The 54,938-nt window shown below is 37.1% G+C and carries 47 protein-coding genes and 2 pseudogenes (1 of these 49 only partly in view); 4 read left to right on the top strand and 45 right to left on the bottom strand.

Translation table 11 applies throughout. The features are described 5' to 3' along the window. From ACFOZY_RS05890 to ACFOZY_RS05935, 10 genes are all read right to left on the bottom strand, one after another. Nucleotides 1-131 carry the 5' end (the start) of a carbon-nitrogen hydrolase family protein gene (locus ACFOZY_RS05890; RefSeq protein WP_378153293.1) on the bottom strand. The gene continues 676 nt to the left of window position 1, outside the view, so 131 of the gene's 807 nt are visible here — the first part of the coding sequence; the start codon lies at nt 129-131; its stop codon lies beyond the left edge, outside the window. A 19-nt stretch (nt 132-150) separates the two neighbouring features. Next, nucleotides 151-1,437, bottom strand: coding sequence for a TRAP transporter large permease (locus tag ACFOZY_RS05895; RefSeq protein WP_378153295.1), 1,287 nt, complete (start codon nt 1,435-1,437; stop codon nt 151-153). Between the two features lies 1 nt (nt 1,438). Continuing rightward, nucleotides 1,439-1,933, bottom strand: coding sequence for a TRAP transporter small permease (locus tag ACFOZY_RS05900; RefSeq protein WP_378153297.1), 495 nt, complete (start codon nt 1,931-1,933; stop codon nt 1,439-1,441). 13 nt (nt 1,934-1,946) lie between these two features. Beyond that, entirely contained in the window at nt 1,947-2,954 is a 1,008-nt protein-coding gene (locus ACFOZY_RS05905) for a DctP family TRAP transporter solute-binding subunit (protein WP_378153299.1), read from the bottom strand. 14 nt (nt 2,955-2,968) lie between these two features. Next, a complete protein-coding gene (locus tag ACFOZY_RS05910) occupies nt 2,969-3,643 on the bottom strand; it encodes an RraA family protein (RefSeq protein ID WP_378153301.1) in 675 nt (224 codons plus the stop codon). A 218-nt stretch (nt 3,644-3,861) separates the two neighbouring features. Beyond that, nucleotides 3,862-4,512, bottom strand: coding sequence for a hypothetical protein (locus ACFOZY_RS05915; protein WP_378153303.1), 651 nt, complete (start codon nt 4,510-4,512; stop codon nt 3,862-3,864). A gap of 33 nt (nt 4,513-4,545) precedes the next feature. After that, nucleotides 4,546-5,157 carry a signal peptidase I SipW gene (sipW, locus tag ACFOZY_RS05920; RefSeq protein ID WP_378153305.1) on the bottom strand — a complete coding sequence of 204 codons (612 nt, stop codon included), beginning with the start codon at nt 5,155-5,157 and terminating at the stop codon, nt 4,546-4,548. Continuing rightward, the gene (locus tag ACFOZY_RS05925) at nt 5,147-6,469 is read right to left on the bottom strand and encodes a SipW-dependent-type signal peptide-containing protein (protein WP_378153307.1); all 1,323 of its coding nucleotides are present in this window, start codon (nt 6,467-6,469) and stop codon (nt 5,147-5,149) included. Before ACFOZY_RS05925 ends, sipW begins: the two co-directional genes overlap by 11 nt. A gap of 160 nt (nt 6,470-6,629) precedes the next feature. Beyond that, a complete protein-coding gene (locus tag ACFOZY_RS05930) occupies nt 6,630-7,223 on the bottom strand; it encodes a TasA family protein (protein WP_378153309.1) in 594 nt (197 codons plus the stop codon). 671 nt (nt 7,224-7,894) lie between these two features. Beyond that, nucleotides 7,895-9,115, bottom strand: a complete 1,221-nt coding sequence (locus ACFOZY_RS05935; RefSeq protein ID WP_378153311.1) for a polysaccharide deacetylase family protein — start codon at nt 9,113-9,115, stop codon at nt 7,895-7,897. A gap of 373 nt (nt 9,116-9,488) precedes the next feature. Here ACFOZY_RS05935 and ACFOZY_RS05940 point away from each other — a divergent pair, with 373 nt between their 5' ends. After that, nucleotides 9,489-12,914, top strand: a complete 3,426-nt coding sequence (locus ACFOZY_RS05940) for an S-layer homology domain-containing protein (protein ID WP_378153313.1) — start codon at nt 9,489-9,491, stop codon at nt 12,912-12,914. Between the two features lie 57 nt (nt 12,915-12,971). Here the strand turns inward: ACFOZY_RS05940 and galE are convergent, their stop codons facing one another. The 32 genes and pseudogenes from galE to ACFOZY_RS06100 all read right to left on the bottom strand — a co-directional run bounded on the left by galE (nt 12,972) and on the right by ACFOZY_RS06100 (nt 46,149). Beyond that, entirely contained in the window at nt 12,972-13,973 is a 1,002-nt protein-coding gene (gene galE / locus ACFOZY_RS05945) for a UDP-glucose 4-epimerase GalE (protein ID WP_378153315.1), read from the bottom strand. Between the two features lie 30 nt (nt 13,974-14,003). Beyond that, the gene (locus tag ACFOZY_RS05950) at nt 14,004-15,260 is read right to left on the bottom strand and encodes an oligosaccharide flippase family protein (RefSeq protein WP_378153317.1); all 1,257 of its coding nucleotides are present in this window, start codon (nt 15,258-15,260) and stop codon (nt 14,004-14,006) included. Nucleotides 15,261-15,290: 30 nt separating this feature from the next. Then, on the bottom strand, nt 15,291-16,325 hold the full coding sequence (gene pseI / locus ACFOZY_RS05955; RefSeq protein WP_378153319.1) for a pseudaminic acid synthase: 1,035 nt from the start codon (nt 16,323-16,325) through the stop codon (nt 15,291-15,293). Nucleotides 16,326-16,341: 16 nt separating this feature from the next. After that, nucleotides 16,342-17,793: a UDP-2,4-diacetamido-2,4,6-trideoxy-beta-L-altropyranose hydrolase gene (gene pseG / locus ACFOZY_RS05960; RefSeq protein ID WP_378153321.1), complete on the bottom strand. Its 1,452-nt coding sequence runs from the start codon at nt 17,791-17,793 to the stop codon at nt 16,342-16,344. Between the two features lie 15 nt (nt 17,794-17,808). After that, on the bottom strand, nt 17,809-18,543 hold the full coding sequence (locus tag ACFOZY_RS05965; RefSeq protein WP_378153323.1) for a cytidylyltransferase domain-containing protein: 735 nt from the start codon (nt 18,541-18,543) through the stop codon (nt 17,809-17,811). Nucleotides 18,544-18,552: 9 nt separating this feature from the next. Next, nucleotides 18,553-19,725 carry a UDP-4-amino-4,6-dideoxy-N-acetyl-beta-L-altrosamine transaminase gene (gene pseC / locus ACFOZY_RS05970; RefSeq protein ID WP_378153325.1) on the bottom strand — a complete coding sequence of 391 codons (1,173 nt, stop codon included), beginning with the start codon at nt 19,723-19,725 and terminating at the stop codon, nt 18,553-18,555. Between the two features lie 44 nt (nt 19,726-19,769). Further along, complete coding sequence (pseB, locus tag ACFOZY_RS05975) at nt 19,770-20,744, bottom strand: UDP-N-acetylglucosamine 4,6-dehydratase (inverting) (RefSeq protein WP_378153327.1); 975 nt, start codon at nt 20,742-20,744, stop codon at nt 19,770-19,772. Further along, the gene (locus tag ACFOZY_RS05980; RefSeq protein ID WP_378153329.1) at nt 20,737-21,783 is read right to left on the bottom strand and encodes a hypothetical protein; all 1,047 of its coding nucleotides are present in this window, start codon (nt 21,781-21,783) and stop codon (nt 20,737-20,739) included. Before ACFOZY_RS05980 ends, pseB begins: the two co-directional genes overlap by 8 nt. Nucleotides 21,784-21,785: 2 nt before the next feature. Then, on the bottom strand, nt 21,786-22,733 hold the full coding sequence (locus ACFOZY_RS05985; protein WP_378153331.1) for a glycosyltransferase: 948 nt from the start codon (nt 22,731-22,733) through the stop codon (nt 21,786-21,788). Between the two features lie 16 nt (nt 22,734-22,749). Further along, entirely contained in the window at nt 22,750-23,796 is a 1,047-nt protein-coding gene (locus ACFOZY_RS05990) for an EpsG family protein (protein ID WP_378153333.1), read from the bottom strand. A gap of 29 nt (nt 23,797-23,825) precedes the next feature. After that, nucleotides 23,826-24,914 (bottom strand): glycosyltransferase, encoded by a 1,089-nt coding sequence (locus ACFOZY_RS05995; protein ID WP_378153335.1) that lies wholly within the window; start codon nt 24,912-24,914, stop codon nt 23,826-23,828. Beyond that, nucleotides 24,889-26,052, bottom strand: a complete 1,164-nt coding sequence (locus tag ACFOZY_RS06000; RefSeq protein WP_378153337.1) for a glycosyltransferase family 4 protein — start codon at nt 26,050-26,052, stop codon at nt 24,889-24,891. Before ACFOZY_RS06000 ends, ACFOZY_RS05995 begins: the two co-directional genes overlap by 26 nt. Beyond that, nucleotides 26,049-26,897 (bottom strand): NAD-dependent epimerase/dehydratase family protein, encoded by an 849-nt coding sequence (locus tag ACFOZY_RS06005; RefSeq protein ID WP_378153339.1) that lies wholly within the window; start codon nt 26,895-26,897, stop codon nt 26,049-26,051. Before ACFOZY_RS06005 ends, ACFOZY_RS06000 begins: the two co-directional genes overlap by 4 nt. Further along, nucleotides 26,894-27,523, bottom strand: a complete 630-nt coding sequence (locus tag ACFOZY_RS06010) for a sugar transferase (protein WP_378153341.1) — start codon at nt 27,521-27,523, stop codon at nt 26,894-26,896. Before ACFOZY_RS06010 ends, ACFOZY_RS06005 begins: the two co-directional genes overlap by 4 nt. 521 nt (nt 27,524-28,044) lie before the next feature. Further along, nucleotides 28,045-28,282 (bottom strand): annotated as a pseudogene (locus tag ACFOZY_RS06015) (sugar phosphate nucleotidyltransferase); the annotation flags it as partial. Nucleotides 28,283-28,317: 35 nt separating this feature from the next. Then, on the bottom strand, nt 28,318-30,150 hold the full coding sequence (locus ACFOZY_RS06020) for a polysaccharide biosynthesis protein (RefSeq protein WP_378153343.1): 1,833 nt from the start codon (nt 30,148-30,150) through the stop codon (nt 28,318-28,320). A gap of 25 nt (nt 30,151-30,175) precedes the next feature. Next, nucleotides 30,176-30,940, bottom strand: coding sequence for a tyrosine-protein phosphatase (locus ACFOZY_RS06025; RefSeq protein ID WP_378153345.1), 765 nt, complete (start codon nt 30,938-30,940; stop codon nt 30,176-30,178). A gap of 119 nt (nt 30,941-31,059) precedes the next feature. Beyond that, nucleotides 31,060-31,434, bottom strand: coding sequence for a CpsD/CapB family tyrosine-protein kinase (locus ACFOZY_RS06030; protein ID WP_378153346.1), 375 nt, complete (start codon nt 31,432-31,434; stop codon nt 31,060-31,062). 70 nt (nt 31,435-31,504) lie between these two features. Further along, entirely contained in the window at nt 31,505-31,663 is a 159-nt protein-coding gene (locus ACFOZY_RS06035) for a nucleotide-binding protein (protein WP_378153348.1), read from the bottom strand. A 59-nt stretch (nt 31,664-31,722) separates the two neighbouring features. Continuing rightward, entirely contained in the window at nt 31,723-31,986 is a 264-nt protein-coding gene (locus ACFOZY_RS06040) for a hypothetical protein (protein ID WP_378153350.1), read from the bottom strand. After that, the gene (locus ACFOZY_RS06045) at nt 31,961-32,143 is read right to left on the bottom strand and encodes a hypothetical protein (RefSeq protein WP_378153352.1); all 183 of its coding nucleotides are present in this window, start codon (nt 32,141-32,143) and stop codon (nt 31,961-31,963) included. Before ACFOZY_RS06045 ends, ACFOZY_RS06040 begins: the two co-directional genes overlap by 26 nt. Before the next feature lie 131 nt (nt 32,144-32,274). Further along, nucleotides 32,275-32,454: a Wzz/FepE/Etk N-terminal domain-containing protein gene (locus tag ACFOZY_RS06050; protein WP_378153354.1), complete on the bottom strand. Its 180-nt coding sequence runs from the start codon at nt 32,452-32,454 to the stop codon at nt 32,275-32,277. 169 nt (nt 32,455-32,623) lie between these two features. Beyond that, nucleotides 32,624-33,547, bottom strand: a complete 924-nt coding sequence (locus ACFOZY_RS06055) for a Wzz/FepE/Etk N-terminal domain-containing protein (RefSeq protein ID WP_378153356.1) — start codon at nt 33,545-33,547, stop codon at nt 32,624-32,626. Continuing rightward, nucleotides 33,531-35,105 carry an O-antigen ligase family protein gene (locus ACFOZY_RS06060; RefSeq protein WP_378153358.1) on the bottom strand — a complete coding sequence of 525 codons (1,575 nt, stop codon included), beginning with the start codon at nt 35,103-35,105 and terminating at the stop codon, nt 33,531-33,533. Before ACFOZY_RS06060 ends, ACFOZY_RS06055 begins: the two co-directional genes overlap by 17 nt. Then, nucleotides 35,105-35,596 carry a hypothetical protein gene (locus tag ACFOZY_RS06065; RefSeq protein WP_378153360.1) on the bottom strand — a complete coding sequence of 164 codons (492 nt, stop codon included), beginning with the start codon at nt 35,594-35,596 and terminating at the stop codon, nt 35,105-35,107. Before ACFOZY_RS06065 ends, ACFOZY_RS06060 begins: the two co-directional genes overlap by 1 nt. A 230-nt stretch (nt 35,597-35,826) precedes the next feature. Continuing rightward, nucleotides 35,827-37,030: pseudogene (locus ACFOZY_RS06070) on the bottom strand (ISL3 family transposase). A gap of 260 nt (nt 37,031-37,290) precedes the next feature. Further along, entirely contained in the window at nt 37,291-40,248 is a 2,958-nt protein-coding gene (locus ACFOZY_RS06075) for an S-layer homology domain-containing protein (RefSeq protein ID WP_378153362.1), read from the bottom strand. A 292-nt stretch (nt 40,249-40,540) separates the two neighbouring features. Beyond that, nucleotides 40,541-41,917 carry an O-antigen ligase family protein gene (locus ACFOZY_RS06080; RefSeq protein WP_378153364.1) on the bottom strand — a complete coding sequence of 459 codons (1,377 nt, stop codon included), beginning with the start codon at nt 41,915-41,917 and terminating at the stop codon, nt 40,541-40,543. Between the two features lie 22 nt (nt 41,918-41,939). Then, entirely contained in the window at nt 41,940-43,052 is a 1,113-nt protein-coding gene (locus tag ACFOZY_RS06085; RefSeq protein WP_378153366.1) for a glycosyltransferase family 4 protein, read from the bottom strand. A 43-nt stretch (nt 43,053-43,095) separates the two neighbouring features. Then, complete coding sequence (gene galU, locus ACFOZY_RS06090) at nt 43,096-43,968, bottom strand: UTP--glucose-1-phosphate uridylyltransferase GalU (protein WP_378153368.1); 873 nt, start codon at nt 43,966-43,968, stop codon at nt 43,096-43,098. 13 nt (nt 43,969-43,981) lie between these two features. Next, nucleotides 43,982-45,256, bottom strand: a complete 1,275-nt coding sequence (locus tag ACFOZY_RS06095) for a nucleotide sugar dehydrogenase (RefSeq protein ID WP_378153370.1) — start codon at nt 45,254-45,256, stop codon at nt 43,982-43,984. 176 nt (nt 45,257-45,432) lie between these two features. Then, a complete protein-coding gene (locus ACFOZY_RS06100) occupies nt 45,433-46,149 on the bottom strand; it encodes a WecB/TagA/CpsF family glycosyltransferase (RefSeq protein WP_378153372.1) in 717 nt (238 codons plus the stop codon). 377 nt (nt 46,150-46,526) lie between these two features. On the opposite strand from ACFOZY_RS06100, the gene csaB reads away from it, so the two are divergent. Genes csaB through murJ form a run of 3 tightly spaced genes read left to right on the top strand, consistent with a single transcriptional unit; the run spans nt 46,527 to nt 50,379 of the window. Beyond that, entirely contained in the window at nt 46,527-47,636 is a 1,110-nt protein-coding gene (gene csaB / locus ACFOZY_RS06105) for a polysaccharide pyruvyl transferase CsaB (protein WP_378153374.1), read from the top strand. 15 nt (nt 47,637-47,651) lie between these two features. After that, nucleotides 47,652-48,824 (top strand): glycosyltransferase family 4 protein, encoded by a 1,173-nt coding sequence (locus ACFOZY_RS06110; protein WP_378153376.1) that lies wholly within the window; start codon nt 47,652-47,654, stop codon nt 48,822-48,824. A 49-nt stretch (nt 48,825-48,873) separates the two neighbouring features. Further along, nucleotides 48,874-50,379 carry a murein biosynthesis integral membrane protein MurJ gene (gene murJ, locus ACFOZY_RS06115; RefSeq protein ID WP_378153379.1) on the top strand — a complete coding sequence of 502 codons (1,506 nt, stop codon included), beginning with the start codon at nt 48,874-48,876 and terminating at the stop codon, nt 50,377-50,379. A 241-nt stretch (nt 50,380-50,620) separates the two neighbouring features. Here the strand turns inward: murJ and ACFOZY_RS06120 are convergent, their stop codons facing one another. From ACFOZY_RS06120 to ACFOZY_RS06130, 3 genes are all read right to left on the bottom strand, one after another. Continuing rightward, nucleotides 50,621-52,660, bottom strand: coding sequence for an S-layer homology domain-containing protein (locus ACFOZY_RS06120; RefSeq protein WP_378153382.1), 2,040 nt, complete (start codon nt 52,658-52,660; stop codon nt 50,621-50,623). Between the two features lie 118 nt (nt 52,661-52,778). Continuing rightward, nucleotides 52,779-53,801 carry a C40 family peptidase gene (locus tag ACFOZY_RS06125; RefSeq protein ID WP_378153385.1) on the bottom strand — a complete coding sequence of 341 codons (1,023 nt, stop codon included), beginning with the start codon at nt 53,799-53,801 and terminating at the stop codon, nt 52,779-52,781. A 341-nt stretch (nt 53,802-54,142) separates the two neighbouring features. Beyond that, nucleotides 54,143-54,938 (bottom strand): IS256 family transposase (locus tag ACFOZY_RS06130; RefSeq protein ID WP_378153388.1); only part of this gene is annotated, 796 nt, incomplete at its 5' end.

The raw sequence follows: 54,938 nt of genomic DNA on the forward strand, positions 1-54,938 counted from the left end.
TAGTTGAAGTATTCCGGCAAGGAAACAAGAGTTGCTCCGTTGTCAGCCGCCTGGCGAATGAAGCCCTCAGCCTTTTGTAGATTTTCTTCTTTATTCGACTTTGTATTCATTTGAACAACTGCAACTTTCATAGTCAACACCCTTTCGACGTTACTTGCCTCCTAATATAGAAGGTAGCCATAGTGAGATTTGAGGGAAGTACGTAATCAATAACAAAGCGATAAAAAGCGGTATATAGAAAGGAATGACGCTTTTCACTACACTTTCAAACGAAACCTTCCCGACCCGGCTCATAACATATAAACCAAGTCCAACTGGTGGGGTAATCATTCCAATCAGTAAGTTGTAGCACATGACGATTCCGAAATGGATTCGGTCAATGCCTAAACTATCAATAATCGGTAATAATATCGGAAGCATAATCAGTTTGATCGGGATCCCTTCCATAATACTTCCTAAGAAAAGCAACAGAATATTGATAAGTAACAGCATTAAGAATTTATTCTCCGTCAAGCTCAACAAGAAGTCTGACAATAGTACCGGTAATTGCTCAGCCGAAATAATCCAGCCCATCGCTGTCCCGACACCGATCAAGAACATGATTAATGCCGTTGAGTTGATCGAAGCCATGAATGCATCTTTCAAGTTTTTGAAATCGAATTCCTTATAGATCACTGCACAGAACAAGGAATAGATGACTGCAATTACTCCTGCCTCAGTAGGAGTGACGACACCGCCAAGCATTCCACCTAAAATGACTGCTGGCGCCAACAATGCCCAAAATCCGTCCTTCAGTGTACGGCCGACTTCCTTTATCGAGAACGTTTCCGGTTCAGGGACGACAATTGTGCCACGGATTGCTCCTATATGTACATAAACCGACAAAGTCAATGCAATTAGCAGTCCTGGTATGATTCCAGCGATGAACAATTTCTCTACCGACACTTCTGCCAAGTATGCATAGACAATGAGCGGTACACTTGGCGGTATGATGGCCCCGATTACGGAAGAAGCCAACGTCAAAGCAGCACTGAATGGCTTTGTATAGCCTTTTCGCACCATCGCTTTCATTTCGATAGCTCCAAGTCCTGCTTGGTCACCTACAGCCGTTCCGGAAATACCCGAAAAGATGACGCTCGCAAAGATGTTAACTTGTGCAAGCCCCGCACGAATATGACCTAACAAGGCCGCACAGAAATCAAAGATTCGTTGAGTAATACCTGCTGAATTCATTAAGTTACCTGCTAAGATGAATAACGGAATTGCTAATAGTGTGTAACCCTTGATCCCTTCAACTAACATTAGTGACAATACTTCCGACGTATAGCCACCCATCAGTAGGGCGACTAACGTCGAAAGTGCCATTGCGAAGGAAACCGGGAAACCGATTGCCAGTAATACTAAGAACACAACGAACATCGTTATACCAAGGACCATTTCAATCTACCTCCTCAGCCGGGAAAGGATCCATCTTCCCTTTTAAAATGAGGAAGAACTGATTGATCGATACGACCACCAATAATAACAATAGCAATACAAGCGGTGCATAGAACCATGCGGAAGCCGCCTTCATAATGAGCGTCTTCTTTTCCATGTGGCTTATCGTTAATTTCGTAGAGTAAAAGAGCATTGCGCCTGTGATGAAGGTCAGCAGCACACTGTTAAATAAGCCGACCATGCGCTGCTTCCCCTCATCCAACTTTTTAACCAAGAAGGTAATCATAATATCTTCGCGGTCAACGACCAGCTTGCCAAAGCCTAAGAATGTAATCCAACACACCAAAATAGATGCGAATTCCTGTGACCAGACAAACGAATTATGGAAGAAGTAGCGTGAAACGATTTCCATAGTCAATATGCCGATGAGTGCGATAAAACAGATTAAAGCGACGAAGGAGTAACCTAAAGCTAAACGTTTTAACCATTTATCCAACTAAGCCACCGCCTCATTTCAAAGATTTGATTTGGTCGACATAACCCTTCGGAAGTTTCCCTTCCTCTTCCAACTGGTAATGGTAATCGGAGAACGCATCCACCCATTCCTGCTTGTCGATTTCAAAGATTTCAATTCCGTGCTCTGACTTCATTAGTTCCAAATGTTCCTTAACTTCTTTATCTGTTAACTCTGCAGCTTTTTCTCCTGCCTCATTTGCAGCATCAATCAGGATTTGCTGGTGTTCCTCTGATAAGCCTGAGAATTTATCTTCACTTATGGCGATTACTACATCCTGAGGATACTCATCAATCACTGTCATATATGGTGCCACTTCTGTAAATTTCATCGGCCATACAAGTGAAATCGGAGAAGTAACCGCATCCACCAGGTTTTGTTTCAATGCAAGATAGGTCTCTGTCCAAGCCACTACAGTTGGTTTTGCTCCAACCGACTCATAAGCTGCAGAATAGAATGCAGATTCGAAAGAACGGATTTTCAATCCCTTCAAATCTTCTACAGACTTAATCGGTTCTTTAGATAGGAGTACACGATATGGTCCACGGATGAAATTCCGTTCCGTATTAAGAATCCGCACTCCATTGTCAATCAGATTCTTATTAATTTCCTCTCCCATTTCGCCAGTATTGAATTTCGTGTAGTGGTCATAATCACTGAACAAATATGGAATACTACTCACTTCAATATTTGAATCGAAGTCCGAGAAATACGTCGCTCCTTCTGCATACATATCCTGTGTACCGAGAAGCATGTTATCAATTTGAGTCGTCCCTTTTCCTAATTGCTCAGCAGGATAAACTTTTACTACAAGAGATCCATCGCTTTTTTCCTTAACAAGATCAGCGAAATGCTGGAATGTCTGGCCTTCCGCAGTATCCTCAGGCATTTTCGTGCCAAGCTTTAACTCAACTACTTCCCCAGCTGCTTCACCATCCTCACTGCAAGCGCTTACAACGAAAAGTGAAAATAATGCTACTAACATGAACGTAAACTTCTTCATCCTCATCATCTCCCTTATTTTAATGAAAAATAGGAATCTACTAAACTTCCTGCCTTTGTAATATCAGCTAACAACTCACCAGAATCTAAACGTTTCTTTGTATGTGGTTCCCTTGCTTCACTTTCTTCTGCCTTTGCCAATACTTCTTCATAATTTACTTCTTGTCCCATTACCAAAACACCATTATCATCAGCAACAATGACATCCCCAGGCTTCACTGTTACGCCGCCACATTGAATGATTGTATTGATTTCTCCGCTTTGACCGTATAGTTTCGTTGTAATTGGTGACAATCCCGTTGCAAATACCGGTATGCCAATTTCACGAATCGCTTGAATGTCTGTACATGGTCCATCAATAATAATTCCGACAACCTTCCGTACATTTGCCGCATATGCGACCATTTCCCCCACACATGCATGCTTCACATCACCAGTTCGGTCAATGACGATGACATCCCCTTCTCCTGCCATACTGACCGCCTTATGTACCATTGTTGAATCATTGACGCTTGTCCGAACCGTGAAAGCCGTACCCACCACTTTTACATCTTGCAGCATAGACTTTACAGTTGGATCCATGAATCCATAGTGTAAGTTATGGCCAATCGTAGCAGGCTCTACACGCTCAAACCTCTCACGTAATTCCTCTGTTAAATTAGTATTTTGCACTTTCTCGTTGATAATCAATGTAACTGCCTCCCCTTAAGTTCATCTTGTATACAAGTTATATAATAAATGAATGCGTTTTCAAAAACAATATAATTATTAGATTTTTTTATTTTATCAGTTAAATTAATAATTAAACTTTTGAATATATGAAAAACTATAGGCAATGGAAAAAGCCCTGCAGAGTCCTCCACAAGGCTTTAAATCATTGTACGAATAAATTATTTTAGATTCTGGCACTAAAAACTCATTCTGTAACGTCTGATGAACATAAACACAATTCCACTTGCCACAAGCAAAGAACCGAATAACATCAGTTTAACTATTTTTGACATCGGGTTAGTTGGGCTGGACAAGTCTGTTGGTCCGAAACTGGCAACCTGTCCTTCTGTCATGACATAAACCGGAGGGCTAGCTTTTCCTTCGGCTATAAAAGAGAAAGCAAAATCTGACACAAGCCCTTGAAATTCATTTCCAAGATGTTCTGGAAAACGAATCGTGATCTCTAAATTTTCTTCGGTACTACTTGTAAGTTCTCGTTCTGGCAATGCTATGAATGCAGCCATTTTCCCTTGATACAATTCTGTATCGCCTGCTTTAATTTCCAGCATCAGCTCATTGAAAAGCTTTTCATCTCCACTGTTCTGTAACTGCATTTGGTAGACAAAATCTTTGCTTCCCGAATTCTGAACTGTAATGGTCCGTGGTGCCCAATCACCAGGTTTCATGTTGCTAATATCAAATAAATTTTCTTTTGGTGAAATACTGATGACTAGTTCATTTTCAGCAGCCTTGTCGTTTTTCTCATCTGCAAATACACTCGGTGTGGGATAGAAACTGATCACGCTAATCAATAGAAGAAGGGGGAATAATCGATAGAATTTAGTCATGCTAATGCCTCCTTACATGTTCTATTGACTAATTCATGAAGTACTTTTCTCGCCATCTTCTCCTACGATATTCACTTGGTTTTTCGGACGCAATTCCATCACAGATAGAACTTTCCAAATCGTAAATGCGGAGTAGATCAGCAACAGGAATCCAGGTATTAACAGTAATAATGCTCCATTTTTAGACTGCGCAAAATTAATGAAGTATCCCACGTAAGGTAATGTGAAACCGGTGTATTCCGCAACTACATTCTCAGAAAGCACTGGATTCATATCCTCCGCATTGTTGTTATCCCCTTTTGTCCGGTAAAGTACAGAGTCGCCACTTTTGACTACCTCAGTAATTCTGTGTGTAATCAGCATGTCTTCCTCAGCTTGGAATGTAATGACATCTCCTTTTTGAAAGTCTTTTTTATCTTCGGCCAATTTTACTGCAATGATTGATCCCGTTAGAATCCCCGGCTCCATGGATCCCGAAAGCACTGTTTTTAACTGGTAACCGAAAACTTGCGGTTCTCCTCCAGAGGCTTTCGATATAACAACTAAGGTAGCTACGGTAATTAGCAGAACCATCAATATGCCGGAAACAATATTATTTACCCACTTTTTTATCTTTTGATTTTTCGATTTCTTATTATTTCTCATTTGGATCACCTTCCTCTTTCTCTTTGTTTTTTTCTTGTTCTAAAACGTTCATTTCATCGTCGTCTCTCTTTATATCAATACTATTATTTGAAGCTTCCTCTTTTTTAGAATCCTGATCTGTTGGGTTCTTTTCATTCGATTTGTTTACAGATTCATCTTTAGAGTCGGGTTGTTGACTTTCATTATTAGATTTCTGTTGGTCATTCTTAGAGTCCGGTTGTTGTTGACTTTCATCATTAGACTTCTGTGGGTCTTCCCCATTTACCTTTCCCTCGGCTTCTTTCGCTGCTGCTTTTTCTATTTCATCTTGTTTCACGTTTATCTGTTCAGTTGTTTCTTCATCTATGGCCGCTTTATTTTCTTCAGTTACTTCATTCGCTTTATCTTCTTTATCTTTGCAGTCTACTTTGACTTCCGTACTTAAAGAAGTATCCTGTTCATTCTCTTCTAAAAGGCTACCATCTTCGTTCTTACAACCAATCTCGACTGCCGTATCTGCTGGATCCTCTTCAACTATTCCCTTAGTACCATCCGCTTCTTCCTCACAGTCACTCACATATTCACCGCTTGAACTTCCAGCGCTTTCGCTTTCCTCTACTGGAATATCAACTGTGTTTTCGGAATCCACATTATTTTCCTCGCCCGATACTGCATCACTTACAGTTTCTTCTATAGGACTATCTACTGTGGTGTCAGGATCAACATTATTTTCCTCACCAGCTAACGCTTCATTTTCGGTTTCTTCTATAGAATTATCAACTGTGTTTGCGAGATGAACATTATATTCCTCGTCCAATAATGCATCATTTTCACTTTCTTCTATAGGGTTATCGACTGTGTTGTCAGAATCCACATTATTTTCCTCGCCCGATACTGCATCATTTTCACTTTCTTCTATAGAATTATCGACTGTGTTTTCGGGAGCAACATTATTTTCCTCAACCGATAAGGCATCATTTTCGCTTTCTTCTATAGGATTATCGATTGTGTTTTCGGGAGCAACAGTATTTTCCTCGCCAGATAGTCCATCATTTCCGGTTTCTATATTAGAATCTTCATCTTTATCCTCACTATTAAATTCGGTTCCCTCACTCGAACCCTCTTCAATTGTAGAATCTTGACCACATCCAACTTCCCATGTACCGGCAGTTATTATCTGGGTAATCTCCGACTGGCTACTGAAATATGCGGATGTATTAGACGTCATATAACTGGTTCCAAAGATGGCTAAGTAACAAATGAATACTATTTTTGAAATCAGAAAAAGATCGTATTTCTTTTTCTTATATCTGCGTCTACGTTTCTTTTTCAAACCGATTCCACCTTTCAAATTGGATCGTTGTCATTGCTTAAATATATTCCTCAAAACACAAAAAATCTTTATGCGCTGAGAAATATATATAAGGAAGGGCACAGATGGATTAGTGAAATAAAAATAAGGGAGGAGAAGGGCTCTCCTCCCGGGTCATGTGTTATTTCAAAGTTCCTTCTGTTTGTTTCGCGTCGAATGTCCATTCAAGTTTTAAAGAATCTCCTTGGAAAACATTTTGATCTTTGCCATTGTCAGCAAATTCGAACAGAACTACAAGATCATCAGAAGATTTTGCTTTTATTCCATCTCTTTCTCCGTACCAACTATATAAATTATTGACAACGTCTGTTTTACCTAGTTCCTTTAAAGTAGTTTCATAAATAACCGTAGAGTTTTTGTCATAATTGTGAAGGAATTTTACCCTAATATGTTCACCAAAGTCTGCGCCTGCATTGTTGCCGTTCGCATCAGCAACTGTATACTTTGAAGTTAAAAGTACTTTGGATACATCTAGGGAGCCAGTGTTATTCAGCTTAAAGTTCCGTAGCATATAGTCACCAGGTTTAAGATTGCTTACATCAATAATTGCATTTGCTGCGTCATTACCTGCAACATTAATATCCAATGTACCTGCAGCGAAACTACTGTTATTTACTTCCACGTCGTTGAAGTAAGCATAAGTTCCTCCACCGATCAAGCTAATAGCCATTGCACCTGTTAAAATACCCGCAGTTAATTTTGATTTAATACCCATTTTAATTTCCTCCAATTAGTTTAAGTTTTTTGTTATTACCCTTTAAAGCTTTGTTTCGAAGTTCACTTTTGCTACTAATAAAATAGGCTTGGTTTCAATCCCACTCCATAGTCCAAAAGCAGTTTACTCCGTGTTCCTTTTTGTCCGCAGTGGTTTATTACCTTAGTCTGAGAAGTAGTCGGCCAAGTCACTCATTGCATAGTTAGTTCCTCAGCTTTTAAGAGTGATAGATAAAATAAGTATGAGACCACTTTTCCTTATGCGTTTCTAAATTTAAGCAACATTTCCTATGTCATTTACTGCCTCCTTCACACTCGTTTTGATCACTTGCAATGGAACTAAGTTTAGTATAATCAGCCCTAGGCATTTCAGCCTCCCTCTAATGGATAATTTTTGACATATCAGTTTTCTACTTTTGGATAGTTTCTTCGTTATACTTTCGTACACCAAAACTGACAAACTAATAAAAAATAACCCTGCAGAGATTTTCTCTCCACAGGGCTTTTGGAATCATTCTTCTTGCATTGTAACTGATTGATGTTCCCGCCGGTACTTTGCTTATTCTTTTGTTGGCCATAAAAAATCACCCCACAAAGTAAGAGTTGCCCATAAGGGATTCTTTCAACATCTACTTTTAAGGGGTGCAGTTCACTCAAGAGGGAATCTACCTACTATTTATATTCACCCAGTAATTTCAATTCAAATTCTTTAATCGTATGTTCGGGTGCGATGCCCTGTCTCTTCAATTCATAGAACGAGTCTCCCATTTTCACATTTCCTGTTTTGGTTGTGAAGGCCATTTCAATACCGGCTGCTTTCGCTGCTTGAATGGTCGTTTCGTTGTAATGACCGAATGGGTAGGCTAAGTACTTGATGTTTGAAGTGTCATGGTCAAATGCTTTTGCAAGCTGTGTTTTTCCTTTTTCCAAATCGTCATAGATTTCTTCATATGACTTCGTGACGAATTGACCCATATTCGTTCCTGGCGTTAAGTTATGCATATAAAACGCATGATGTTGGTAATCGAAAACATCGCTAGTCTCTTTGATTTCTTTCAATCCAACGTATTGGAATGACTTGATATCCCAAGGGGCAGCTTGCTGATGAATCTTACCGGTAATGGTGAATGAAGTCGCTTTGAATCCATAGTCTTTCAGCATCGGGTATGCATACTTTACAGTGGAAGTAATCCCATCATCAAAAGTGATTACTACTGTTTTTGCCGGCAAGTTCACGTTTCCTAAAAGCCATTGCTGGAGTTCCTGCAAACTAATCGTATGCCAGCCATTTTTCTTAAGATATCGCATTTCCTCTTTGAATTGTTCTACATCAATGACCATACGGTTCGATGCATGTGGAGATTCCATCTTCCCTTCTACCATATGGTGGTACATTAATACCGGGACTCCGGTGTCTACTTTCACATCACTTTTTGGAACCGTTCCTTCAAGACCTCCAAAATTCACTACATATGTATCTTTCAGTTCCTCAATTACAGGAACCCTTACATCCTTACTTATAAAACCTATGTATTTATTCTCATGACTGACAATCGTTCTTTTTTCGGTAATGACTGTGGCTACACTAATATCATTAATAGTTGCAATCTTCACTTGATCTTCAGACAACACAGCAGATGATTTCGCAACACTTAACACATCATTCCCGAATACGATGTGATAATTTTTTTCATCTTCTCCTGCGACTTTGTAACTCATTCCTTTCAAAAGTGTTGCAACTCCTACCTTTTGGCCATCTATTAGATGGTATGCAGGAGCGTTGGATTTTAAGGTGATTGTCCCTAAAGTAGCTCCCTTCACTTGGTGCTCAAAGTTCATAGACAATAAGAAAATCATGCCCATGACAAATAAAACCCGATATACTTTTTTCATTGTTCATTTCCCCTAATTTCTTCTCTTTTATATCTATGGTACTACTACTTTAGTTATAAATAAAGGAAATTTTTACATTTTACCAGGAGTAAATGGAAAATGGCTCCTATCAATAAATAAGATCCACGTCTGTTTTTAATTGAATGATTACTACATCATCTGAATTGAATAGGCATTTGGACCACTCAGTCTCTTGGGTCTTTCTTATACTTTTTGTCCAATTACTAAATTCTTGTAATTTTTGCCCCGACAACCTAATAAACTTCAAAGAATAACTTGTCTTCTTGTCCCAATTACAAAAGTTCTTTCGCCTTGAAACTTTAATCGTATCTCTCCGTCTAATATTCGGAATAACAAATTAGGAGGTTTCTTATTGGTCACTAAGCACAAAAACTGGAAGCTGCTAACGTCGGCTGCTGTGCTGACGAGTGCCGTTGTGGCACCTATTGCAGTTACTGCGGCTCCCACATATTTCAGGGATGTCCCCCCGTCTCATGTCGCGTATGACTCCATCATGTATTTGTCTGGCAAAGGCGTTATTAACGGGTATGCTGATGGGACATTCCGTCCGGCTGCAAAAGTGACGCGCGGTCAGGCTGCCAAGATTTTAGCGACTTCGCTCCAATTGGATTTGAACAATGTCCGAAATCCTTATTTCCGTGATGTCCCAACTTCCCATGGGTTCTATAAGTACATTGCGGCTCTCCACCAAGCTGGCATTATCGATGGATTCTCCAATGGGAATTTCGGCGTGGATGACCCGTTGAACCGAGGACAAATGGCGAAGATTTTGGCGCTCGCCTATGGTTTCGATAAACAGCCGCTCCGTTCTGCAAAGTTCACCGATGTTTCAAGAAACGCTTTTTACGCTGACTATCTTCAATCCCTCATCGATCACCGGATTACGTTTGGCGTAACCACCACCCGCTTTGCACCCGGTCAGCTAGTAGATCGCGGACAAATGGCGATGTTCGTCCATCGTAGTGAACTGGCAACGAACCGGAACGACACGGTGAATGCGACGATTTCTACCTTTGACGGCTACTCATTAACGACAGACAAAGGAACATACGACATCCCATCTTCCCTGCGTCCATTATTCAATTGGCAAAACTACAATGCATTAAGAAATGCAAAAATCTCCTTCGACCAGGAGCGGAATACCATCACATCCATCACACAATTAGAACTCCGCAATTCCGGTACTGCATCCAATCCGGTTACATTATACGGCGGCAATACCGTTCTTAACGGTAACTTAGTCATTGATGCCGAATACCTCAATATTAAGGATTTAACTGTCAATAAAAACCTCACATTTTACTATGGAACACAATCCAATTTCACAGGCGACACACTAAACATAAAAGGAACCACTTCCATCAGCGACTACAACACAGTTTCCAATCGAACTACTAACTACACCTTCAATAACTCCACTCTAAATACCGTCCAACTATCCAAAGCAAACGTTAACTTTACACTGTCAAAACAATCATTCGCACAATCGATTACATTTAAGGCAAATGCAGCAGTGAGAACAAACGATACTTCCCGTCTTAGCGAGGTTTCAGTAGAAGGAACAACAACCGAAGCATCCATTTATGCAAATGTTTCGAAGCTGTCTGCCTCAACGACAAGAGATGTTTCGATTAACGGCTCCGGCACGATTTCAAACTTTTACACCCTGACGAACCGACTTGTAACAATTAATACAGTTGGAACCGTCTCGACTTTAGATATCCCGAAAGATGGTTACGTACAATTGGGATCCCAGACGTATGTATCGAATGTACTGCTCCCTTGGAATGTTTCCATTAAAAATGTGATCCGAAATTATGACTCTGCTAAATACCGGATTGAGCGGATCAACGGTAGTAAAAACCCAGATCATACGCCACCTTACACACCACCGCCTGTTTACCCAGATATTAATATTTTAAGTGCATCCATGAATACAAACGGAGTCATCTCTATGGGATTTGATCAGCAGCCGACGAAGTTCATCATGTCATCAACTGCCCCTATGAACTCTAACGACTACGTGACGAATCGAAACTTGGAACTAGCGAACCTATCGATTAGAAATGGAAGTTATACGAAAGGAGAAGCCGGAACTTATTCGTGGAATGAAGGAAGAAACCGCTATTCCACAGACAATTCCATTGTCTCGGGAAGCGGTGATTGGAAAACGGTTCGGTTCTTCGAGGATTCCCGCTTCAGAGAAACGGTATTTGAATTCACTTATCGCGTGAACAACAGAGGGTTTGATTTCTTCACGGACTTTACTGAGGATAAGACCACGTTCCTCAATAACACGACATTCTCAGTCTTAGGCACAAGAGGTTCCTATGACTCCATTGCCGGGTCGAAAATTAAGGCACCTATTGTATCCGGTACCGTTACAAACGAAGAAGAATTGCTAAGAGCACTATCAGCGAAACTACCGGAAATCAATATCATTCGGGACATTACACTAACTCAAAAAGTAACCGCCAACTATCCGAACGTAAAAATCTACTCTACAAATGGTGCATCCATCAAAGTTTCCGACAAACTGTCATACAGAGCAAATGAAGCAGTGATCACTTTCACTGAAAACGCCAGAAATGCAAAATGGCAAAATCTGAAGTTAGTCGGTCACTCCAACACTCGGGGACATGGAGTACTTGTCTACACCGAAAATATGACATTTGATAACTCTGAAATCTCGAATTTTGAAGGCTTTAATATCTTGAGTGAAAATGCTGCATCACTCTCTCTGAACAAAGTAAAATTGGCGAACTCATCTAATGGCGGAATGCAGGTTTATACGACCAGGAACACAACTGTTAACCTTACCAATGTGGAAACGGCCGATAACCAGTTAGGTGCCATTCAATTTGTCGCAAACAGAGGTAATAGCAAAATCACAGTCAACGGATCAGGCAATCAGCATAATGATGGATACAAAGGAGAAATCGCTCCTGCTTTCTGGGTAGATGGAGATGTCAACTTTAAGCTTTCAGACATGTACCTCTACACGAAAATCCAAAATAAGTACTACCATATCGACAATGAACCGGAATTTTCTTATGCCTTCTCTGAAATTAAGAAAGAAAATAATAACAAACCTGACCTGAACATCGCCAACAACTTTACAACGAATAAGCCGCTCCATATTAACGATGCAGTGACTATCAACGGGAATGGAAAAACCATCACAATTAATTCCGACAAAGACCCTTCAAAATCAGTAGAAGGATTATGGATCAGTTCATCCGTCATCATCGATAATCTGAACTTTACTGCCACAGACAAGATGAAAGATCATTTAATTGAAGTAAACGGTAAAGGAGCTTCATTAGCACTCTCCAACTCAACCCTAAAAGACTCCACATTGGCAGCTATTTATGTAGGGAGTACATCCAATAAAGAGACAAACGAAAAACTGACTCTCAAGGGTGAACTTGCATTCACAAATAATGTATTAGGCGGGGTCGGTTCAGTAAATCGAGCTGAGATTGACGCTTCAAAAGCGAATATTAAGTATTCACCCTCTAAAGAAACTGACAATAAAATCTACGTAGAGAAAAATCAAATCTTTAAAGATAAGAGGAAAAACCCTAAAGATAGAAAGAAAAATCATAACGACGACTATATCGAGGTAGAACCAATTTTATGGGCAGAATCGTTGGATGTTGAATTTAAGCTTCCGGATAAGGATAAGTATGATTCGTATAAAATTTATAGATATAAGAACAGAAAATATTTAACTGACAACAATTCTCGTGCCACAGAGATTATCTATAGTAAGTAAGCAAATAGCCTTCCGATATTTTCGGAAGGCCTTCATACATTTCAGATATTTTCCCATTTAGACAAACTCTAAATTATTCTTCTCAAATCGCCAAGCATCTCTGCACATCGTAATCAAGTCACGCTTAGCATCCCAACCTAGTTCCCTCTTTACTTTTGAAGCATCAGCATAGCATGAAGCGATATCCCCAGGTCTCCGTTCTTCAAATTCATAAGGGACTTCAATGCCATTTGCATCTTCAAAAGCCTTTACTAACTCTAATACACTAGTACCTTTCCCGGTTCCCAAGTTATATACATGAACACCTTCAGCTATGTTTTCAAGTGCAGCAACATGGCCCTCAGCAAGATCCACTACATGAATATAATCGCGAACCCCGGTTCCATCCAACGTTGGGTAGTCATTACCAAAGATTCTTAATTTCTCAAGTTTACCTTTTGCTACTTGAGTTACATACGGCATTAAGTTATTCGGGATTCCATTCGGTGCTTCCCCAATTAAGCCACTCTCATGAGCTCCAATTGGATTGAAATATCGTAGAAGTGAAACGGAAAAGGCCGAATTGGCTTTTGCAACATCCGTTAAAATCCGCTCACTCATTGCTTTCGTTTCGCCATAAGGATTCGTCGTGGGTAATAAATCCATTGACTCTTCAAATGGTACTTTATTATCTCCGTACACTGTTGCTGATGAGCTAAAGACAAATCGATTGACATTATACTTCTGACAAGCTTTTGTTAAAACCATTGTACTTACGATGTTATTGTAATAATATTTTAGTGGTTTTTCTACTGATTCGCCAACCGCTTTAAGACCAGCAAAATGAATAACTCCATCAAACTTGTTATTTCTGAAAATACTATCAACAGATTCTGCATCTGTTACATCAATCTCGTAAAAAGTAACTTCTCTATCAGATATATCCATGATTTTCATAACAGTCTCACTCTTACTATTAGAAAGATTATCAGTTATAATGACTGAATGCCCTGCCTCCAACAAAGCAACACAGGTATGCGAGCCTATATATCCAGCGCCGCCTGTTACTAGTATGTTCATTCCAGTTCCACCATCCTTTGCTTTTTCACCTTATAATAATTTTCCAAAAAAATAATTCATCAGGATAAAATATAATAAAAATGTTATTGAAGTTCCGATTGCAACCATAGATATGTCAGGATACATTAGTAATAATGTTATGCTGACTAAAATATTCACTAAAATGCATACTACAAGTATTTTGATGTATAGCTTTTGATTATGAGTAGCATTAAAATAATTTGCAGGATAATTGACCAGTGTTAACGGAATTAATCCAACTAATAAGATTTGCGCAGAAACAATTCCATTTTCATATTCCGGCATCAATAACCTAATTGTTGGTGGAAGTAAAAGTAATCCAACTAAAACTATGATTAGAGAGATTACTAGTAAAAAAAAGTTAACCCTTTTATAGGACTGTTTAATTTGCTGATATTCTTCTTTGCTCACCATCGTTACAATTTTAGGATAATAAACTTGTGATATCACTTGTGGTAAGAGCATCATTGTACTAAAAACTAATAAAGCCACACTATAGTTTCCTAGTGCAGATGAATCCATCATAATTGTTAATATAATTTTATCTGTAGCAATAAGAACGGACCATATTAAACCAACCATTAATATTGGAAATCCTGTTTTTATTAATGGAACATAGCTTTTAAATCGAAGATCGAAAATAAAACCCATCTTTTTAAAAGCATTCCTACCTATCAATATCTCAATTATCAACGCCGCTATCATTCCTATAAATAAACCAACAAAACCAAACAATAAAATAAAAATAATGCTTAAAAGAGACTGAGCAACCCCTTTTACCGTTATCAGTTTAGAAGCATTTTTGAAATCTTGAATTGATTTGTAATACATTTCAACATAACCAGAAACGAAGGAAAGCACACCTATAAAACTGATGAAAATAAAGCCTACTTTGTATTCTGGTGCACCCCCACTGTTGTAAACAAAAATACTAAACAAAAGGAGTAGTAGCATAATAAAAGTCGGAAAAGTTATCAAGAAAGAAAAGGTTTTTTGCCTAATTTGATTGGCTTCCTCGATTGAATTACGAGCAACATAATAGGGAATTTCCCTATTCATGGCATTTAAAACACCTAATTGTAATAGAGGAATAAACGTAAAAGCCATAGATAGGGATACCCAGTATCCATATTGTTCTGGTCCCAGTATGTTTCTAGATACAACACCTAAAACAAAAGACAGCGCTGACGAAATCAATGTCGCGCTACCAAATGAAAGAATATTTGAAAGGCCAGGAAGTTTGATTATTTTTTTAAAATATAACATTTTTATTACTTCCAATCTATTAACTGCAGCTTACTTTATATACTTCCAATCCAGTGGTGTTCCTCTTTTAATATCTTGGCTTGCAGTAGAACCATAAATGCTCTTACTGTATTTTGGAGCCAGTCCATGACCAGGACGAATAGATCGGACATTTTCCTCATTTAATACTTCCCCTTTCTTTATATCCTTCACAACAAATAAAGATCGAGAAAATTCTCTACTTTTTGCCTTTTTATTTGTAAGCTCATAATCAACTTTACCAATTGCTTTCTCTGCATCCCTTACAGAATCAACAAGAAGCTTAAATTCTCTTTTGTCCAATGAAAAACTGGCATCTGGACCACCGATACTCTTATCTAAAATAAAATGTTTTTCAATAACTCTTGCGCCCAAAGCTACTGATACAATAGGTACTGTTACCCCTAAAGTATGGTCTGACAAGCCCACTTCAACATTAAAAGTTTCTTTTAAATTTTGTATTGTTAATAAGTTTGCATCTTCGATCTTTGCAGGGTATGCAGAAGTGCATTTTAGTAAAATGATTTGGTTATTACCAACTCTTCTGCAAGCTTGTACAGCTTCATCAATTTCTCCAAGGGTTGCTATCCCGGTGGAGATAATAATTGGTTTACCTTTTGATGCAATATATTCAATCAATGGAATATCAGTAATTTCAAAAGAAGCTACCTTATATGCAGGGACTTTTAAGCTTTCTAATAGGTCCACTGCAGTTTTATCAAAAGGACTTGAAAAGCAAATAATACCTAGTTCCTTGGCATATTCCATTAACTCTTTATGCCATTCCCAAGGAGTATAAGCTTCATTATAGAGATCGTATAGTGTCCGTCCATCCCAAATTGTACCTTGTTTTACTTGGAAGTATTCATTATTACAATCGATTGTTATTGTATCCGGGGTATACGTTTGTAATTTTATTGCATCTGCTCCAGCTTCTTTAGCAGCTTTTATTGTTTCTTTCGCAATATTTATATCATGTCCATGATTGGCAGACATCTCCGCTATCACAAATACTTTTTTAGATATATCAAAGTTATCAATAAGCATTTATTAGAATTCCCCTCTAACTAATTGAGTAATTATACTTAAGTATTCCACTATCATTTTCCCTTAGCAAAAAGCCTACACTTTCAAATAGCTTTTTGGATGCAACATTATCGTTCGAGACATAGGCAATAATATTTCTTATTTCATTTCTTTCATTGCGAATTAATTCCATGCTCTTTTTAACAAGTAATTTACTTAATCCTTTTCCAGTTATTGATTTAAATAAGCTAATACTAATTGTTGCAGAATCGTTCTCAATTTTATATCTCAATTGTCCGAGAAATTGGTCTGTATGATCCGTAATCACATAAAATACATGGTTATTAGATTTTAAAATGTTTTTAAACCAAACTTTATGATCTTCCCATTCAATTTTATCAATGTTAAGTGAATATTTTCTTACATAATCCTCATTAGATAATTGAAATACATCAAAAACATCTTCACTTTTTGCTTTTCTCAAGAAGTAATTTTCTTCTTTAGCTTCTTCTGATAATAGAGCATCAATAATTCTTTTACTACCTAATCCATCTATAACTCTCTCATATTTTTCGGTCAAGTTAATACGATTGCTCACTCTGACTATATTCTCGATTTCACAAATCAACTTTTCCTTAAAAAAGGGATCGTTATATTCAAGTGCTACATCAACCAAATTGAGCTCTTTTAAAGCTAAAATATTAAAATGCTGATTTTCTATAACTTTTATTGGGATAAAAGGCGTTTGTGTAGCAATCAACTCGTAAATTGTTTGACCAGCTGCTGTTATAGCAAAGTCGGAGCTTAACATAATAGACTTCATTTCCTCAGCAGTAACATTTTCGTGAAATATGATGTTCTTTGAGCTAAAGCTCTTTATTTCTTCGATATTATCAAATGAATTTCCTATTACAACATTAAAAATTACTTCTGAGAATTTACTACTAAGCTCGTTTAAGATGACTGGAGTTAAATTGTGGATATCGGATCCACCAAGTGTAATTAAAACTTCTTTAACTTGAGATTTAATTTCTTGTCTTTCAACTTGAACGAAGGGGCTTCTCAAAATTATATATTTCGCCCCAAGTAAATAGCAATTAGTATCAACGTTAGAATACTTAATTGATTTGGTACCAAGGGATGGATTCACAACTATTCCTTTGGGATATTTAATCCTTCCAATATCATCTATAAACAATGCCTTTTTTGCTAAACTTGAAATTACTTGATATATTTCTTCTCGGGCTAAGTAAGAGTCCACAATACAAAAGTCGTTGTGTTTTATGTAGTTTGTCAAAAAGTCTTTCGAAAGCCAATTCACAACCATGTTTTTTTTCTTTTCTATAATCTCAAATTTCTCTTTGTCACCATTAATGATGAATTCAGCTTCAATTCCTCTACCTTCTAATTCATCATATAAAGAACAACACCTTGAGATATGTCCTAGTCCAATTTGACTTCCACCTTCTGTGAATATCAATGCCCTCATAATATCAATCCTTTTTTACTTAATTTTCTTTTGTTCAATATGTGCATTAATTGTAAAAAGGGTTGGTTCTTCCTTAAAGAGCTCAATGATATCTGGTAGATAAAAATTATGAATTCCTTTATAAAGTCTGTTATATATTTCACTGATAAGCTCGAAATCGTCTTCAGTATCTAACGTCCAGCGGTATTTAGAATAATCCATATCATTTTTGAAATAGAGTATCTTATTACTATACTCATATATGAAAGGGGTGACATGTTCTCGGTGATAATTTTCTTTTCCATTTAAAAATGCATTCTCAAGCATTTCAAAAGAAAAAATTTCAGTATCTAATCCTCTTGGATATGTTCTTTGCGTAAGATCTGATCCAGCATTTGTTACAAGATCATAGCTACCATTTAGATAGTATTTAATTATTTTATCAATAACATTTGGATCAATTAGTGGACAGTCTGATGTAATCCTAATGATAGTATCAACATTGTTCTCTTTTGCAGCAAAATAATAACGGCTAAGGACATCATCTTCACTGCCCCGATAGACCTTACTACCGCAATTAATTGCTTCCATTTCAATAATATTGTCTCTCTCATGAATTGTTGTTGCAATTATAATATCTTCGATTAATTTCGATTGTCTTACTCGTTCAATCACATGAGATAATACTGTTTTTCCCTTTAATTCTTTCATGACTTTTCCTGAAAGCCTTGTTGAACCCATTCTTGCTTGGATAATAGCCGCAATTTTCATATAATTACCCTACTTTCGATAAAAATTTAATACTTTATTTACGGCTGATATTACATCATTAACATCATCTTCTGTCATAGCAGGGAAAAGTGGCAATGTAATGATTTCCTCATACAACTTTTCCGCATTAGGACAAATACCACGTTGATAACCCAATTGTGCATAGTATGGTAGGAGATGAACAGGAATATAGTGTACATTAACACCAATATTCTCCTGAAGTAACCCTTCAAAAATATCTTTTCTGTTTCCTGATAACTTCTCTAAATCAAGGCGAATAATATACAAATGCCAACTCGATGAGACATTTGGATCTTGATAAGGAGTTTGAATTTCATCAATCTCTTTAAATGCATCATCGTACATAGATACATATTTTTTTCTTAAATCAATAAACTTATCAATTTTCTTTAATTGACTATCGCCTAATGCAGCTTGAATATCCGTCATACGATAATTAAATCCTAAAAACTGCATTTCATAATACCAAGGGCCATGATTTTCAATCAATTTATCAGGCGCTCTTGTAATCCCGTGGGATCGAAATTGTAATAATTTTAGATAATATTCTTCATTATTAGTTGTAATAATGCCACCCTCACCTGATGTAATATGTTTAACAGGATGGAAACTAAACATAGTCATATCACTCAGGGAACCTATCATATGTCCTTTATAGGTAGCACCTAAAGCATGGGCAGCATCTTCAATGACAATTAAATTATTCTTTTTAGCAATTTGATGTATTTCATCTAAGGCAACTGGCTGACCAGTGAAATGTACAGGAATAATAGCCTTTGTATTATTAGTAATTAAGCTTTCAACTTTTAGTGGGTCAATATTATACGTTTCTGGATCTACATCGGCAAAAACGGGCTTCCCCCCCTGATAAAGAACGCAATTTGCACTTGCAGCAAAGGTCAGTGGGGTAGTAATAACTTCATCACCTTTTCCTATATCGGCAGCAAAACATGCCCCATGAAGGGCAGCTGTTCCATTAGAAAATGCAACAGCATACTTTGCTCCGACATAATTTGCAATTGCTATCTCAAACTCTCCAACTGCAGGACCTGTTGTTAAGTAATCACTTTTTAGTATATTAACTACCGCTTGAATATCATCTTCATCAATCCATTGTCGTCCATAAGGCAGATAATTGTCTCTAATTGGTTTATTAATCACAGTCAAATTCCTTTCATTTTTTTTAATAAGAGAAGAAATATCATCTACTCTTTTACTAATTCTCTTAGGTCATCGACAGTTAACCAATGGTCATTTATATTACTTACGTAGGTAAAACCTTCTGGTAATGTCTTACCACCGCTTGAATATTCTTCTCTCCACCAAGGAAATTCCGGTTGAATGACATAATACGTATCATATTCTAAAGTATGACGAGCATCATCTTCTGTAATCATTGCTTCATGTAATTTTTCTCCTGGACGAATTCCAACTATCTTAATGTCACATTCAGGAGCAATTGCTTGGGCCAAATTGGTGACTTTCATGCTTGGAATTTTCGGAATGAAGATTTCCCCGCCCTTCATTCTTTGAAGATTGTCAATTACGAATTGAACACCTTGGTCTAAGGTAATCCAAAAACGAGTCATTCTTTCATCAGTAATTGGAAGTTCAGTTGCACCATTTTCCTTAAGTTTCTTAAAGAATGGTACAACACTACCTCGACTTCCTACTACATTACCATAACGAACAACTGAAAATCTGGTTTCTTTATTTCCTGCATATGAATTACCAGCAACAAATAATTTATCTGATGCTAATTTAGTTGCTCCGTATAAGTTGACTGGACTAGCTGCTTTGTCTGTACTTAATGCTATTACTCGTTTAACACCACGATCAATAGCAGCTTCAATTATATTTTGTGCACCATGGATATTTGTCTTAACTGCTTCAAAAGGATTATACTCGCAAGCACCAACATGCTTTAGAGCAGCTGCATGAATTACAATATCTACTCCGTCAAATGCTCTATATAAACGATCTTTATCACGGACATCACCTATAAAGAAACGAATACGAGGATCCGTAAACTCTTGAGCCATTTCATATTGTTTTAATTCGTCACGACTAAAAACAATTACCTTTTTTACGTGATGTTCCAATACCTTAGAAATAAATTTTTTACCGAAAGAACCAGTTCCACCTGTCACTAAAATAGTTTTGTTGTTTATATTAAACATTATTATTCTCCTCTTTTGTTATAATGTGATATTTCACTTCATTTTTTCCCCAATATTTTTCTACTACCAGTCTTTGTTTTTCAGTAATAATATAGCTTAAATTGGAAAATGCATCTATAACTTCCTCAATTTCTTCATCTCGTATCTTTACATAATTTTGATTTTTCCTTTCTTTGAATTCCTCTTCTACTCGTTCTCCTTCAAGCTTCTGAAATTGATTAAATAAATAATGTGGTTTATTACGAGCTACACAATATCCTATATGTGTTCCTACTGTATTTGAAATTGTCATATCTGACAAATCAATAATATCCTTTAGTCTTCCTAAAAAATTCGGATCATTTCTATGACCTGCTGTAACGACCTTAAAATCTTTTTTCTCATATTCTAAATATCTTTGATCTTGAATATCCTTCCAATACATGCATACAAAAACATTGTCAAAGTCTAATGAAATTTTCTCGATTTCTTTTATAAAATCTTCTGTATTATATTTATAACTAACCCCTTCAATAGAGTGACTTGGAAACACTAAGAGAATTTTACCATATTTTTCTTTTATCTCTTCTTTGTTTTTTATTTTCATGAGTCCTACTGAATAGTTTATATAGGGACCTATAGTCACAACTTTTCTATTTTCTTTGTTAGCATTACTTTCTTTAAATTTATTTTCTAAATGCTTTACCCTTTGATAGCTATAGGTAATAATATTTGAATCAATATTATATGTACCAATTTGAACATGGTTCCCAAAGTAATATCCATGTTCAATGTAATCACTATGTTTTAACTTACCTTTAAGTGCATTATCCACGGCTTTATCATTTCCATACAATGAATTTTCCTTGTAAAAAAAATTTGAGTACAATCGTAAATCGCTACTTAGTTCCTTAAAACTAAATATTTCAATCTTCGCTCTATTTTTAACTTCTTTTTTAAATCGATAAAGAAAAATAATATTTATTTTATGGAAAAGTAGCTTTAGCACTAATATCAAATAGTACAATTTATAATATTTTTTAACTACTTTTTTTAACATTTCTATATGCTCCCGATTTGTTTCGTATAAAAAATATAATATAATAATCCGAATATTTTGTATTTCAATCTATTCGATTTAATAAACTTTGAGAATAGCCTTCGCTCGCTTAGTTTCTTTTTTATATTTCTAACCTCGGTTTTGTCATTTAGATACTTTAGTTTTCTTATTACAGTTACATACAAATATAATTCAGAATTTAGTAATACCTTAGAATTATAATCTTGATTAAAATGATTTAAACTCTCTGCAACCACTAAGTAATTATCTAGTTTATTTATATTTAAATCACTCATTATAGATCCTTCTCTTTGTCTATACATAATGATTACTTCATCTATATATTTCACCCTAGTAGCAAGGTAATACGCCCTTGGCGTAAACTCCATATCTTCATAAATTATTCCTTCAATAAAATTCAGGTTAGTTTTAACTAAAAATTCTTTTTTATATAATTTGTTCCATACAATTGACATAATTGACTTAGTTTTCACACCTATATCATACATTTCTTGGCCGGTCATAATTTTATTTTTAATTTTCTCTGTTCTTTCTATACAAAAGTTTTTACTTTTATCTTCATAATCATATTCAAAGTCTGCAATTACAAAATCTAAATCATCCTTAACAATCTCATTGTGAAGTAAAGATAGTACATAGTTATGCTTAAAATAGTCATCGCTATCTATAAACATTACATATTTACCCTTAGCATGTTTAAGCCCACTATTTCTCGCCCCACCTAAACCTTTATTGTTTTGGTCTACAAGAACAATTTTATCATTTATATTTTCGTATGATTTTAAAATTTCCAGGCTATTATCGGTTGATCCATCGTTAACACATACAATTTCATATTTACCTTTTAAATCTTGGTTTAGTAAAGAGTCTATACACTCTTTTAAATATTTTTCAACATTATATACGGGTACAATTATACTTATATCCATTTTAATCTACCCCCTTTTATACTTCTAAAAAAATAGATTTATACTCTAACCTAAAAGTCTCTGAATTTAAAAATAAAGACTGCGCAAAAAAAGTAAATGCAACTATTACTGCTAAAATAAAAAAGAACATCCTTTTTCCTTTATTCGGTATATGCTCAATCATTTTTGGTATCGCTGCTATACCAAATATGAAAAGATATATTCCTATCCTGTCAAACATAAAACTTGAAATAGCTAGTATATTAATTAGTGTTCCAATCAAGTAATAATTGACGTCTATTTGGTATTTTTTTTCTTTTTTCGTAAAATACATTAACAATGAAATAAAAATTATATTTAATAAAACTCCTAGTGACAATATATTTACATCTTCGTTGAATAAACCTCTAAGACTGTAATAGTGTGAATAAATTGGTATCCTATAAGCAACAAAATTAAATACTATATGTGCTATCCCACTATATACGAATATGTAAGCAAGTACGACCATTACTAAATACTTATTTATAGAGATCTTTATGTCTTTTATGAAGTAAAGAGGTAATAGTAATAAAATTGAGTAGTGAAATCCAGCTCCTAATAACATGAAAATAATAAATTTTATCAACTTTCTCTCTTTTATATAGTTACTGGCATAAAAAAATATTGCTACCGCAACACCTTGTCTCATTAGATTCATAAAAATTAAAGCTGTATTTGAAGAATATATAAATATAGCTAACACCAAATAAATTCCTTTGATATTTTTCTTTTTCAACCCTAGATAAATGAAAATATTAGTGAGAAATACCATTACAAAAGTTAAATAGTGAAATTTATCAAATTGAGTTTTAATAAAATACATCAATAAGGAGTAAATTGGTTCATATGAAAATGAATTATAACGCATATTAAAGTCTGCTTCATAATTAAAATAGTCAATTCCAACTCCATACCTAAAACCTATCATCAATGTTAAAAAAGATAATAAAAGCACTCCTAATAGTTCACTTAAAATTCTAGACTTAGTAATTATTGATAATAGAAAAGCATATATTATTAATCCTAATAAAAAGTAGTACATACCTTTCCCCGATTCTCTTTAGTATGCTGTCAATAAATTTTTAATAACATCCTCAGCTGTTTCCTAATATCATATGTTTCAGCTTTATTAATACATATTTTAGCTATTTTTTCATAAAGAACATGATTTTCCAACAAAATATTAATTATATCTTTTAGTTCATCTTCGTTTTCGAATAACCTTCCAGCTTCCTTTACAACATCAGCTAATCCTGGTATGTTACTTGTCACAACAGGCTTTCTTGCTGCCATACCTTCTACTGCAGTTAAACCAAACCCTTCCCAGTGCGAGGATAAAACAACAATATCAACAGTTTTTAGTATCTCAGGAATATCTTTCCTAAATCCTAAGAAATGTACTCTATCTGTTATACCTAACTGATTAGCAAATTCTTTATTTTGATCCAACAAAGGTCCTTCTCCCACAAGTAATAAATGAACATCGTCTGGTAATGTACTAATAGCTTTTATTAAAGTTGGTTGATCCTTTGCCTCCGAAAATCTACCAACCATGCAAACAAGCTTTGTATTATCATCAATACTCTCGACTAAATCCGTTTTGCTGTAAGGAGAAGCTTGTTTTATTTTTTCTACGTCTACTCCATTTTCTATAACAACATGTTTATCTACTTTTTTTCGTTTAGGATCGATCCAATTTATAAGGTTTTCTTTTGTTTTTTCAGAAATTGAGATAATTGCATCATAGTTAGAGTAAATAAACTTCTCAATTGGTCTAAAATAGGATTTTTCACGCCTTTTGTTATGAGTACTATGCTCTGTAGTGATGAATTTTATATTCTTTTTTTTAATTAATGGTCTTGTTAAAGCTACCCAATATTGGGCAGGGAAAGTATGGGAGTGGACTATATTATAATTACCTCTAAATATATATTTTTTCACCTCAAAAATATTACGAGGATCATATATGTTTTTATATTTGACAATATTAACTTTCACACCTTGTGTAATCAAAGAGTCATAGAATACATTGTTTTTATCTGTTAACAGTAGAATATCTACTTCTAAATCTCCCACTTGATTCATTAGTGGCGTTAATTCTTTAAGGAGCTTTTCAGCCCCTCCTGAGCCTAAATTATTTATTATATGCAATATTTTCACGCTCATCCGCCTTACTATTCATTAACTTATTATAAATAATTTCCATATCAGATATCACATTCTCAATAGTATAGTTTTTTATTTGCTGAAGATTATTCTCACCAAACATACTTCTTAATTCTTTATCTGATTTTAACTTCCCAATATACTTAACAAACCCTTTTACATCATTAGGTTTAACTAAATACCCGCCTTTTCCTCCTTCAATTAAGTCTGAATTACCTCTTATATTAGAACACACTACTGGCAAACCATTTGCCATAGCCTCCATTAGAGACACTGAAAGTCCTTCTCTAAACGAAGGAAATACAAATAGGTCTGAAATCTTATATATATCAGAAATGTCTTTTCTAAAACCTAATAAATGAACCTGTCTTTCTATTCCTAACTCTATACTTAAATTTCTTAATTTTTGTTCCAATACCCCTTGTCCACATATAATATAGTGAATTTGGCTATTCTTAAGTTTAGCTAATGCTGTAATAATGACTTCATGATTTTTGTTCTTATTAAGTTCTCCAACTGATAACAGGAAAAATACATTATTTGGCAATCCTAATTCCTTACATTTTAACTTTTTATCAACCTTAAAACTATTAACCTTGTTTAAATCTAATCCAACTCCGGGGATATACTCTATATGCATAGCTTTAAATCTTTTAGCTCTTCTGAAATCTTCTTTATTAATTGTAATAAGTTCATCTGTATATCTTGCTAAGTATCTTTCAATTGGATAATATAATAACCAATTTGCAATAGGAGCACCCTTATAAAAATGGAATCCATGAGCTGTATAGATAACATTTGTATTTTTTTTTCTTGCATTTCGTGCTGCAATTCGGGTAAGGGCTCCCCCCATAGGGGTATGGCAGTGAATTATATCAAACTCATTAGATTCGATAATTTCTTTTAGTTGATTATATGTTTTAAAATTATTTAGTTTTATAGGAGAACGTTCAAATGGAAGGTCGTAATAATAATCGCAATAGGGTATGACACAGTCTTCCTTATTTTCATAATCGTTTTTTGCACAAACATAAGTCTCATACCCGTTCTCCTTAAACCAATTTAAAAAGGGAAGATGAAATACCATAATATGGGCTTTTACTACAGTAGCTACAAACAATACTTTTTTCATTTACATTTCTCCGTTAACCTTATAGAAGTCTCAAAATCACAAACTATATATCTATTTTTGTAATCATTCATTTTCTTATCATAAACCAAATCGCCAAATACCTTCTTTACTGTATTTATCGGAAACAATTTCAAGAAAACATTAAATAGTTTTGTCATTCTTATATTCGTTCCATGTAATTCGCCGATCATTTCCACCATTTTTGATGTACATACATATTCTTTGTTTTGTGGGTAGAATAATCCACTTTTAGAATCATCTATAATTAATCTTACAAACTCTGATAAATTGTCTATATAAATCATACTTCGTTTATTATCTACATCAGGGAATATTGGTATTTTGATTGCTAAATTCGCCAGTCTATTATAATTACCTTTACAACCCTTTCCATAAATCATAGGTGGACGTAAAATTGCAACTTTAAAAGGATCGCCCTGTATACCTGTTATCAGTTCCTCTGCCTGAAGCTTAGACTTACCATAGTTACTTTTTGGTTCGAGGGGTGAGTCTTTGTCTATAATACCACTTTCGATTCCATAAACACTCATAGAACTTAAAAATATGAAATGCTTAACTCCTTCTTTTTTTGCCTTTTGAGCAACCTCATAGGCCAAGTCACGATTCACTTTGTAATAAAGATTTGCGTTTTCCTTTGTTTCCTTAATATGCGCTATTCCAGCCGCATGAAACACAACATCATACACCGAAAAATCTATTCCCTTCCATAAATCTCCTCGTAAACTAACGCAATCAGTTGTATATTTATCGGGGTAATTTCCAAGCCATTTCTCCAAACTTGTACCTATATAGCTGTTTTTCCCGGTTATCAGTATTCTTTTCACTTAGTAACGCTCTCCTTAGTACTCGCAACTTCCTTTTTAGATCCAGTCCCACCTTCAACAATACCATCACTTCTCAAAACACTAACAATGGTCACAAAGAAACACTTAATATCCATCCAAAGGCTAATCTTCTCAACATACTCCCCATCCAACTTAGCCTTAATTTCAATAGGAAGCTCATCTCTACCATTAATCTGTGCCCAACCAGTTAAACCAGGTGGCACATCATTAGCACCATACCTATCCCGTTCAGTAATCAGATCATCTTGATTCCAAAGCGCTGGTCTCGGACCAATAATGCTCATCTGTCCAACGAAGATATTCCAGATTTGCGGTAGTTCATCAAGTGAAGTCTTTCTGAAAAACTTCCCCATTTTTGTAATATACTGTTCTGGATTCCCCAATAGATGAGTTGGAGTGTCCTTAGGTGTATCTATTCTCATAGTGCGGAATTTCAAGATATTAAAGTGGGTTTTATTGATACCAACACGCTTTTGCTTAAACAATACTGGGCCTTCTGACTCAAGCTTAATCGCAATAATTAAAATTAAAAAAATCGGTGATAATACTATAAGTCCAATTAGTGAAAAAATGATATCTATCAATCTTTTAATCTTCATGTACATCCAGCTACACTCCTTAAAAGTTGTTCTTTAGTAGATTAGGACTTGGAAATTTCAAAACTTTATACAACCAACTTCTATACTACTATAATTGTTATCAAAATCTGATACCCACCTTGTAAAAGATATTAAATCTAACAACCAAATAAAATTGATATTCATTTCAATGTCACAGAGTTTCTACCAATTATATATTAATTTATATTCCTCACTAAAAGCGCGTCTAACTCTTATCCATTATCTATCGTTCAATCAACTAAAATACTCATTTCCCCCAACTGAACTCAATCTCCCCAGTCAGTGTACTAAAATAACCCCATTATTCCAATGTTAATAGGACCTTAAAAAAATCATAAAAAAGGTGGGGCATCTAGCCCCACCTCACGCCATACGACCGACAACAAACAATGTTTAAGGTTCCTGGACCCACCATATGACCGAGTGCCATCGATGGAAGAGGTTAGATGACGTTACCTTTTCGATTTAAATGTTATAGTTTTTTTGTTCGTTAATAATACTTTTTATAACAGATCAAACTTCTCTTTTAGAAGTAGTGTATCTCCCAACTCAAATAAGTTAACAAATTGATCTTCTATTGCCCAATTTTTCTTGCCAGTTACAATAATGATGTCTTCAATTCCTGAAGCAATGGCTTCTTCCACGATGTATTGGATAGTCGGCTTATCCACAATTGAAGCATTTCCTTTGGTATCGCCTTTGTGGCAAGAAGGACGCGTGTCCTAAACCCGCTACAGGTATAATGGCTTTTCCTTACTATCTTCATGTTTTATCCCTCACTAACTGACAACCTCTTGTGCCATAATTGATTTCACATTCTTTCGGTTGGCGATTGCAACCAAAATCTCTTTTAGTTCATCTCCACTCATATCCATAAGTTTTGAAAGTACATATTCCATTTCAACTTTTCCAATCGGAGTGGCTCTTCCAATATGAATTTTAGGAAAGATTAATTTCGTTTGAAGTTCGTCTTCATTTAATAATTCTTCAAAAAGCTTTTCTCCTGGTCGAATACCTGAATATTTTATTTCGATTTCCTCTTCACCATAACCGGTGAGTTTAATTAGGTTTTTAGCAAGATCAACAATCTTAACCGGTTCGCCCATATCAAGGACGAATATTTCACCTTTGGAAGCAAAAGTACCAGCTTGGATAACTAATCGAGATGCTTCCGGAATGGTCATGAAATAACGTGTCATTCTTGAATCAGTGACTGTTACTGGTCCGCCTTTTCTAATTTGTTCCTTGAATAATGGAACAACACTCCCACGAGATCCTAATACATTTCCAAACCGGACTGCTGCAAACTTCGTTTGGCTTTCCTGTGCCAAGTTCTGAATGATCATTTCAGCAAACCGCTTAGTCGCTCCCATTACATTTGGCGGGTTAACCGCTTTGTCAGATGATACTAATACAAAATGTCCGACCCCAAATGTGTCAGCTGCTTCTGCTACATTTTTTGTTCCAAAAATGTTATTTTTTACAGACTCGAAGGGATTTAGTTCCATTAATGGAACATGTTTATGGGCAGCCGCATGATAAATTACATCTGGTTTGTAATTTGAAACAATATCAAAAATCCGAGACCGATCCTGAACATCAGCTATAATCGGAATAATTTCAATCTCTTCTGAAACCTTTTGACTTAATTCACGGTCTATTTGATAAATGGAGTTTTCACCGTGGCCCAACAGTAATATTTTCCTCGGATTGAACCCGGATATTTGGCGACAGATTTCAGACCCAATTGAGCCACCAGCTCCAGTTACCAATATTGTTTTTTCTTGGATTTTGTCACGGATTGCCCGCAAGTCCAGCTCCACTTCTTCACGGCCTAATAAATCTTCAATCCGGACATCTCGGATATCATTCACAGTGATTTTTCCCGTCATTAAATCCTCGATTCGGGGAATAGTTTGGGTTTTTACGCCTGTATGAATGCAGAGCCGAGATATTTCGGCCATCTCCCTTTTGTTAAGGGATGGTATCGCAATAATGACCTTTTCGATTTGATTGTCCTTAACAAAATCGGGAATCCGCTTTGTACCACCAACTACTTTTATGCCATATATTTCAAGACCACTCTTCGTCCGATCGTCGTCTACAAAAAGTACAGGTTTCATACCGGTTTCGGGATTTTGTAATAATTGTCTGGCTACCATTGAGCCTGCTGCCCCAGCCCCTACAATCATTGTTCTAATTGCCTCTGATTCACTTTTCTTAATTATGTAAGACCTAAAATATCTCCAGGACAGCCTTGATCCACCAATCATTATGATATGTAACATCCAAGTTAAAGCTAAGGCACGAATATAAATATCCTTACCAATCGCGTATTGAACAAGGGAAACAACTACAATCGTGAAGGTGACAGCCTTCACGATTGATTTTAGTTCGCCTATGGAGGCATATGTCCATAGCTTTCTATATAAGCCGAACAAAAAAGCAAAAGTATGATGGGCAACAAAAATAGTTATCGCGCTAATTAGAAGGACCTCATTCTTCCAGATGTGAACGTATGGATGTAAAAAGAAGTACCCGATATAAATTGAAAAAAGTACAATGAATGAATCCAATAAAAATAAAAGTGATGTTCGTTTTCTTAACGTCATTGTTCTAACGCCCCCACCTATTCAATTAAAATATTCCCATAAACCTTCGATCCGGGATTCTTGTCGGCTGATTTTTTGTAAGGGGTGAATTTGAAATTAAATCAACAGAATTTGTTTCTAACAAAGCTAACTTGTCTGATCCTAACTTTTTTTCGATTACCTTTAATGCCTCTTGCCAGAAAAAAGACCTGTTAGTAGTATTATGAGCATCTGAAGCTATTAAGTGACTTAAATCATATTCAATCAACTGTAAGCTTAGCTTTTGTATTTTCTTACCAAGCTTACCCGCAACTGCTGCAGTTGTTACTTGGGACAATGCTCCATTCTTAACTAACCGATAAAGTTTGTCAGGATTCTCCACGATTTCAGCATTTCGTTCGGGATGTGCGATGATGGGAATGTTGCCTTGGACTAATAAATCATAGAATAACCTTTCAACATATTTAGGAATATGTGAAGAAGGCAATTCAACTAAAACATATTCCGTGTCATTTAAACTCAATACATTTTTCGACAAGAGTGCATGATCGATTTCTTCAAATAATCTTATTTCTTGACCAATAAGAATGTCCAATGGGATTTTCCTTAGCTGTAATTGCTCTCTTAAAATCTCAACTGTCTGTACAACGTCTTCTTTTCCTGTTGAATACAAAGGGTGTCCATGATGAGGTGTAGCAATAATTGTTTTAATGCCCTCTTTTACAGCTAACTTTGCCATTTCAATACTTTCATTTAAGTTTTTTGCCCCATCGTCTAAGCCAAAAGTAATATGAGAATGCACATCTATCATTCTACCATCCCCCGATTCATAATAATAGGTATAATCATCCTATATTTTGGTTACGATTCCCATATTAGCAGATTAAATATGGGTGCGATAGGGTGTTTTTGGAATATTTTGTCGTATTTCTAATTCGAATGTCCGTAGTAGTAATAATAGTGAGAGTCTTTTGACTTCTTTTTATTCAACACTGCCCCTAATAATTTCCCTTTGGCAGCAATTAATAATTCCTTTGCCCTTTTTGCCGCATCAATATCTGTATTTCCACTACTTAGTATCAATATAGTTCCATCGCACTGGTTGGCCATCAGTTGGGCATCTGTCACTGCAAGTATAGGAGGTGTATCAAAAAGTATTTGATCGAAGTCACCTTTAACTTGTTCAATAAACTGACGCATTGACTCTGAGCCTAATAACTTAGCTGGATTAGGAGGAATAGGACCACATGTTAAAATGAAAAGATTCTCAACTAATGATTCCTGTACAGCTTCAGAAATGTTCACTTTCCGTGTTAATATATTTGTTAATCCCTTAATGTTCGGTACTTTAAAGTATAATGCACCGTAGGCTTCCTTAGTCTGTATCCACCAACAGCACCTTACATCCCTGCTGAGCGAATACAATGGCTAAATTCGCAATCGTTGTTGATTTCCCTTCGCCCGGTCCAGTAGAAGTGACCATGATTGTTTGATACTCTTGGTCAATTGATGTAAAGCCGATATTGGTTCGCAAAGTTCGATATTGTTCAGAAATGGGAGAACGAGGACTAGTTAAAGTAATTAACTGCCTTTCTAAAACTGGACTTTTTCTTCTTGCCACTCCATACCCCTTTTTCCTTTTTGTTTCTTCTGCTTCTTCATTAATTTATTCTCCACTTTCATGTCCATTTCTGAAATAGTACCTATAACAGAGAGTTCCAATATTTTTTCAATATCTTGTTCTGTCTTAATCTTGCTACTATCAAAGTATTCAAAAGGAAACGCTAAACCTATCCCTAAAATAGGCAGATTATTCCAACAATAGCAATGTTCAGTGCTGAGGGGATTGAAATTCATATGCTGTTGCTTCTGCTAATATTTTCACATTGTTCATACTCATGATTTCAACTATTTCTCTCTTAAAAACATTTGCTGTTGTATTCGCAATATCTCTTGCGATGAATGGAGCAGGGTCAGAAACAGTAATCGTGACTACTTGAGAATCTCCCTGCAATTTTGGAGTTTAAGCCATCTGATAGTTCATTTAACGTAAGTTCCTCCCTAACCAACTCAAGGATTGCAGGACTTTTTATTATAACATTATACGTATTGATTAATTGAAGATTAGTTTGAATATCTTCGACATTATATATCCGCTGTTCCGTTTTTTCTTGGAGAATTGTGTTGAAGCTTGATAAACTGGGTAATAAAAAAATAGCTCGCCACTCCACTGATACAAATAGCCACTACTACTAAAGTGATTATAAGGATGATCCTCTTACGGATTACTTGTAATAATTCCTGTAGACTGATTGTTTCCTCCAACTTACTCTCCCCCTATTTGCTTACTAAATCGCACTCATCATATTTTGTGGAAGTATTTTGTCATTTCTTGTCGGAAGGAAAAGTATATCCAGTTTCCTATACCTTAATTTTACAGAATTAAGCATTTTCTTCACAAAAAAAGAAGCAGGATCTCCTACTTCTTTAAATATTATTTATCTGGTGCTGTATTTTTCCAATATTCTCTAAAGAATACTATACCAATCCCAATCATTACCCCTAAAATCGCTGCTATGGCTATATTCAATATCTTATTAGGTGAAATTGGACTCTTCGCCAATGAAGGCTCACTTATGACTCTAATATAAGGTTCAGGAGAAAAGCTATTTATTCCACTCTTAACAGCCTGATAGCGATCAAGTACATTTCGATATTCAGTAGCTTTTGACAGAATTTGTGACTGCATTTGCATTAACTGATTATGTAATGATCCATTCACATTTACTAAAGCATTGATTTGTTCATCACTTACCGTCATCAATACTTGATTGTTTAATAGTGATTGCATGATTAACACTTCAGGCAAAGAATTTTTCTTAATCAATGTATTGTACTCTTCAATTAAACCCTCAATTTCTGTAGAAAGGATTTCTGTTTCAGAAGTATAAGTCTTTTCTAAACTTTTCATTGAACTGATTACCGAAGAATTCATTTTCTTCTTAGTTTCATTAATAAACAACTCTAAATGTTTTTGTGCAAGTTCAGGATTACCGTTTTGATAACTAACATCAATTAAATTTGTTTCTTTCTCAATATTTACTATTAAATTCTCAATATTAAAATCCTTAGGTGAATAATTATTCTCTATTAGTATATTTTCTAAAAATCTTTTGCTCTGAATACGTTCTGAAAAGATACTCGTCGAAAATTCCGCATTCACATAACCTGCTAATAGACCAGCATCTTGTGGATTGGTGACAATTTGGATGGTCGAATTTGAGTCATATTGTTCAGGCAAAACAAACCAACTAACAATTCCAGCTAATCCAATTGCTACAGCAGTAATTAACGCAATAATCCATTTACCTCTAAAAACGATTTCAATTATTTCTCTTAACTCAATTGTTTCTTCCATCAGTAGACTCCTTAAGTTGTTCTTTTTGTGTGAGTATAATAGCCATCATGATTCCAGCAAGAGTCCACATTGGAGCTGACGTGCCTGGTAGTGAATCATTAAACATCGCCTGAATTAAGAATGCCAACCAACCAATACTCAAAACTGATATTGTGTGATTCCGGGTTTTAAATAATCCTTTAAGAGCTGAAAAAGCTGTAATAACTATTAACCCCATAAAACCAATTAATCCAACAATGCCAGTACCGTACAATACACCAATATACATATTGTGCGGTTTATCGACGATAGTATGTTCCGTTCTCATTCCAGCACGTGCATCTATATTGTAATGTGGAAAATGATACATTAGGGTATCAAGACCATAACCCAAGAGTGGCCTTTCTTGAATTAAATTAAATGTCTTTTCCCATATATATAATCGACCTGAACCAGGTGCTAACCCAGACGCCGGTAATTTTGGAAGTTCAAAAGAATTTTCGGCAGCAAATGCTTTGTTAGTTAAATCTATTTTGTAATAGCTTGTTTTTGTACTAGCTTGTTCATGGATGTATGGATTATCTTTGATGATAAACCCAATTGACTCGTTCCAGACTCTTGGATTCTCTTTAGCAAGTACATGAAATATAGGTAAACTTAAAATGAAAAATGAAAGTAAAAGTACAAGCGATTTTTTTCTATTATCTGATCTTATGACAATATAAATAATTATTAAAGAAATCTGTAATACTGTCAAAAATCCACTTGTTGACAATGACATAAGCATTATAGACAGAGAAAAAACTGAAATAATCATATTAATAATACTTCTCACTAAGTTCTTATCAAAAAGAGACCACGTAAGAAACATTACTGTCATAATAGCAAACATACCACTCATATAGTTCCATTGATTCAGTGTTCCCATAAGAGTTGAACCCTCATTAAGAGAAGCCTCGGATGGCAAAAAAATTGTCATTAATTTTTCTACAATGTTATATTGTAATGCATCTTTTCCATAAAAGTTCATAGTAATTAAGATAAAATTTATTAAAATCAGTGGATAGAGAGAATACATTATGTAATTTAAAGCTTTTTTTGGAAACTCTAAGTTCATAGCAACAAAAAATAATACTAGATAACATATGTATGAGATTCCACCATCTGAACGATTAAATTGCCCCCATAACGCAATTGTCTTAGAAGGAGAAAATAAAGTCGAGACGATTATGAATAACAAAATAGTTATAAGAAAATAATTCATTTTTGTTGCTTTAATAGTTCCATTCATAAAAAAAATCTTTGAAAGAAATAGAATAACAATTATCGTTGTTACAGCAATTAAAAATAACATTTTATAGAAGGTAAAAGTGTCACCCTTCATTCCAGAAGTAACAAGATTAATAGTTGTTAGTTTAGGGCTAATTACTTCTGTTGCATGCGCCCCTATTATTAATGGTAAAAAGCCAATTATCAGCAATAAAAGTCTGAAAATCCAATTATCAATATTTTTACGAGAATGAATGTCCTCCTCTTCATCAGATAAGGAGTGATTACTTAAATAGTATTTTGAAACCATTATATCAAAGTTCCTTTCTTTACTATTTCTTCTAATTCTTTTAGTCGTTCCTGGAAGTTCGGAAAATTAGTTGGTTGCTCTAAATTCTTGCTGTGCTCAATAACTAATTTAGCTTCTTCTATTTTATCGGCATTTATCAAGATTTCAGCATATTGAATCATAAATACTGGATTTTCTACATTATAAGGATTAATATCAAGTGCTCTTTCCATATAAATCAAAGACTCTTTAAAATGAAAAGTGTTAACAGCAGAAATAGCATATAGATAATTTACTGGTTCTGAATCAGGGAATTCATCAACTATTTGGTTTAAAGAATTATAAGCATTTTCATATTCTTTGTTGTTGAAGTATTCCAATCCTTCATTATATCTCATCTGTAGTTCAATAAACTTGTGATCCTGGTTATTGCTTAAGGTTATTGAAGTAAAGATACCGATAATTAAAATTAATGACATAAAAAAAAGAACTAACTTATAATTAATTTTCATTCGCCTTCCATCCTTCCTTTCTTTTTTAATACAATTTATTATAAATGATTTCCAGTGAAATATCTTCCAAATTTAAAATATACTAAATTTAATTATAAAATTTACTGAGACTTTGAAGGGATATTGGTTTCTTCAACTTCTTTACTAATCCACATTTAACCAAATAACAATTTTTCATAAACAAAATCGGTTCTACGTCAAATGTTGGGGTGAGGTGATTTTTTCTCACCCTACCCGACGTGAACTTCAATCTTCTTATACTTTTGTAAAAGTAGGATCCGTGCTCTTGCACGAATGAAATTCCGAAAGCCGTAGGCATTGCGTTTCATGACCTTCGTCTTGTTATTGATCCCTTCCAAAAAACCATTGGAATAATTAAAAGAAAAGCTGTTCAAGATCTCTGTTTCCCAATTCCTGAATGTCTGGATTGCCCGAATAAACTCCTTGATATTTGCTTCCTTTACAAGAGCGTAAAAGCGGTGAAGTGCCTCTTTGATTTCTACAATTCCGCTTTCACCGTTTGTCTTCGCGCCTTTAAACCACTTGTTGTATGCCTCTTTCAATTCATATGCCTTGCGCAATTCCTCTGACATCTTCAAATATCGTTCAAGATACCAACTGTCTTGATCCGTTAGTTTTTCGCTGTCCTTGAAGAATACGTGGCGCATTCTCTTACATTTCTTGCAATCATAATCATGCCAGTCCAGTTGGACTCGCCTTCTGACACCATCTAACGCCCAATAGATATATCGGCAGAAGTGAAAGCGGTCTGCTATAATAACTGGCTTATTCAATACCTTTCTGACTGCGGCTTTAAAGGAAGGACTCATATCCATGACAACGATTTCTACCTGGCTGCCATACCTTTGAAGATAGTCCACAATCGTCTTCTTCCTTCTGTTTGGCAGGATATCCAAAGGCTCCTTTGTTTCAGCGTCGGCAATGATCAATTGATACTTGCCCTCTCTGGTATCCCCTTTGTATTCATCAATGGCAATCGCTCTTGGAAGTTCCTTGATGGCGGACACCTCCTGGTGTGCCAGTTCATCAAATCGACGAATAACGGTAGTAGCGGATGTTCCATACTGTAGGGCTACTTCCTTAAGTCTTTGCCTGAACACAACGGATGGCCAGGGATTGGTTCCACTCAATGGAAGAGCGTTTATAACGCTCGACAATCGTATTCTTCTCCGCAAAACGTTTTCCACACTGACCACAGACATAACGGCGTTTTTTATAAATGAAGCAGGTAAGTCGATCGAACAGTTTCAAGTGGCTAATCTTCTGTAACCGATAGTCGTGGATTTTCCTTGTTTTTCCCCCACATGAAGGGCATGTATGGAATCGGCGTTCCATCTCGACATGAATCGCGACACGGTCTTCAATCTGTCCCATTTTCGTTACCGTTACATCTTCTAATCCTGGAATATTCATGATAAAATTCACTTGCACGCATCTCCAATCATCGTTACTTGTTTCTCGACAATTCAAGTATAAGAGATTTGGAGAACCGCGTGCATTTTTTATTCAAATTGTTTGAATACCCCAACATTTATAATAGAGTCACAAAATCTTTGTTACCAACAATTAATTTACTTTATAAAGCTTATTAAACACAAAAACCTCGAATGCGGACACTTTAAAGAGTGTCACATTCGAGGTTTTGGTTATACCTATATATTAAGGTAACTTAATTACTTAACAATAACGTTTGCAGTAGTTTTTTGACCATTTGCAAATGTAATTGTAGTAGTGAAGGAATCTCCTACTTCAAGACCAGATAGGTTCGCAGAAGATGTACCATTGGATACTACAGATAGGGAGTTATCGCCATCAGCATCTTTAATGCTTGAGAATGTTACAGTAGCTGCAACTCCTGTTTGAGTAGTATCTGCAAAAGTAACAATTCCGTTAGATGCGATTACTGCTTCAGCTCCATATTGATCATAAACTTCTAATAGTCCAAAGTGGTCAGATGCAGCATTGACATCTGCAGCTGTAGCAACAATTAAGAAACCATTATCAGTTGAAGAAACCTTAGAAGAATTGGTTACAGCGTCATAACCTACCTCAGCTACAACTGGCTTAGCTTTAGAAACTTTAACATCTTTAGAGATTACATCACCAGTATTGTTGATTGTAACTGTTGCACGTAAAGTAACTTCTGTAGCAGTTCCGTAAGAAATTGTATCTCCACTTGTAACATTCAATTCAGTACCAGAATAATCAAGAGCATTGTGATTCGTTGTCACTGAATAGTAATTGTTTGGTACGAATACTTTTGAACCGTTTGAAAGCAATCCAAATACTTCCACTTCATAATTGTAATCAGCTGCTTCAACAGTACCTGCTGCAGCTTCATCATATAGAGCGGGAACATCTTCCATATCGTATGAAACAATATCACTTTGTTCTACAACTCTAACAGATTGCTGGAATTCACTTCCAACTACTGGAGCGTATGATCCACTATTATATTGAACAAGAGCGAAGTTAAGACCTTCTGTTCCGCGAGCAGAAGAATCTACAACAGTAGCAGTATCTCCTGTGCTACCTAAACGTGTAGCACCAGTTAAGTTAATCGCGCCACCACCATTTGTAGCTTCTGAAACAGCTACAAAGTAATCGCCATTAACTGGAGATGCAGTGTTGCCTAAGTAGTTTTTCAACTTAGCACCAGACATTGTACGTCCATACTGATCCTCTGCAATCAAATCAGTAGCTTTAAATGTTAAGTCTCCAGAATTTAATACACTTGTGTAAACAGTAGATTTAACTCCAGTAATCGCTACTGGTTTTGCAAGAGCTTTTACATCAAATGTCAAAGTAGATACTTTTTGATTTTCAGTAATCGCAGTTACTGTAACATTACCTTGTGCATCTTGAGGTAAATCAAAATTCAATACAGTTTGGCCTTTAGAGTTCACTTCAAAATCTAAGTCCCCACCGTTTGCTGCAAAACTTCCAGTGCCAGACACGCTAAATGTAACTCCACCGTTTAATGCATTTACACTTGAAATAGCATTACCATACATATCTGTAGCTGAAAAAGGAATGGAAACAGTTTCGCCAGCTACTGCCAATTCAGGTTGAGAAAGAGTTAATGTATTAACTTTCAATCCTTCGTTTACAGTAATTTCATAGGAATCTGATTTACCAGTGTATTTAGAAATCAAAGTTACAGTAGATTTTCCAGCTTTTAGACCGCCAGCAAGTTTAAGAACTGTAACATCTTCACCATCAATTTTCATAGTCGTAAAGTTTGCAGTTGCGTTACCTGCATTGTATCCATCAACACTTACTACTGTAGGATCAGATACACGAACAAGTAAATCAGCTCTCGCTTTTGCTGCACTTACACTATTTCCATATTGATCTTTTACATCAACTACTAATGCATAATCAGTTACATTTCTTTCGTCAGCAGTTAATGTTTTATTAGTTTCATGATAAAGTGATGTGATATCCACTTCCGAAGCTTGTGCTTCGTTAGAAACTGTTAAAGTTGCTGTTTCAGAAACACCAGTTGCAACATGAACTAAAGATAGAGTGAACTTGTCTCCTACTTTAGCATTGTTTAATGGAATAGTAAGTGTTCCGTTTGTTGGGTTTTGAGAAACAACACCTAAGCTGCTTACTGCATTTAGAGAAGTTGTTTTAGTGATATTTTCTCCATATTGGTTCAATACTTCATAAGCTACTACTACAGTGTCAGGTGATGTAGTTGTATCAATGATTGCTTTGTCGGAAAGTAGGTTAATGTCAGTAACTTTCTCGTTTTCAGCTTTGTAAGTACCTGTAAGATCTTTTTCAGCAACTCCAGAAACTGTAACTGTATAGTCACCTTCAGTTAATTTGCTTGAAAGTTCTAAGTAAGCTGTTTTCTTATCATCGGAGAATGTAGTTTTCGCAACATTTGTTGTTACTGTTCCTTTTTTCACTGTAAATGCAGCTTTAGTTGTATCAACTGGTTTGTTGAAGTTTACTGCTAATGTTTTTGCATTTGTAGCTGTTACAGATGAAACGGCGACTTCTGCAGGAACATTAGTTTCTGCACGGTGCACGAATAATGCGAATTGTCCACGCAAGACATTGTCACCAGTACCGAATTGAGTAGAATTTTCATAACCTTGAGCAATTCCAGCTTCATTTAAAGCATCAACATATTTTTTAAATGTGTCAGATACATCAGTGAATGGGAATTCGTTGTCTGGGTTGCCAACTAACTCATAAGCGTTTGCGATTACTTTCGCCATTTCTCCACGAGTCATGAACTCGTTAGAAGCGAATTTACCAGCACCTTTTCCAGATACGATTCCTTTGTCAGCTAAGAAGTTTACAGCCCAAAGGTGGCTCTTAGGAACATCTGTGAATCCTTTATCAGGATAGTCTCCGTCTGGAGTAGCACCTAATGCTGTTGCAATCATTTTAGCAGCATCTTGACGTTTGATAGGATCGTTTGTACCGAATTTACCGTTAGGGTATCCTTCAGTAATTCCACGCTCTGCAAGATAATCTACTGCTTCTTTGTAACGATCGTTAACATCTGAGAAGCTTGCAGCCGAAGCTACAGGAGCGATTGCAGATGCAACTAAAGTTGCTGTCGCTGCAGTTGCAACGAACTTTTTGTACGACTTTGGTTGATAAGCCATAATTTGTAATTCCTCCCTGTTTTGTTTGAATTCTTATTTTGGATCGGTTGGTTAAGCCGAAACAAATTAATTCACAGTTTAAATTGTATCAACTTATCCAGTTTTGCGCTACTATTTTCATAGAATTGGTTCATATTACTTATAAACTATGTATCTATGAACGATTTAACGCAAAAGTAGACACGAAGAGACATTTAAACCTTCATAAGCAATTCTATACACAGTTGGATGTAAAATCAACTATTTTTTTACTTTCGTATAGAATTACCTGAATATTTAATAACATAGATTGCTATTTTGTGTCAATTAAGTTCTCTCGAACGACTAACATAGCCAAAATAGATGCAAGGTAAATAGATACTGCAGGAGCAGTAAGAACATGACCGGCTGTAAATGCTATACCCGTTCCAAGCAAGAATGCAACCCCATATAGAATGTAAATGTAAGAAAAGTGTGTTTTTATATTTCGTACAAAGTGGATTACATATTTAATCGCGTAAAATGCTAATGGGAAGATCAAATAAAGGAAACCGATCCATCCAAATGAAAAGAATAGATCATGAAAATCCATTTCGATCATTTTTATATCTTTGCCTTCTTCTGGCACTTCATAATTCCCTGCAAAGCCCATACCGAATAGTTTTTGTGTGATTGGAACTGAATTAAAGTCTTCCTTGAAATTCGCAAGGTATTTTTCTCGTGAGCTGAATACCAAATTTTCAAATTGTTCTTTTGTAATCTCGGGTTCTTTCTCACCATCGGGATCATCTTCATCTTTAATGTTTTCACTATTTCCCCAACTTAAATTGATATCGAGCAAATCTAAGTGAGCATACATATTTCCAAAGACAGGTGTAAATGGTGTAACCAACATGAGTAAGAGTGTCAGGGCAAATGAAACAATTAGATTCGCCTTAACTTGTCTTGTTTTCATTTTCATAAAGATCATCATTATCCCACTTCCAATTAAAACGGAAAGTAAGACGACGAGAATTCCACCGTAACCGACCTTCGTACCTAAACCTAACATGCCCATAGATACCATGACGAACGGAATCCATTGCCAAGGTTTCTTTGGATTGTCAGTGCGTTCAATTGCGTATAGAGCAACAATCGGTAAAACAATGGCCATGATGGCTCCAATTTCATTCCCAGCAAAGAACCAGCCTGAATATCCTTCTTTGTAATAAGCATAGTTCGGCAAACTTGTTCCTGTCACTTGGGCAATGATGAATACCGCTCCGATTATAATCCCAGAAAGCCAAATGTATTTTGTGGTGTTTTTCTCGATATCCCAAGAACGTTCTTTCAATTGTTTGTAGACGATGACAAGTCCCAAAAAGACAACATGGAAGTATACAACCTTATTGAAGAACTTTAATTCCTGGAAAAGATAGTACGGATCTTTCACGTTCATGTTGAGTGCGATATTAATGACAATGATGGCTGCAAGTCCGATTAAATAGAACACATACCATTTAGAAAGTTTGCTTTTCCGTGCCATGTAAATTAGGAATACGCCGGACAAGGCCATATAAAGGAATCTTATGATTGTCCCAAATGTAATATTCAAATTTAGTAATAATAATGATGCAGCCGTCAATACATCGATAATTGGCTGAAGAATCAGGAATGCTACGAAGTAAACTAAGAATTTTGTTTGATTCATGGTAGGTAAATTTCCTCTTTCATTAGTTTCGTGAGAATTCATTGAAGATTTTTGAGAGTTTTGGTTTGATCGCCTCGACTTCATATTCGAGGGAGGTTTCATAAGCTTTAGTTGCAACGGTTTGTCTTTGAACTTCTGTAAGTGAATCAAAATGGATGAGCAGATCTTTTAAGGCTTGGGGATTACCCGGTTCGAAAAGCCAACTATTTTCGTTATCTTTTACATAATCCAATATTCCGCCAATTGCTGACGCAATGATTGGTGTTCCACAAGCCATTGCTTCCAAACCGACAAGTCCTAAGCTCTCGCCTTTACGTGTCGTAGGGAAGACGAATGCTTCGATGACGTTATAGATTTTTGCAAGATCGGTCTGTTTCATGAGTGGGTAATGGACAATCGAGTCCCCTAAGTTGTGTTTTTCGACAAGGTCCTTAAAATGTCCTTCATCTTTTCCAGAACCAACTACGATAAATTTGGTGCGGTGCTTTTCTTCCGGCTTTTCTTCGAAATACATTTGGATGGCGTTTACGTAATGATCCCACCCTTTGCCGACATCAAGTCTGCCGACAAAACCGAAATAGCGGAAGTTAGGGTCAAGCTTTAGTTCTTTTTGTAGCTGGTCTTTATTCGCTTTCATCGGACGGAACACATTTTTGTTGACCCCGCCTGAAGGGAATACCCGGATTGGAGTTTTGACACCATATTTTTCTTTAACGAGTGATTCGTAGTAATGGGAAGGTGTGATTATGAGTGATGATTTACTCAATAACTCTTTTACATATGGTTGGTACTTTTCCTGTGAAGATACTTCCGGTACAACGTCACTGCCGTGGACATTCGTCACAATTTTGACGGATGGTTTCAGTTTCTTTAGTAAAAGAAGTGGTAATGCGTTATGTGCTGCGTAATGGACGTAAATTGCATCGTAGTTGCCGGAAAGCCCTTTTGACACAACTTTACTATAGTATGCAGCGTAACCGGAAAGTTTTCCTACTTTCGACGTCTTTTTTTGTAGGACAGCCCTGTCCACCTCGAACCCTTCGTCCTTCAAGATGTTTTCTACGTTTTGCACGAACACTCCGTAGCTTGGAAATTGTTCGGACGGATACATGTTCGCGACTAATAAGATTTTCATCGATTAGTCTCCTTAAAAGAAACACATCGCTGGTGGCGATGTGTTATCGATACTCTTTAATTTTCTGTTCCATAAAGTCTATTAATTGCTCTCTCAACTCAGGACGTTGAAGCGCGAATTCAATCGTCGTTTCGATGAATCCTGGCTTCTCCCCTACATCATAGCGGTTGCCTTCGAACGCGTACGCATAAACCGATTGTTCGTTATTCAGTTTTTCGATTGCGTCGGTCAACTGGATCTCTCCACCCGCTCCGATTTCCATCTCATCGAGATACTTGAAAATTTCAGGAGTGAAGACGTATCGCCCAATGATCGCCATGTTGGAGGGAGCAGTACCTTGTTTAGGTTTCTCGACGAATTTGTCTACCTTGTATAAACTACCGATTTGCTCAGACGGATCGATAATGCCGTATCTGTGTGTTTCTGACTCAGGCACTTCCATAACACCAATAACGGATGATTGGGTTTCTTCATATTGGTTCATCAGTTGACGTAAGCAAGGTACTTCAGCATCGACTATATCGTCACCGAGAAGAACGGCAAACGGCTCGTCACCGATAAACTTCCGGGCAGTCCAGACGGCATGTCCCAATCCAAGCGGAGCCTTCTGACGGATATAGTGGATTTCCACTTTACCGGAGTTTTGAACCTCTAAAAGTAATTCGAACTTCTTCTTCTCTTCAAGAGTATGTTCAAGAAGTGGTGCTGTATCGAAATGATCTTCGATGGCACGCTTATCCTTACCGGTAACGATAATGATATCTTCAATACCCGATTTAATGGCTTCTTCCACAATGTACTGAATTGTCGGCTTGTCGACGATTGGAAGCATTTCCTTCGGCATTGCTTTTGTTGCTGGGAGGAACCGTGTTCCAAGCCCGGCAGCGGGAATAATCGCTTTACGCACTTTTTTCATCGTTGGTTCCTCCTTAGTTTTTGGAATCGCCTAAAAGATACACATCAAAGCCGGCTGCTTCCCATTTTTCACGATCGATGATGTTCTTCGTATCGATAATGATATGGTTTGTCATTTGGTCTTTTATTAGCTCAGGATTTAAAGTCATGAATTCATCATGAGCAGTCAAAATCAGGATAGCTGAGGCATCTTTGAGTGCATCTTCTTGAGATTGCGTCTGATCCGGTAATTTACTTTCTTTAATATGTGGATCGTAAGCTTTGATGTTCAATTGACGAATGAGCAATTGATTGACCACATCAACAGAGGGGCTTTCTCGCATATCGTCAATGTTTCCTTTGAATGCTAAGCCGAATACAGCAACCTTTGGATCTTTGATTCCTTTAGCATTCAGAATTTCCGCAGTCAGTTGTGCGGTGTATGATGGCATTCCATCGTTTGTTTTACGGGCAAGGTGGATCATTTGCGCTTGTTCTGGATCAAGTTCCACTAAGAACCAAGGGTCTACTGCGATACAGTGACCACCGACACCAGGGCCCGGTTGGTGGATGTTAACACGCGGATGGAAGTTGGCCAACTTGATTGCTTCCCAAACGTTCACACCGATTCGTTGTGCAATTTTTGCCAATTCATTGGCGAAAGCAATGTTCACGTCACGGTATGTGTTTTCCATAACTTTTACGAGTTCCGCTGTCGTTGCGTCTGTTTCGTGCATCGTCCCTTGGACAAATGACTTATAGAGTTCAGTCGTCATTGTTGCAGATTCCGGGTTGATTCCACCGATAATCCGGTCGTTGGAAATCAATTCTTCGAATACACGGCCAGGGATGACACGCTCAGGTGAATGGGAAACGAATAGCTCTTCCCCGATTTTCAGACCAGATTTGACTAGTTCTGGCATCATAACATCCTCAACTGTACGTGGTGGTACAGTGGATTCAAGAATGACCAAGTTTCCTTTTTCAAGGTAAGGAACGATGGAAGCTGTCGCACTCCGAACATATTCAAGGTCGGCAGTCTTGTCCACTTTGATGGGAGAAGGAACCGCGATAATGAATACGTCCGCTTTTTTAGGAGAAGTGGCTGCTGTAAATGATTTAGCATCAACCGCAGTATTCAGCATTTCCTGTAAACCTTTTTCCTCGATATGTAATTTCTTATGATTGATCATGTCCACGGCTTTTTCGTTAATATCTACGCCGTGTACTTGATGTCCATGATTTGCAAACATGACTGCTGTCGGAAGGCCGATATAGCCAAGACCAACAACGGTAATTGACTTTTTCATATGGATGATGCTCCTTTGATCTAAACATGAATTACATTTACAAATAGTGTTATTTCATTCATTAACATTTTTAATTTTAACTCATATTCCATAGTTATTGTGTTACAAAATCGTTCAAAACGTAATATTGCCAATTAATGTGAGATTGTACTACCAAGGTTTGTCCTGAACAGGAGTTATTTCCTATTAAATATAACTTTCAAAAGAAACTTCGGTAAATTCATCTGCCGCTTTATTCTTTTTGGGTCACTTAATAGCCTATACAACCATTCGATCCCCAGTTTGCGGAATGATGCAGGTGCTCTCTTCACCATTCCAGAGAATACGTCGAAGCTCCCACCTACCCCTTGGAATACTAAGACGTTATTCAAAGCGTTCATGTTCCTTTTAATCCATAATTCCTGTTTAGGGCTGCCAAGGGCTACGAAAATAATTTCTGCACCGCTATCTTTAATGCGTTGGACAAGGGCAGCTTCGTCCTTTTCATAACCATTTGTGTACCCTGCAACCTTTATGGATGGAAAATTGTCCTTTATTTTAGAAATGGCTTTAGTAACGACTTCCTCTTTCGCTCCGTAGAAGTAGACCGGATGATTTTCTTCTGCAGCGAATTTGAGGAGACGCTCCATCATGTCTACACCGGTGACCCGGGATTGGATACTCCCCTTCTGTAATTTAGAGGCGAGAAGGATTCCTACACCGTCTGCAATTTGAAAGGTCGAATTATTGATGAGTTCTTTTACTTGAGGATCCTTTTGGGCGGTCATGACTTTTTCAGGGTTGACTGCGATGATTGTGGATTGTTGGTGGTTTGCCATCCGCTTCCTCAACTCTGTTAGTATTCCTTCATATGTAAGAGGTGAAACATCCACACCTAAGTATGTTTCTTTCATTATGAACTACTCCAATTCAATTGATTTTCAATTGTATAAGTATAGCAGATTCCCTATTTGGTTGCACAGCCTACGGGATAGGTGATAAAATTTGGCTAAGAATGCTTTCACCTTAGCGTGGGAGCTTTTGTTTTGCATCATACTTATTCGCTGCAGGCGGATGCTTTCCGCGGGCAAGCACCAAGCCGCTTCGGGACAACACGAAGTTGGTCATGAAGGCGTTGCCGCAGGACGCGGCGTAATTAGCCTTCCTACCCAGATCGCTCCGTCCAGGGTCTCGGTTTCCTTGCTTTTTCCGCTGGAGTCACCGCCTTCCGCTAATATAAAGTGAAGGCAGCTTCTTTATGCTTTACACTTTTTAGAGGAGGAAACATTCATTGAAGATTGTACTATCAGGCTTTTATGGCCTTGGAAATACAGGGGACGAGGCGATTTTGAAATCGATTGTCGATAACCTGCGTTTGGAATTGGATAACCCGGATATCACCGTGTTCTCCTTATCACCCGATAAAACAGCGGCGGAACATAATGTAAAATCCGTTTACCGCGGATGGCGCCATCAAAATAAGGAAAAAGTGAAGGCATTGCGTAAAGCTGATCTGCTGATTTCCGGTGGTGGCGGCTTACTGCAAGATACATATCCAACGAAATTCTTGTTCGGTCCACTTCCTTATTACTTACTCATTGTTTTCTTAGCCAAACTTTGCGGAACGAAGGTTATGTTCTTCTCGCAAGGGATTGGTCCAGTAAACTCCACTTGGGGCAAGATCCTCATGAAGGTATTCGCCAATATGGCTGACTTTGTGACGGTACGTGATCAGTATTCGAAGGATTATCTCCACAAGTTGGGTGTTACTCGTCCTGAAACTGTCGTGACTGCTGATATCGTGTTTGCGTTCCGTGCGGACAAAGAAGACCGTGCTTATCAGTCTCTTCCATTAAAGGGAGACGAAAAGATAGTCGCTGTCACTGTGCGTCCTTGGTTTGAACATCCAGAGTATATGGACAAGCTTGCTTGGGTACTTGACCGATTTATTGAACAGCGTGGCGTTACCCCTATTTTCGTTCCAATGGAAGGAAAGTATGATGTACCTGCTTCCAATGAGGTTTTGAGTAAGATGGAACATGGAGACAAAACGTATATCCTTGGTTCTGATTTCTCACCAAATGAGTTCCTAAATTTTATCCGTCATGCCGATTTGACGATGGGACTTCGATTACATGCATTGATTTACTCCGCTCTCAGTAATGTCCCCCACTTAGGGTTAAGCTATGACAAGAAGGTCGAAAGCTTTCTAAAACGCTCGGGTATGTGGGATTATTCCTTCCCTCTTGGTGAAATTGATCAAGAGAAGATGTTGGAGAACGCTCTTTACTTATTAGACAATAAAGAAGAAGCGCAAGCGATAATCGAACCGAATGTCGCTAAACTTCGCGCTGAAGCGATGCGCAATTTGGATCTTTTGAAAGAGAAATTTGTGAAATAAAAGGAGTTATTTGCTTTGAAAATTTTGCTCGCCACTTCATACGATTATCCGCACTTAGGCGGGTTATCTACACATATGACAACATTGAAGACCGGTCTGGAATCTCGAGGCCATACAGTGGATACTTTGTCGTTCACTGATGTTCCAAAATGGAAGCAATATTTAATTGCACGAGGTCCATCGTTCATTTTGAATAAAATTTCCAAAGGTGCGGGGTACCACTGGACATTAGAACGTAGACAGAAGTTCTTGGAGAATATGTTAAGCCAAGAAAAGTACAAGCAGTATGACATCGTCAATGCCCAGGACGTATTTGCGACACGTGCTTCCATTGCAGCTGGTCTCCCTACTGTTACGACTACTCATGGTTATTTGACTTACGAGGGAATTTCCAGAGGGGCTGTGGCTGAAGGCAGCAAACATGCGGATCGGCTATTGGCCGTCGAGCGTGTCGGCTACACTGCTACTCGTGCGGTTATAACTGTAGATACACGGATTAAAAATTATGTGAAGAAAGAAACAGGCGTCGAAGGACATATGATAAAAAACTTCATCGACGTTGAAGCTTTTAAACCTGAAGTTGAACGATGCGAAGAGTTCCGTAAAAAGTATGGATTTAGCTTGGATGAAAAGATTTTCTTCGTTCCACGTCGTTTGAATCATAAGAATGGTGTCATTTACCCGGTTCTTTCATTGCCGGCGGTATTGGAAAAACACCCAAATGCACGTGTCGTTTTTGCTGGTACTGGGGAATTGATGGAGGAACTAAAGTCGAAATCTGCCGAACTTGGCATTTCCGATCATGTGACATTACTCGGCGCTGTTGACCACAAAGACATGGTTGAATATTACGCGATGAGTGATATCGTCCTCGTACCTTCCGTCTATTCGGCTGGGGTTGAGGAAGCGACTTCGATTTCGGCGTTGGAAGCAATGGGTTCCGGAGTGCCTTTGATCGCTTGTGCAGTTGGCGGATTGAAAGAAATCGTAAATGATGGAGTTGACGGGATTTTAGTTCCGGATCGTAATGTCGAAGCGTTCTCCGAAGCAATGGTTTACTTATTGGATAACCCTGAAAAGGGAGAACAACTGGCAGAGACGGCGCGTCAAAAGATTGTGGAGGAATACTCCCACTTTGCAGCAGCTGAAAAATATGAAGAGATCTATATGAAAGCATTGAAGAACTAATTCGAAGCTCCTTGCGCAATGCGGGGAGCTTTTCTAAGTAGGTGAAAAAATGGCAAGTTTAAAGAAAGCCGCTCTCTGGACTACTGCCCTGGCCTTGTTATTAAAACTTTCCGGTTTTATTCGCGAATCGGTCATCGCCAAGCAGTTCGGAATATCCGCAGAAACCGACGGCTATAACTTAGCATTCGGCTTCATTACCTTAGTTGTAGCTATGATTGCGACCGGTTTTAATAATGTGTTCTTGCCGATGTATGTGAAGCGTCGGACAGAAGGTGCTGGCGATTCGAATGCCAATGCATTGTTGAACTGGACGATGATTTTGTTTGCCATGATCAGTGTGGTCGGATGGATATTTGCCGAAGCATTTGTTCCATTCATTTACGGTAACATGTCTGCTGAAGTTGAGGTAATCGCAGTTAATATTACGCAGATCTTTTTTGCTTTCATGACGATGATTGCATTAAGTGGATTGTTGGAATCGTATTTGCAGTCAAGGAGGATTTTCGTTCCTTCCCAGTTGGCTAAGTTGTTGGCAACTTTGTTCTCAGCTTTGTTTGCATTGTTCTTCAGTGATATTTGGGGAATCTATGCAGTCGCTAATGGTTTTGTTTTCGGGACAGTTGTTGGGGCATTGATCCAAACGTTTTACTTAATCAGGTCTGATTACCATTGGCGTCCGGATACGAAGATGGAGAGCGACTTTAGAAAAGCTTTTATTGTACTGATCATCCCTTCATTATTGAATTCTGTAGTCGGCCAAGTGAATCTATTTGTTAATAGGTATTTTGCATCTGGAATCGGCGATGGTCCAGTAACCATCCTGAGTTATTCTTCCTTGATTACGAGTATTCCAACAGCAATTTACGGAACTACATTAGCTGCTATTATATTTACGTTAATGAGTGAGCAAGTCGACAAATTAGATGAGTTCAAAGGAACATTCTTCCGAGGAATGGAATTATCATTTGTAACACTTCTTCCAATCGCCGTTGGATTAGGAATTGTCGGTGACGCCGTGATCGAATTCATCTATGAACGAGGCGCCTTTACAGCTACAGACACACAATTGGTATATGTAGCTCTACTTTTATACTTGCCAATCATCGTCTTCCAAGGAATGCAATTGATGTTATCCAAATCGATGTATGCCAGAGGAAAGACGGCAGTTGTATTCAGGATTTCGGTTACAACCATTGTCGTCAATTACATCATGAACTGGCTGTTTGTCGATGACTTCGGGTATCCAGCATTAGCCTTGTCCGCTTCTGTTGTTTCCATCTATTACTTTACTGTTTCCATGATTGTTGTTTATAAGGACTTAGGAATGTCGGAGTTTAAACGGTTCATGCGTATGAGTGGACGAGTGGTCGTCCCAGCGATTGCTATGGGATTGGTTGTTTGGGGAGCAAAGGTATTAGCCGGTGCTTCGACATGGTATCCATTGGTGGAGCTTGCGGTATTGGTGCCACTTGGAATGATTGTTTATGCAGTAGTTCTGAAAGTGGCATATCCGGTTGGATTTAATCGTTTACTTCGTATGGTGAAACGGGGCTAACTCTTATGAGTTGGCTCTTTTTTTGATTTACACTACAGAATTAGGGACAAAGTCCTCCCCTTTCATTTCGTGAGCATTAAAATCATGGTCCTCTTGTTGTAAAACCTCAAGTCAAAGTTGTAAAATCTTTTTCCTTAGTTGTAAAATCATATTCTCTTGTTGTAAAACCTCAACCCAAAATTGAAAAACGTTAAAAATTTCCATAGAAATAGCCTCACCAACCATCGGTGAGGCTTCCTTATTAATAAGTGATTTTATTTACATAAGCTGAGTGTATCCAACCATAATCTGAACTGGTTAGATCGGATAAGACTTTGTACCATACGGCACCGTCTGTACCTACTGCTTCATCAACAATGACCACTGGATAGCCAAATCCGTTGTTGAAGCCAAGGTTTTTCGGTCTGTATGTGAATAGTACGTTGGATGTGTTTGGATCTGGAGCAGACCGTACATTCAACGATGCGGATGTGTTGGTCATCCCTAATTGATAGAATCTCATGTCTTTATTGCCAAGCGCAATATCCGCTCTCCACATGTGACCTGCAATTTTAGCTCCCCAGTTTGGGTCCGCCGCGTAGTTTACATTGAATCCGGATGTTTTATTGCCCGGTACAGCTCCCATGGCACGCAAGCCAATTGGTGGTGCATAGTTGGCATTGATGTATTGGTTCACGAATGCCAAGATACTGTTTTCTGGTCGTACGTACTTCTCGCCTGCATTCGGATCGCTGTCATACACTTTAATTCCGAACAGGTTATTTTTGTTTTGGGCGTTACCACTCATTCCATAGTCACTCTCGTGAATGGCAGCAGCTAAAATGAATAGACTGTTTACTTTGTAGTCCGTTTCCATTTGTTTGATATAGCTTCCCATACCGATAAGTTTAGAAATAGTTGTCGCATTCTTATATCTTGTCAGGCCCGTCGCTTCAAGTTCTGCCAAACGGGTTGTGATATAAGAATCTAATTCTTCCGCTGTATAATTCGTATTGGAACGAATATTCAAGTATTGGAAATACGGATAGAACGTGAATTGCAATTGTCCTTTATCATTTGCGAAATGGATGCCGTCATAGCTGTAGTATTTCACATGACGTTCCATTGTGGAAGGACCGGTTCCAATTTGGTAACCTCCATAGCTATTCGAAAGGTAATTGTATGTGTAATGCGTAATTGTGCCGTAATCATTTTTTACGTAGTAATCCCGGCCTTTTACTAATGAAAGAGGAATCATCTCTACTTCACTATGCTTCATAAAGCCGACTGTACCAGCTACTTGAACTTTAACGAAATCTGCATTGGCGTCAATATAACGTAGTTCGCGTCCTTCTACAATGTACGTAGCTTGTTTCTTGAAAGTCGGGTCTTCATAAATACTTGCTGTATTTGCCTTTGTATCAGCAGCGTAGGCCATCCCGATCTTGATACGGATCAGTTCATTTCCTTTGTAAAGACCTTGTGCATTTGTGTTGTTTTTGAATGCTTCCGCGGCCGTGTCATAATCTGTGTATGTCTTAGAGTCTTTTACTAATGCACCATTTTGAATGGTAGCAATTTGGAACACGCTCGGATCAACAGGCGGTTCTGCTGGAGGTTGTTCCACTGGCGGTTGTTCCACAGGTGGTTGCTCCACTGGAGGCTGTTCAAAATTTTCAATCGCAGCAAGCAATTGATAGATTACCTTTGCAGCGTGTTGACGTTCAGCGTTTCCTTTAGAATTGTAACTGAATGTACCATCTCCATTTGGAATTCCGCTTAAAATTTCAAAGTAGGCAGCGTAATAGACAGAGCGGACTGCACTGGAAGAAGTAAAATCAGCTTTGTCGGTAAATTCAATTGTCTTCATATCAGATTTCATATTCAATTTTCCAAGTACATTTTCGACAACAATGGCAAGTTGCTCACGGTTAATCTCGTCATATGGTCCGAAACGACCGTCAGAGTAGCCATTCATCAAGCCTGCTTCAGAGGCGGCATAGATTCCTTTAGCGAGTGCGGAACTATTCGCTACGTCCGGATAGGACCCTGTAGCTTCCTCCAACTCTAAAGCACGCATTAGGAAGGTTGCAAACTGGCCTCTTGTGACTGTTTTACGTGGATAATACATTTCATTATCGAATCCTTGAATGATACCCTGATCAATCATTGCCTGCATTTCTTTTTGGAGAGTGATCCCCACCAATTCCTCATCACCTGCCATAGCTGACATAGGCAATAGTGAAACTACTAATATAGCAGTAAGTATCGACATGAATAGTCTTTTCGCAACAATTCTCATGTTTTTCTCCCTTCAAGTTACATTATTCATATTTTACAAAAAAAGAAGTTTAATAGATAGACTTTTGGGTATTTAATAAAAAAAGAGAGTCATCCAAATTGAACGACTCTCTTCTAAATCAGTTGATAGACATTGCACTATATAAAGCTGCAGAGAATTCTGCACGGGACGTTTCAGCGTCCACTTGGAAATTCGAAGTTTGGAATAAGGAAGTTTGGTCGATTGCTTTCAAGGCGACGATTGGTTCAAATGCCCAATATGATGCGGCAACATCATAGTATTTAATAGAGGCTGTGTGTACCAATTCATCGGATGCTTCTGACGTCTTGAAAGCTCGATCTAAAATAACAGCAAGCTGTGATTTAGTAAGTGTATCGTACATTCCGAATCGTCCATTTGTGTAACCTTTAAGGATGCCCGCTTCGTTCATTGCTGCAATATCGTTAGCAAATGAATGGTTAGAAGCTACATCAGAGAATTTAACTGCTTTTGTTGCTTTAAGATTTAATGTCCGGTTGATCATAGCGGCAGCTTGTCCACGTGTTACGGATTCGTTTGGACGGAATTCTTGGTTTTCAAAACCATTTACGATGCCACCGATGTTCAACTCTCTAATTGCGATATGCGCTGGGTGAGTGGAACTTACATCTGCGAATTGTCCGTTCGTTACTGGAGGTAAACTTTCTTTTACCTGAGAAAGTCTTTTTGCTCCTGCATAACGTGGTCCCCAATAAGGGTTAGTGTTGATATTCGAGATTGCAATGCCTTCATTTTCAGCGGAGATTACGTTACCATTTCCAAGATAAATTCCAGTATGAGAGATTCCTTTTTTGTACGTATTCTTGAAGAATACTAAATCTCCAGGTTGCAAATCACTTTTACTTACCGATGATCCAACGTTGTATTGTTCAGCGGAAGTACGTGGTAGATCTATATTAAAATGATTGAATACATATCTGATATATCCTGAGCAATCGAATCCTGATGGTGTGGTTCCGCCGAAGCGGTATGGTACGCCAAGGAATTTTTTTGCGTAGGATGCAACATCGTCTGGTGTTGCGGCTTTCGCTTGCGGAGCTGCAAACGGGGCAATGGATAGAATTAACACGGCAACTAGTATCTGAATGATTCGTTTCTTCATTATTCACCTCATAGATTTATGTGTAGAGTCTTGGATGCGTTCTTGAATAACTCTTCTTCTTAACCAGTGACTAAACATTATTATTTAACACAAGACTTACTATATCAGAAATCTATTAATCTAAACTTTACAGTTACATTACAGTCATATTTCAGTTGGAAATAATAGGGATAACGCCGGGTATATTGATTGGGCATTATGTAGAAAGCTATCCTATACATGTAAAATGACATTCCTTTACACCTATATAGCCATTTTGATATCAATAACGAAATAAAGCAGTCAAGTCCATAATCTTGTGTAAAATTACTGGGCAATCATTAGTTGCTGAAATTCATTATTTATAGTTTTCTATTCAGTGGATTTTTCCACTTATATTGTTCATCGATGTCCATTAAAACAGCTCCAATTAACCGGAACGCTGAATTTGTATTTGGGAATACCCGAATAACACGTTCTCTTCTGCGCACTTCCTGGTTTACTCGCTCCAATGCGTTAGTGGAATTAATAAATCGATGGATAGTTAGTGGAAAGCTTAAGTATTGGATGGCATCCTCGAAGCCCTCTTCCAGTACCTTTAATGCTTTGTGGTATTTGACATCATCTTCGAAACCTTTTTGGACGTCGTCCAAAAACTGACGTGCATCATCAATTGTAGTGGCACGAAAAATCCTTATTACCTGAGCACGAAACTCTTGTGTATCTTTTTTGGGAAGGTGAGAGAAAATATTTCGTTTAAGATGTACAGTGCAGCGTTGCCAGGAAGTGCCTAAAAATTCTTGGGCAATGGCTTTCTTTAGGCCTTCATGAGCATCAGAAATAATTAGCTTGGGAGATTGGATTCCCCGAGCTTTTAGCTCTTGTAAGAACTCTTGCCAGGCAACAAAAGTCTCTTGATGGCTCACTTTTAAACCGATGATTTCCCGCTTACCTTGTTTACTTAAGGCCATAGCGATATACACCGCTTTAGATACAACACGATCCCCTTCCCGCACTTTAATATACATGGCATCTACGTAAAGATAAGGATAATAGGTAAGACTGAGTGGACGATTTGCCCACTCCTTAACAACTGGATCGAGCTTTTCAATTAGGTTAGAGACAAACGATTTGGAGACACTTTGTCCACATAGTTCT

Origin of the sequence: Chungangia koreensis, from assembly GCF_042651785.1 — a bacterium.
In the GTDB taxonomy this organism is placed as follows: Bacteria; Bacillota; Bacilli; order Bacillales_A; family Planococcaceae; genus Chungangia; species Chungangia koreensis.

Excerpts from the sequence above, each read along its gene's own strand:
- ACFOZY_RS06120 (WP_378153382.1), bottom strand. The coding sequence starts at position 52,660 with ATGAGAATTGTTGCGAAAAGACTATTCATGTCGATACTTACTGCTATA.
- pseB (WP_378153327.1), bottom strand. The coding sequence starts at position 20,744 with ATGTTTAATATAAACAACAAAACTATTTTAGTGACAGGTGGAACTGGT.
- ACFOZY_RS06075 (WP_378153362.1), bottom strand. The coding sequence starts at position 40,248 with ATGGCTTATCAACCAAAGTCGTACAAAAAGTTCGTTGCAACTGCAGCG.
- pseG (WP_378153321.1), bottom strand. The coding sequence starts at position 17,793 with ATGAGGGCATTGATATTCACAGAAGGTGGAAGTCAAATTGGACTAGGA.
- ACFOZY_RS06080 (WP_378153364.1), bottom strand. The coding sequence starts at position 41,917 with ATGAATCAAACAAAATTCTTAGTTTACTTCGTAGCATTCCTGATTCTT.
- ACFOZY_RS05915 (WP_378153303.1), bottom strand. The coding sequence starts at position 4,512 with ATGACTAAATTCTATCGATTATTCCCCCTTCTTCTATTGATTAGCGTG.
- ACFOZY_RS05985 (WP_378153331.1), bottom strand. The coding sequence starts at position 22,733 with ATGGATATAAGTATAATTGTACCCGTATATAATGTTGAAAAATATTTA.
- pseI (WP_378153319.1), bottom strand. The coding sequence starts at position 16,325 with ATGCTTATTGATAACTTTGATATATCTAAAAAAGTATTTGTGATAGCG.
- ACFOZY_RS05930 (WP_378153309.1), bottom strand. The coding sequence starts at position 7,223 with ATGGGTATTAAATCAAAATTAACTGCGGGTATTTTAACAGGTGCAATG.
- ACFOZY_RS06125 (WP_378153385.1), bottom strand. The coding sequence starts at position 53,801 with ATGAAGAAACGAATCATTCAGATACTAGTTGCCGTGTTAATTCTATCC.
- ACFOZY_RS06000 (WP_378153337.1), bottom strand. The coding sequence starts at position 26,052 with ATGAAAAAAGTATTGTTTGTAGCTACTGTAGTAAAAGCCCATATTATG.
- ACFOZY_RS06095 (WP_378153370.1), bottom strand. The coding sequence starts at position 45,256 with ATGAAAAAGTCAATTACCGTTGTTGGTCTTGGCTATATCGGCCTTCCG.
- ACFOZY_RS05895 (WP_378153295.1), bottom strand. The coding sequence starts at position 1,437 with ATGGTCCTTGGTATAACGATGTTCGTTGTGTTCTTAGTATTACTGGCA.
- ACFOZY_RS06085 (WP_378153366.1), bottom strand. The coding sequence starts at position 43,052 with ATGAAAATCTTATTAGTCGCGAACATGTATCCGTCCGAACAATTTCCA.
- ACFOZY_RS06055 (WP_378153356.1), bottom strand. The coding sequence starts at position 33,547 with ATGGAAGAAACAATTGAGTTAAGAGAAATAATTGAAATCGTTTTTAGA.
- ACFOZY_RS05905 (WP_378153299.1), bottom strand. The coding sequence starts at position 2,954 with ATGAAGAAGTTTACGTTCATGTTAGTAGCATTATTTTCACTTTTCGTT.
- sipW (WP_378153305.1), bottom strand. The coding sequence starts at position 5,157 with ATGAGAAATAATAAGAAATCGAAAAATCAAAAGATAAAAAAGTGGGTA.
- murJ (WP_378153379.1), top strand. The coding sequence starts at position 48,874 with ATGGCAAGTTTAAAGAAAGCCGCTCTCTGGACTACTGCCCTGGCCTTG.
- ACFOZY_RS05990 (WP_378153333.1), bottom strand. The coding sequence starts at position 23,796 with ATGTACTACTTTTTATTAGGATTAATAATATATGCTTTTCTATTATCA.
- ACFOZY_RS06040 (WP_378153350.1), bottom strand. The coding sequence starts at position 31,986 with ATGAATTTCAATCCCCTCAGCACTGAACATTGCTATTGTTGGAATAAT.
- galE (WP_378153315.1), bottom strand. The coding sequence starts at position 13,973 with ATGAACATACTAGTAACAGGCGGCGCTGGATATATAGGCTCGCATACC.
- ACFOZY_RS06100 (WP_378153372.1), bottom strand. The coding sequence starts at position 46,149 with ATGAAAGAAACATACTTAGGTGTGGATGTTTCACCTCTTACATATGAA.
- ACFOZY_RS06065 (WP_378153360.1), bottom strand. The coding sequence starts at position 35,596 with ATGAAAATTAATTATAAGTTAGTTCTTTTTTTTATGTCATTAATTTTA.
- ACFOZY_RS05965 (WP_378153323.1), bottom strand. The coding sequence starts at position 18,543 with ATGAAAATTGCGGCTATTATCCAAGCAAGAATGGGTTCAACAAGGCTT.
- ACFOZY_RS06020 (WP_378153343.1), bottom strand. The coding sequence starts at position 30,150 with ATGACGTTAAGAAAACGAACATCACTTTTATTTTTATTGGATTCATTC.
- ACFOZY_RS05950 (WP_378153317.1), bottom strand. The coding sequence starts at position 15,260 with ATGTTATATTTTAAAAAAATAATCAAACTTCCTGGCCTTTCAAATATT.
- ACFOZY_RS06025 (WP_378153345.1), bottom strand. The coding sequence starts at position 30,940 with ATGATAGATGTGCATTCTCATATTACTTTTGGCTTAGACGATGGGGCA.
- ACFOZY_RS06010 (WP_378153341.1), bottom strand. The coding sequence starts at position 27,523 with ATGTACATGAAGATTAAAAGATTGATAGATATCATTTTTTCACTAATT.
- ACFOZY_RS05935 (WP_378153311.1), bottom strand. The coding sequence starts at position 9,115 with ATGAAAAAAGTATATCGGGTTTTATTTGTCATGGGCATGATTTTCTTA.
- ACFOZY_RS06060 (WP_378153358.1), bottom strand. The coding sequence starts at position 35,105 with ATGGTTTCAAAATACTATTTAAGTAATCACTCCTTATCTGATGAAGAG.
- galU (WP_378153368.1), bottom strand. The coding sequence starts at position 43,968 with ATGAAAAAAGTGCGTAAAGCGATTATTCCCGCTGCCGGGCTTGGAACA.
- ACFOZY_RS05980 (WP_378153329.1), bottom strand. The coding sequence starts at position 21,783 with ATGTTAAAAAAAGTAGTTAAAAAATATTATAAATTGTACTATTTGATA.